A 57671-nucleotide genomic window follows, 5' to 3' on the forward strand; every position below is an offset into this window, starting at 1 on the left:
CCTGTGCTCTGGTCAATCCCTTGAGCGCGAGAGGCAGGAGGTGGTGGGACAGGTCCGTTCCCGAGCCGATGCGGAAGACGCGCACACTGGTCGAGTTGATCGCCTCGGCGAAGAAATGATGCATGGCGTCGCCTTCAAAACCGAAGGTCTCGCCTGCAAAGTGAAAAGCACTGATCTGCCTGCGTCCATCGGCGAGTAGCCTGTAGACGCGGACAGCGCCGAACTCGACTTCGTAAATGGCTTTCACTTTTTCGCCTTGGGCATAGATTTCCGCGCCGGGCGAAAAGAAGCTCACCGGTTGTATCGCCGATCCTTCGAATAAGGCTGTTGGTGCTTGCCGGGGAAACACTGACGGCAATTCGATATTGGCAGAAGTCTGTGCGTACATGGCTGTGATCCCAGTGAACTTGTCACAACAGCAATCGCGCGAATCCCGGGCCGCCGAAATTCGGTTCTATCCGTAGGGGAAACTACGTAGCGGGAGCACCACAGCGCTGCTGGGCGGCAAAAACGAGGGCGAACCGAGGCGATTGACGACGATCAAGGCACGCGCCACCCACTGCTGCAATCATGAGCCAGGTCTGACAAAAGGAGCCTGTTCATGTCTGCCGGTCTCATCACCATCTATGCCGCGCTGCTGGGCCTTGCCTATCTCGCCGGCACGGGACTCTATTTCGAAATGACAGATATGCATAAGCGCCAGAGTCTTACATTCGGTCGCAAGATTTTGCCTCGATGCGTGAAAATCCAGCGCCGCAGCTAGATCCATGAAGGCGATGGTGTTGGACAGGCCACGTACGGCCCTGGTTCTTGTCAATCGCCCTGACCCGACCCCTGGACCAGGCGAAATCAGGGTGAGGGTTGAAGCATGCGCTGTCTGCCGGACCGACCTGCATGTCGTCGACGGCGAGTTACCATGTCCCAAGAGTCCACTCGTACCCGGCCACGAAATCGTCGGCGTCGTCGACCTCATCGGTGAGGGAGTGGCGCCGAGCCGGCTCGGTCAGCGTGTCGGCATTCCCTGGCTTGGACACACATGTGGGCGTTGCAGCTACTGCACGCGTGCGGCTGAAAACCTCTGCGACCAACCTCTGTTTACCGGCTACACGCGCGATGGCGGTTTTGCCAGTCACGTCATCGCAGATGATGCCTTCGCATTCGATCTCGACGCGGCTGCAAATCCGGTGGCACTGGCACCGCTGCTGTGCGCTGGCCTCATTGGTTGGCGCTGCCTGAAGAAGGCAGGCGATGGTCGACACCTTGGGCTCTACGGCTTCGGGGCGGCTGCGCACATCATCACCCAGGTAGCGCTTTGGCAGCGGCGCAGGATTTTCGCCTTTACGCGCAGGGGCGACGACCGGGCGCAGGAATTTGCGCGTTCGTTGGGCGCGGAGTGGGTTGGCGCATCCGACGAACTGCCGCCAGTCAAGCTCGATGCCGCGATCATATTCGCCCCTGTTGGCGAACTGGTACCTGCTGCGTTGCGGGCAGTGTGCAAAGGCGGGCGCGTGGTTTGCGGTGGCATCCATATGAGCGATATCCCTTCGATGCCCTACGAGCTGCTTTGGCAAGAAAGGGAGGTGCTTTCGGTGGCGAACCTGACGCGTAGCGATGCACAGGAGTTTTTCCCGATTGCGCAACAGGCAGGAGTGCACACCTACACCACGACCTATCGGCTTGAAGACGCGAACCAGGCGCTCGACGACCTGCGCACGGGCAGGCTCAACGGGGCTGCGGTTCTGCAGCCTTGATCGCGCGCTTTTGCCTGATGGAGCTTGCATCTGCTCCGCCAAGAGCGCGCAAGGCATTGAGGATCACGGCGACATCAATGCCCTCCTGCAGCAGTGCGCCAGCCACCGGCGTAATCATGCCCAAGGCAGCCAAGATCATTGCCGCGCCGGATAGAACCAGCCCGACGGCGATGCTCTGAAGTGCGATCATCCGCGTATGCTTGGCGATCACCAATGCTTCTGCCACCAGTTGCAGCCTGTCGGTCAAAACGACGACATCGGCCGCTTCGGATGAAACGGTTCCACCTCTAGCCGCCAAAGCTATGCCGACATCGGCAGCGGCGAGTGCAGGGGCATCGTTGATACCGTCACCGACCATCATTGTCGGCGCCACGCGCTTTTCTGCTTCAACCGTTCTGACTTTGTCTGCAGGTGTGGCTTTGGAGATTGTGGCATCGAGACCGAGAGAAGCCGCGACTTTATTGGCGGCTTTGTCGTCATCCCCGGTAAGGAGCATAATCCGGTTCACGCCATGGGCCCGCAACGCATCCAGCGTGTCGTGAACATCAGCCCTGAGCGTGTCGGCGAAAGTGAATATCCCGGCAAGCTCACCATTCAGGGCCAAGAAGACCCTGAGTACCGCCGCATCGCGATGCTTCTCTTCGCCATCCTGGGCCCAATACGGTAGCGCTTTGTCGGCGAGGACAAGCGACCTTGAGCCTGCGGCCAAAGTCACGCCGTCGACTTGTCCTTCAAGACCTTCCCCACGATGTTCGCGAACCTGATGCGGTTGGCAAAGCACAAGGCCTTTCTTGCGTGCGAGCTGGACTATGGTGTTCGCAAGGACATGGTGCGAGGCTTGCTCCAGGGACGCCAACAGCCGCAGAAGCTCGTCAGCACGCTGATGGGGGGCAATGTCGATCTCAACCAGTTCGGCACCGCCGATGGTCAACGTACCCGTCTTGTCAAAGACGGTGGTCCGTATCCTGGCAAGGGCCTCCAGGGCGGAACTGCCTTTCATCAGGATGCCTGCTCGCGCGGCACGCGATACGCCACCGATAAAGGCGACCGGCGCCGCCAGGATCAGCGGGCAAGGCGTCGCCACCACCAAGACTGCGAGGCCGCGGATGGGATCGTTGGAGACATACCAGGCGGCCGCAGCGACCAGCAGGGTGAGTGGAAGCAAAAGCAGGGCGAGCCGGTCCGCTATACGAATGAACGGCGCTTTGACGGTTTGCGCTGCCGCGACCATGCGCATGATTGCTGCATAGGTGCTTCTTTCGGCGGTCGCCGAGGCGCGCATGAAAAAACTGTCTCCGGCATTGACGGTACCACTGCGCAACGGCTCGAGGGCGCTCCGTCGCACGGGCAAAGGCTCCCCCGTTACGGCGGATTCATCGAGAAGGGCTGCGGCATCAGTCAAGGTGCCATCAACCGGAAGCAATTCCCCGGCATGCACCAAGAGTTCGTCACCCACAGCGACCTGATCGACCGAGACGGTCTCCGTACCGGTTGCTGACTTCCGATGCGCCACGCGGGGGGCTCGATCGGCCAAAGCGCGCAGGCTTCGCTCTGCACGTCCTCGAGCAAAGTCTTCCAGTACCGTTCCACCTGCATACATGATGGCGACGACGATCGCCGCCAGAGGCTGGCCAAGACTGAGCCCCGCTGCCATCGAGATGAGCGCGATGGCATCGACGCCCACCCGGCCGATCCAGAAATCACGCAGGATCGATATTGCCAGCATGACAACGATTGGCATGGTGGCCACCGTCCAGATCGTTTCCGGCGGAAGCGGACCCGTGCCGACGAACCAGATCGTCACGCCGCTTGCCAATCCCAGAACGGCGAAAGCCAGGAGTGCACGCCGCAATATCGATTCTTTCATGCCGGACGACCTCACAGTTCGACTATGACTTCCTGCAGCAATTGCTGGACGTCCTCGGAAATGGCGGTGAGCCTCGGATTGGCGATGATCCCCATCGCCGTGACCGGATCCGCCGCAGCCACCTCGCCCGTGCCAGGTGCCGTTTCTGTCACAATCACATTGCACGGCAACAGCGCTCCGACCTTGTCTTCTGCCAGGAGCGCGCGCCAGGCAAAATGCGCGTTGCACGTTCCCAACATGATGTATGGCCTGAATTCTTCGCCGAGCTTGGCTTTCATCGTCTGTTGGACATCGATCCTGGTCAGGACGGCATAGCCCTTCGATCGTCTCAGGGAACTGCAAGGCGAGGCGTTTGCTGAAAGTGTCGGCCATCGGTTGCTCCTTCAGCAACGTCAGCTAGCGCGCACCGGTCGGGGCGCGCATTGATCCAGCGCAAGGAATGATTGGCCGCATTTGCGGAAACTGGCGACGGGAGCAAGCGATGACTGTCCGGAACCTCGAATATGCCATCTCGCCACGATCAGTCGTTGTCGTGGGAGCATCCGAACGCGTAGCGTCAGTCGGCAAGGTCGTATTCGACAACATCACAAGCGGCGGGTTTGCGGGTGAGATATGGCCGCTCAACCCGAAATACACACAACTGCGTGGCCATCGCTGCTACGCGAAGGTTGCCGACCTGCCAGGCATCCCCGACCTGGCCGTGATCGCAACTCCGCCGATCACCGTTCCCGCTCTCGTGCGGGAGCTGGGTGAGAAGGGAACACGTGCAGCCGTTGTCATCACAGCGGGTCTCACCAGCAGCGGCGGTCTGCTCGAGGCAATGCTCGATGCAGCCAAACCCTCGCTAATGCGCATCATCGGCCCGAACACGGTAGGACTGATGATCCCGCCGATAAAACTCAATGCCAGTTTTGCCCATATGCCTGCCCGGCCAGGCAACATCGCCTTGCTCTCACAATCGGGAGCCATCGCCACATCGCTGATCGATTGGGCTGCGGAGAACGGCGTCGGCTTTTCCAGGATCCTCTCACTGGGGGACATGGCTGACGTCGATGTCGGGGACTGCCTCGACATGCTGGCCGGAGACGTCCACACGCGCGCGATCGTGATGTATCTCGAAACGATCACCAACCCACGCAAGTTCATGTCGGCGGCGCGCGCGGCCGGCCGCCTCAAACCGGTCATCGGCATCAAGCCGGGACGGCACGAACAGGCCGCCAAAGCGGCAACGACCCATACGGGGGCGCTTGCGGCTGCAGACAAGGTCGTCGAGGCCGCGTTTGGGCGGGCAGGGGTACTGCGCGTGAATGACCTGGGCGAACTGCTTGATGCCGCCGAGATGCTTGCCCATCACAAGCCACTGGAACAGGCTCGGGTCGGCATCATCACAAATGGCGGAGGAGCCGGCGTTCTTGCGATTGACCGGCTCATGGATCGCGGCGGTGAACTGGCTGAGCTTGCCGCGCCAACGATCGAGCGGCTCAACGTGGTGCTGCCCGCCACCTGGTCCCGTGCAAACCCGATCGACATCATCGGTGACGCGAAGCCCGAACGCTACAGGGCAGCATTGGAAGCGCTGGCCGAAGACCCGCAGACCGATGTGATCCTGGTGATGAACTGTCCGACGGGGCTTGGCTCCTCGACCGAAGCCGCCAAGGTCGTCGCTGAACTTGGCGATGGTGGTCGGATTTCCGGAAAGCCGCTGCTTGCCTGCTGGCTTGGTGAGCATAGCGCTCGCGCAGGTCGCGCCATCCTGAACGAGGCCGGCATCGCAAATTTCGGAACACCCGAGGACGCGGCGACCGCGGCGTCGTATCTGTGCGAATGGTCGCGCGTCCAGCGCGCGCTTCTGCGCGTCCCGTCCGCCGGGCGAGCGGCGCCTATGGATTGCAAGGAGGCGGTCTATCCGATCCTGCGGCAGGCCGCGGCTGAAGGGCGTCGCATGCTGACGGAACCGGAAGCCAAGGCCGTCATCGCCTTCTATGGCATGGATATTCCACAAACCATCATTGCCGGGTCGAGTGCGAAGGTCGCGGAGGCTGCCAATCAGCTTCTCGAGATTTCACCCACGATTGCCGTCAAGCTGCTGTCGAAAACGGTCTCTCACAAATCGGACGTCGGTGGTGTGGCTCTCAATGTCAGGAGCGCCGATGAGGCCGCACGCGTGGCGAAAGCGATCGAGAACCGTCTTCATGCGGAAGTGCCCACGGCGCTCCTTGATGGCTTCACCGTCCAGGAAATGATTGAGCGCAAGGATGCGCAAGAACTCATCCTGGGCATGCATCTGGATCCGGTGTTCGGCCCGGTCATGCTGTTTGGTGCCGGCGGTGTTGCAGTTGAGGTGTTGAATGACACCGCGATTGGATTGCCGCCGCTCGACAACGTGCTTGCAGGGGACCTCGTCGACAGGACCCGCATAAGCCGTCTTCTGGCGGGCTATCGCGATCGAAAACCGGCAGACCGGGAGGCAATCATCGCCGCGCTGACCAGCCTCTCCCAGCTGATCGTGGATTTCCCATGCCTTGTTTCCATCGATATCAATCCACTGCTCGTCGATGTGGCAGGCGCGGTCGCCCTCGACGCGCGCATCGAAATCGATCCAGACCGCGTGGAGGAACAGGGACCAAACCCGGGGCTCTTGATAAGACCCCTTCCAACCGGATGGAGCCGCGATTTCCGGTCGGATGGAATGGCGTTTCACATCCGGCCGATTGCTCCGGCAGATGCCGCGCTCTACCCCCAGTTCTTGGCAAAAATCTCGCCAGACGATCTGCGGCTGCGGTTTCTCGCGCCGCGAAAGAACTTTCCTGATCAGATGCTGAAGCGGTTGACGCAACTCGACTACGACCGTGACATGGCCTTCGCCGTGCTCGAAAAAGACACGGGCATGCTGGCTGCAATCGGGCGTCTATGCTGCGACCCTGATCATACAAGCGGTGAATACGCCCTTCTCGTGCGCACAGACCTTCAAGGTCACGGAGTGGGATGGCACCTGCTCAGTCAGATCGTCGACTACGCCAGGGCCGAGCGTCTCGCCAGGATTGAGGGCATCGTCCTCAACGAGAATCAAAAAATGCTCGCCATGTGCCGGGAGTTCGGCTTCTCAGTGGCACATCTTCCCAACGAGCCCGGACTGTCGGCGGTCAGTCTTGAGATCAACCCGCCCGAACCACGATCTTGGGGCTTGGGTGTTTTCCCGACCAGTTCTGTGTCGAGTGGGAGATGATGCTTGGCGCGGTGCATAAGGCGTTTTGCCATATTTGCGGGAGAATTCGAGCCAAATTCCGTCGAAATCCAGTCGCTTATTCGATTTTCTTGGTGGTCATTGCGTCCTATATTTAGGAGTTGTGAAATGTCTGAAAATAGACTCGGCTACTCATCTTATCAGATTGCGCTGCATTGGTGCATTGCTGCGCTGGTGTTGTTTCAGCTGTTCTTCGGGGAGAGCATGACCACGGTGGTCGATGCCACCGAGGAGGGGCATGTCGTAACGGGGGCCGATCAGGCCCTCGGCTCGGCCCATTACTGGGTCGGCTTGATCATTCTCGTCCTGGTCCTCATGCGGCTTGGCTTGCGGTTTGCTTCAGGCGCGCCCGTGCCAGCAGATGCGGGTCCAAGGTGGATGCAGGCCGCGGCTCGGGCCTCCCATGCGCTCTTTTACGTCCTGCTGCTGGCGACCCCGATCGCTGGTCTTCTTGCCTTCTATCTCGGCGATCCGTGGGGTGACATTCACTCCCTCGGCAAGCCGGCTTTCATCATCCTGATTGTGGCCCATGTGACGGCAGCTCTCTACCATCACTTCTGGTTGCGCGACGGCACCCTCAAGAAAATGATGGTACCGGCGCGATAGTGGATCGCAAAACCGACCGGCGATTTCCGATGCGCCCTCAGCGTCAATCTCCAACAGCGTTGATGATCTCCAGACCGATCTCGTCGACCGGACGATCGGTTTGGATCATGCGCCAGCTGATCAGCCCGGCCTCGCGTTGCAACTGCTTCGAAAGAATGTCGACGTCGGCATCCGAGGGATTGTTCTTGCGCGCCCGAATTCGAGACCAGAGCACCGACGGATCAGCCGTCAGCCAAAACCCCGCGAAGGGCACGGATCTGTCGCGGGCGACCCGTTCGATGCTGTCGCGGTTGCCTGGTTTGTCGAAGACGGCGTCCGCCAAGGCGCAACCGCCTTCGGCAAGAATGAGGTCGCTGCGCCAGGCAATCTGGCGATAGACGCGTTCAGAAACTTCGGGACAGTATGCCTTGTCTGGAAGCTTCGTCTCGGCCGGCACACCATGCAGGGCTTTGCGGATGCGGTCGCTCTCGACAATTCGGGCGCCGGGCGGCGCCCCGATGGCATGGGCAATTGCTTCAGCCACCGTAGTTTTGCCAGACCCGCTCAGGCCACCGATCGCTACCAGACGCGGCGGATGCTCGCTCAGCAACGTGTGCGCGAGCTCGAAATATGACCTTGCCTCCGACGTCAGTCTGGCAGCGTCCGCAGCGCCCTCCTCCACCTGGGTTGCCACCACGTGCGCACGAACCGCAGCGCGCACCGCCATGAAGAATGGCAGAAGAACGAAGCCATCCTCTTCGTCGGCATCGTCCAGATAGCGGTTCATCACAAGGTTGGCGAAGTGCGGAAGGCCACGATGCCACAAATCCATCAACAGGAAGGCAAGGTCGTAGAGGATATCGATCGTGGCGATCTGGTCGTTGAATTCGATGCAATCGAAAAGGTGTGGGCCACCGTTCAAAAGGCAGATGTTGCGCAAATGCAGGTCTCCATGGCATCGGCGTATACGGCCGGCCGCAGCGCGGTCGTCGAGCAAACGGGAGTGGCGTGACAGCGCGGTCCTCAAAGCCTGGGTCAGGGCTTCCACTTCCGTCGCCGCGAAGACATGGCTCGTTGCAAAGCCGGCCGCGTTGATGTCCAGCACCCCGCCGATGTTTAAAGATCCGCTGGCCGAATGACTGGGCGGAACGCCGCGGTGATAGCGCACGATCATCCGCGCGACCTGCGTCATCAAATCAGGGGTGAGTTGGCCGCTGATGGCCATGCGGTCGAGAAGGCAGGACTGATCGAAGCGAGCCATTTCGATCACAGCATCGGTCAGCTCTCCGGCCCCGTCCAGCACGAGCCGATCGTCGTCGCGGGTGATACGCCTGACGCCGAGATAGAGGCCAGGGGCCGTCTCTGAATTCAACTCCACCTCTTTCAGACACGCTGCAAGGCGCAGGGCAGGCGTGGAGAAATCGACATAGGGCAGTTTGACGGCGCGCTTCAGCTTGAAAGCGCGGCGCCCTATCAGAAAAATCCGGGAGATGTGGGTTTCGAGCGTCTCGACCGGTCCCGGCTCGCAGTAGGTAGCCGGGTCGGTCAGCATCGCGACCACGGGTTCCTGATCTTGCAGGATCATGAGGCGTACTCCTTTGCGGGCTGGTCATCCACCATCGGCTGCTCACAGATCGGGTCGGCCGACGACATAGGCTAGCGCCTTCGCGCAAGCGTCCGCGTTGATCGGCGTCAAGCCGCAGGATGATCGATTTGACGCAACGCAAAGACGAATTCGCTGGATCAGCTACGGCTAGGGCATTCGTGGATCCGGTTGGGAGAGGAATGCCGCCATGCCGTTCAAATCAGTGCTTACGATCACCGGCGCCCGTCAAGGCGAAGGCGACCTGAAGCTCGTCGCTGGTCTCTGTGAAGAGATCAATGCCCACATGTCGGTTCTTGTCCTGGTGCTTGCTGCGCCGCCCTCCGGAGGAGGATATGCGGCAATTGTGTCTCCGGCCTGGTTGGAGGAGCGCGAGGCCGAGATGCGCCAGTTGGAGAAGCGAACCGCTATCGTGTCAAAAATGCTGTCGCAAAGTGCGGTGTCGGCCGATCTGAGCAGCAACTATCCCGACGAAGCATGGGCGGACGAGGTTATCGGAAGGCGCGCGCGCTATGCTGACTTGACGGTACTCGGACCTGAGGTGCTGGCGACAGTCACCTTCAAGAAGCGGATCGTCGAAGCCGTGTTGTTCTGGTCGGGCAAGCCGCTTCTTTTGGTTCCGCAGGGGGCGCATGCGACCTTGAAACCGAAACGTGTGCTTGTCGCCTGGGATGCCAGTCTGGAGTCATCGCGGGCGGTGCGCGAGTCCCTTGATTTGCTCGTCGGGGCGGCGGAGGTGCGTATCGTGATGATCGATCCAATCAAGGACGAACTGCACCACGGCGACGAACCCGGAGCCGATATTGCGGCCTATCTGGCCCGCCACGGCGTGAAGGTTGTGGTCGATCGTCTTCCGAGTTCAAACCAGTCGGTGGCCGACCTGCTTTTTCAGCATGCGATCGATACCGCAGCTGAGCTGATGGTGATGGGCGCCTATGGTCATTCTCGTCTGCGCGAACGCATCTTTGGCGGCGCGACCCGTTCGGCAATCGACAATCCGCCGCTGCCCATATTCTTGGCGAGATAGACCTCTGAGCCGGCATCGTCGAAAGGCCTGCCGGTTCAAAAGGTGCCCGCTTCTTGCTCGAGATCAACGTATTGGCGCTTGGATGCGCCATTCTGGCTTCGATCGATGGGCTTATGCCTGACCAGTTCTGGAGAGACTCATGATCCTCAAAAACGATACCCTTGTCGCGGTCACGGATGGCGAGCGGCTGAGGCTTTTTAAAAGCAAAGGCCACGAGCCGCATCTTGAGCTGATCGAGATGGACGGACCGGCCATGGACAGGATCCATGCCGGCTCGGGCGGTCGCCATCGCAGTTCGACCGCGAAGCCGGATGACGCGCGGTTGCGTGAGGATGATTTTGCCGGATCTGTAGCGGCTTATCTGAATGATCAGGCAGCGGAACCGACATACGAGCATTTGTTGGTGATCGCTGACCGGCGTACTCTGGGAGAATTGCGCAAGCACTACCAGCCCGTACTCATTGCGAAGCTGGCTGGCGAGGTCGGCAAGGACTTCGTCAAGCAGTCGGTGGAATCGATCAAGAACGCGATTGCCGCATCCTAAGCTTGCTGCCACGACAATTCATTTCGCGCTCGCCTGGCGGTGCGGAGGCCAGCGCGGCCCGTGTGGGGACGAACTTCTGAGTTTCGGATCACCACCAACCATCAGGTGAGCTGAACTTGATATGTGTCAAGGCGAGAAGCCGTCGTCGATGTTGAGCTTCAGCCAAGGAGATCAAGCTGATGCAAGTGCTGAGCTGTGTGCTTCTGCCCACCTTTCCGGATTCGCCTGGGCGCAAGGTTGCTGTTAATGCCGTGGCGATAGCGGCTCAATTGGATGCCGCGCTCGATGCGGCGGTGATCGATGTCGACATTCCGGACGTTTCGAACGCACTGTCCAGTTTGCTGCTCGATCTTCCCGTCAAGATTCGCGAGGCGGAGGCTGCCAGCAGAAGCCGTGGCAAACATCTTCTGGCTGCGGTGGCAACCGAGGCCGAACAACGCAAGGTCACTTTGACGACACAGGAACTCAAGGCGGCGCCGGGATTGATGGGAGAGATCGCGGCCAGAGAGGGGCGCTATTTCGATCTCTGCATGGTCGGATGGGCACGCAATAGCGAAGCCTTGCAGTCGGCTGCCAAGGAGGTCATTTTCAGTTCGGGCCGTCCCACCTTGCTGCTTCCGGATTGGGAAAATGTTGGCGACCTCGAACACGTGGTCGTAGCCTGGGATGGCAGCCGCGTGGCCGCAAGAACGGTGGCCGATGCCAGCCCCTTCCTGGAACGGGCAAGGGCAATATCGGTCGTCACCGTCGTGGATGAGAAGGCTCTGCCGCGCCAGGATATCGCTGAGCGTCTTGCGCTTGGTCTCAAGGCACGAGGGCTTCACGCGTCGGCCGAGGCGCTGCGAGCCAGACACAATCCGATTGGAACTGCACTTCAGGAGCACGCTGAGAAGATAGGCGGCAAGCTTCTTGTCATGGGCGGATATGGTCATTCCCGTCTCAGGGATATGGTGCTCGGTGGGGCAACAGAAGGAATTCTGTCGGATTTGCGCATGCCGGTCTTGATGTCTCACTAGGGCTTATCGTGCAAAGTGCGCAGCGATTTTGCGACAACGCCCATCTGGAAGCGAACCAAAGGGACGCGCGCGCTACAGGTGATATGCAACCGCTTCGTCCCAGGCCAACGCGGATGCCTGAAATTACTCTAAGGTATCATGCCGGCGGTTGGCTGGTGCAGCGACCGTTGATCAGAATTTGCGCCGCTTGAGCGATGCCGGAGCCTGGTCCAGGCGACTGGTCGAAGGACCTGGCGAACTGCCAGAAGCGGGACGATGAGTTCCGCTGAAGGGCCGGCGAAGCGGGCCCAAAAATTGCGTTCTTCTTGAGCGAATCTCTGCGTAGAATCTCAGGCAGGCGGCTGAGCTTTTATCGACGTCCCCCGGCGTCCCTCCACCATATAGAGCGCGTCTTCCAGGCGTCCGATTACAGCCGGCTTGCCGGTCGCTTCGGTGAACTCAATGGCCGCACTGACCTTCGGACCCATGGAGCCGGAAGCGAAATTGTGGCCCGCCAATTCTGCCGCAGTCACTTCGCCGAGAGCGCGCTGATCCGACGTGCCATAACCGACATAGACGGCATCGACATCTGTCAGCATCAATAGCATGTCCGCCTTCAGCTGACGCGCTAGAAGCGAGCTTGCCAGATCCTTGTCTATAACCGCTTCGATGCCGGCTATACTGCCGTCGCCGCAGGCAATCACCGGGATTCCGCCGCCGCCGGTGCAGATGACAACGACCTCGCGCTCGACCAGATAGGAAATCACGGACACTTCCAGAATTTCGAGAGGGCGCGGTGAGGGCACCACACGGCGCCATTTGTCACCATCAGGAGCGATCGCCCAACCGCGCTCGTCAGCAAGCCGCGTTGCGGTCGCTTCGTCGTAAAGCGGCCCTATCGGCTTGCTCGGATGCGCGAACGCGCTATCGCGGGGATCCACCTTGATCAATGTCAGCAATGTCGCGAAGGATTTTGTGCTGACGAGATTGGCGAGTTCCTGCTCGATCATGTAGCCGATCATCCCGGCGCTCTCGGCGCCGAGGATGTCGAGTGGAAAGGATTCTGTTTCAGGCGTGGCAGCCGATTGCAGTGCGAGCAGGCCCACTTGCGGGCCGTTACCGTGAGTGACAACCAGCGAATGACCTTCGCCGATCAGAGCTGCCAAAGCGGACGCGGCGCGCCTGACGTTTCTGCGCTGGTTCTCGGCGGTGAGTGGCTCGCCACGCTTTAGAAGCGCGTTCCCCCCGAGGGCTGCAACGATCAGCATTTCAACCGCCAATCGTTGCTACCAGCAACGCCTTGATCGTATGCATTCGGTTCTCCGCTTGGTCGAACACGATCGAAGCCGCCGACTCGAACACCTCATCGGTGACCTCCATGCAGTCGATCCCGAATTCGCGCTCCACATAGGCGCCAACTTCGGTGTCCGTGTCATGGAAAGCGGGCAGGCAATGCATGAACTTGACATGCGGATTGCCGCTCGCGGCCATAAGTCCAGGCGTCACGCGGTAAGGCGTCAAAAGCCGGATGCGATCCTTCCAGCCGGCCTTGTCTTCGCCCATGGACAACCAGACATCGGTATAGATGAAGTCGGCACCTTCGACACAAGCGGCCGGATCTTCATCGAGCCGAAAGCGTCCCCCACTGCCGTCGGCCAGTTCCCGCAAATGTACACACAGCGCCTCATCCGGCCAAAGTTCCTTCGGGGATGCGATGCGCACATCCATGCCGACCTTGGCGGCGCCCACAGCCAGCGACTGGGCGACGTTGTCGCGTCCCTCACCGATAAATGCCACGGTGATGTCCGAGAGATGTTTGTGCGTGAATTCGCGCATGGTCATGAAGTCGGCGAGGATTTGCGTCGGGTGCGCCTCGTCGGTCAGGCCGTTGTAGACAGGGACGCCGGCATGTGTGGCAAGCAGTTCGGCCTGATGCTGGCCAAAGCCCCGGTACTCGATGGCATCATAGATGCGCCCCAGCACACGTGCCGTGTCCTTCATGGATTCCTTGTGTCCGATATGACTGCCGGTCGGACCGAAATAGGTCACATGAGCGCCCTGGTCGTAAGCCGCAACTTCGAATCCCGTTCGTGTTCGAGTGGAGTCTTTCTCGAAGATCAGGGCGATGTTCTTGCGCACGAGGCGTGGAATCTCGTGCCCCGCTTGCTTGGCGGCCTTGAGATCCGCCGCCAGTTTCAAAAGGAAACGGATTTCCGCCGCCGTGAGATCGTCCAGGGAAAGCACCGAGCGGCCATGCAGGTTGATCGACATCGTTTTTCCTTTCAGAGGGGATCGCGCGCGATAGGACAGGTCATGCAGTGGCCGCCGCCGCGGCCACGGCTGAGCTCGGCACCTTCGACGGTGATCACCTCGATGCCTGCACGACGCAAAAGCGTGTTTGTGTAGACGTTGCGGTCGTAGGCGATGACAACCCCCGGTTCGACCGCGACCACGTTGTTGCCGTCGTCCCATTGCTCGCGCTCGGCTTCATAACGATCACCGCCGGTGGCGATGATGCGCAATGCCTTTAGCCCGAGTGCTTCTGCAACGACGCTCGTGAATGAAGCCTTCTCTTCTATGACATCAACTGCCGCGTCGTCCGCGCCGGGACGGATCGAAAACGTGCGGAGCCGATCGACCACTGGCGGGTACATGGTTGCAAGATCCCGATCGCAGAGCGTGAAAACCGTATCGAGATGCATGAAGCTGCGATCGCGTGGCATCAAGGCTGCGATCACGCGGGTCGCTTCTCCGGCGGAAAACAGGCTCCGCGCCAGCTCTCCTACTGCCTGTGGTGTCGTGCGCTCCCCCATGCCGACAAGGACAACCCCTTGGCCAATCGGCATGACGTCGCCTCCTTCGAGGCTGACGCCAGGCCCAGGTGTGGGAGACACGAAGGCATAACCGTCGGGCGCGAAACGCGGATGATAGCGGTAGACGGCTTCGACGTTGGCCGCTTCCGGTCGCCGTGCAGGCCAGAACATCGCATTGACGGAAACCGAACGGTAGACCCAGCAAGAACTGTCGCGGGTGAAAAGCTGGTTCGGCAAAGGCGGCAGCACAAAGTCTTGCGGCGCCAGCGTCCTGCCTGTCAGCCCTTTCGGTTCAAATGGAAGCTCCGCACGTGCGATCCCGCCGACCAGATAACTTGCCAGCAGGTCCGATGGCATTTCATTGAGCCATCCCCGCATCTCGTCGACCATGTCCAGGCCAACGACGGTGGCGTGCAAGCGGCGGTCGAGAAGCCATTGCCGTGCTTCGGGTATGTTCATGGTCTGCGCAAGCAGCTCGCCGAAGGAATGGACGAGCACGCCGCGCTCACGCAGGGCGTCGACAAAGACATCATGCTCCTGACGCGCCCGCTTTACCCACAAAACGTCGTCGAAGAGCAGCGCTTTGCAGTTCTCCGGCGTCAGTCTGCGCAGGCTCAGATCTGGCCTATGGACCATCACTTCGCGCAGATGGCCAGTTTCTGAATGGACTCCCAGATTTGTCATGGTGCCGGCACTCACAGCGCGCTGACAGCGCCGGTCCACATTTCGTAGACGGCGAAGATGGCGGTTGCGATCAGCGCGATCGCGAGGATCGCTTCCACGGGATGGAAGACACGTTTGTTGTCTTCGCGGCGGGCCCAGACGAAAAAGGCGACACCCGGCGCGTAGAGTATTGCGCACATGAACAGGTTCGCTGGCCCCGCTGCATAGACGAGCCACGCGCCATACAGAGTGGCCAGCAGGCCGGCGACCAAAGGCCCTGCGCGCTGCTCACCATGTCTATAGCTTTCGCCCGTCAATGCCAGTTTGGCTGCAAAAGCTCCTGAGAAGATGTAGGGCACAAGGATGGCGGTAGAGGCAATGTAGAACAGCGCCTGATAGGTGCTGTTGGCAAACAGCGTGATCACCAGGAAGGCCTGAACCAGCAGATTGGTGAGAAGCAGCGACGTCGATGGGACGCCACGTGCACTCTCTTTGCTGAAGAACCGGGGCATGGTCCCATCCTTGCCAGCGACATGGGGGACTTCTGCCGCCAGCAGGGTCCAACTCAGGAAGGCGCCGACAACTGACACGACCAAGGCGAGATTGATGAGTACGGCGCCCCAAGGCCCGACGACGGCTTCAAGAACGCCGGCCATGGAAGGGTTCTTCAAGGCGGCCAATTGAGGTTGGCTCATGATGCCCAGCGAGAGCAGCGAGACCAGGGCATAGAGCGCCAGGCAGGTGAAGAAGCCAAGCACCGTTGCGGTCGCGATGTCCTTGCGGCGCTCGGCTCGGGCGGAAAACACGCTCGCTCCTTCAATGCCGATAAAGACCCAAAGCGTGACCAGCATGGTGCTCTTAACCTGGGCGGTGATCGTTCCGAGGGCCGGGTTGCCCGAACCGGAGAAATCCAGGGTCCATACGTCGAGGTTGAAAGCCACTGCCACCACGCCGACGAAAAGAACGACAGGAGCAATCTTGGCGACCGTCACGATGAGATTGATGATGGCCGCCTGGCGAATACCGGCCAGGACAAGAAGGTGGATGACCCACAAAAGGATCGATGCGCCCAGCACCGCCTGCCATGTGTTGCCGTCGCCAAAGGCCGGGAAGAAATACGATAGCGCACTGAACACGATCACGGCATAGGATACGTTGCCGACCCAGGCGCTGATCCAATAGCCCCAGGCGCTGGTGAAACCGATAAAGGGGCCGAACCCCGCCTTGGCATAGGCATAGGGACCTGCATCGAGCTCTGGCCGGCGTGTTGCCAGCGACTGGTAGACGAACACCAGCGCAAGCATGCCGACCGCGGTGATTGCCCAGCCGATCAGGATCGCCAGCGGGCCCGAGCCTGCCGCCATGTTCTGCGGCAGGCTGAAGACGCCCGAACCCACCATCGAGCCGACGACAAGTGCTGTCAGGGATCCGAGTTTCAGTTTCGTAGATGATGCCGGTGCGGCCTCGTGAATGGGAATATTGATTTCGGTTGTGGACATTGCGCCCTCCGCTGTTGGGACCGTGGCGGCAGTCAACAGCAATCGCGGACAGCAAGCCTTGACGCTCGTCAATTTTGACGGGCGGGATGGTAGGGGAATGTCTGACTCAAGCTGGCCGGTTCAGTCTGTTTCGGGAAAAGAAGCCGTCTGGCGACTGCCAGCAAGCAGAGCGGCCGCTCACGAGGCGAGCGGGACACAATCTGCAGCCTAGGCCAATTGCGCTATCAACAGCGTCAGGCCGTCCTGTCGCGAGAACCGCGACGCTTTCACAGATGGGGCCACAGTTGTCGCAGCGCCTTCTTCATGGAATGGCGGACCTGGACAATCTCGCCGTGCGAGACGTGGCGATCGAGGAGCGTAAACACAGCACTTATTGCACGGTCGTAGTCAAGATTTGGATCGTAGCCGAACCCATGCCTGACCCGGATGACGAAATCGCGTTTGTTGCGATCGCGGACCGGTTCATCCGCGGTCCACCCCTCGAAGAACAAGCCCCGGATCAGGGTGGGCAACTGCGAAGAAAGATCAGCCACTTCCTCAATGGAAAGCCAATCGCGTATCGCGTGCAGGACCGTCCTCAAAAGCCGCAAGGCGTCATGCTCGTCCCAGCCCATGTCTTCGGCTAGCTCATTGACCCAGTGCTGGGCTTGCTCGGCCGCCCGGGTGAAGTCGTTGTACGTGTGGGATCCGGTGCTAACCATGATCATTGTCCCATCGCCTGGTCGCAGCTCATTGTATGCGCCGGAAGGGTTGCCGCATTGCGTCAGATCAAGTTTGCCGTTCATCGCAGAAATTGCCGCAGACATGCTGGAGGTTGATGGGAGGTTCGTTCCTTTGGCGAGTTTGATCCGCGTCAAGGAACCTGCCGGCCGGGCAGCGTTAACTGAAATCCTTGCTGGATCGAACCGGCATCCGCCAATGCGTGCGTGCGCGCGCAGGCTGAGCGGCGGATCGAGCTGGAAAGAGCGTCCGGCAGGGTGGTCGCCATGCTTCGGCTTCGACACCCGGGGAGGGTGGAAGGGCGAAGATGGCGGACGCTGCGAAAAGTTCGTCCCATCCAGGAGATCAACCATGGCCGAAGCGCCACCAATCTTCCCATTGCAAATGCATCTGCCGGATCGGCACATCTGCCACGGCTGGATTATGCAGGCGCGCAATTTGATGATGAAGCCGCTGCGTGAGCTTTGGCCCGTGGACTAGACCGATGTTCCAGAATCGACAGGAGGCGGGGCGGAAACTTGCGGAGGAGCTTGTCAAATTCAAGCTCGTCGATCCGGTCGTATTGGCGCTTCCGCGAGGTGGTGTTCCGGTTGCCGCCGAGATCGCCGATGCGCTGAAGGCGCCCCTTGACCTCGTCCTCGTATGTAAAGTCGGCGCTCCCGGCAATCCGGAGCTGGCCGTTGCCGCGATCGTCGACGGCACCCCGCCGGACGTGGTTCTTAACCGCGAAATTGTTGAGGCGTATGGCCTCGATGACGCTGCACTGCGGGGTCTTGTCAGTCACGAGCGGCCGGAATTGGAGCGGCGTCGGGTCGCCTACCTGCGAGACCGCAAGCCATTTTCCGTCGCTGGCAAGACGATCATCCTGGCCGATGATGGCGCGGCAACTGGGACCACCATGAAAGTCGCAATCCGCGCCATGAAGCGTCGGTCGCCGCGCGAGATCATTGTCGCTCTCCCTGTTGCCTCGGCGGATGCGGTGGCGCAGCTGTTAGACGAGGCCAATCGGATCCTTTGCCTCCATACGCCCACCCGCTTCCTTGCCCTAGGTTATCACTATCGCGATTTTCCCCAGCTGACGGACGAAGAGGTCGTGCAAACCCTCCAGCGCCACGGACCAAAGGTCTCATGACCGGCCGCGTACCGCCGCAGCCTTGCGGGTGATCCGCTTTATTTTGGACCGGCGCAGGGCTATCCTCGTCGGCGGGCAAACGGCTGTAAGCGCGAATTATCCTTGAAGGTCGTCATACAGCCATGGCCGCAACGGCAGAGGGGTTTATGCCAGCCAGAGATATAGGTGGCGTTCAGGGGCGCTTTCTCCAGGCTGTTTTTTCCAGCCGTTTCGAAGGAACCGCAGGCTACGTCCTTGCAGCGGGCGCGGTGAGTATTGTGTTTGCCTGCCGACTGGCGCTGGCAAGCACATTGGGCAATGTCGCGGTCTTCGTCATATTCACGCCTGCCATCCTCATTTCCGCAGTTGCCGGGGGCATAGGTCCGGGACTCTTTGCGGGCACCTTGTCACTCCTTGGCGCCTATGCCCTTTCCGATGCCAATAGCTCCTCCTTTTGGTTGCAGATGCCGATTTTCGCGGCAGTTGGACTGGCGATCGCCTGGATGGGGGAGATGCTTCATCATGCTCGTCGCGCGCTCGACAGGACGGAAGAGGCGTTGAAGGCACGTGAAGCCCATCTGCGCTCGATTTTGGACACAGTCCCGGATGCAACCGTCGTGATTGACGAGCACGCCCGGATCTCGTCTTTCAGCGCTGCTGCGGTGAGGCAGTTCGGCTACCTGGAAGCCGAAATTCTCGGCCAAAATGTCAACATCCTGATGCCGGAACCCTACCATCGCGAACATGATGGTTACATCGAGCGCTACATTTCCACGGGTGAGAAGCGGATTATCGGCATAGACCGGGTGGTGGTCGGTCGCAGAAAGGACGGTTCGACCTTCCCGATGACGCTTTCCGTGGGCGAGATGCGATCAGCAGCCGGACGGTTCTTTACCGGATTCATACGTGACTTGACCGAACGCGAGGAATCTGAGGCGCGACTGCAGGAAGTGCAAAGCGAACTCGCCCGGCTCGCCCGCCTTAATGAACTTGGAGAAATGGCATCGACACTCGCGCACGAACTCAACCAGCCGCTGGCGGCAATCGCGAACTACGCACAAGGGTGTGTTCGCGCCCTCGAAACCCTCGACGACCCGAAGGTCAGCCGAATAAGAGAGGCTCTGCAGGAGACTGCAAAGCAGTCCCTGAGGGCAGGCGGAATTATCCGACACCTTCGGGAATTTGTGACTCGGGGGGAGACGGAAAAGTCGCCCCAGGACATGCGTAAGCTGATTGAGGAAGCAGGCGCGCTGGCCTTGGTAGGATCGCGTGAAATGGGTGTGCGGTCGGTTTTCGAATTCACGGCAGGCGATGAAAGCGTCCTGGTGGACAAGGTGCAAATCCAGCAGGTCCTGATCAATTTGATGCGCAACGCGATCGAAGCCATGCGCGATAGTGACGAACGTGAACTCACCGTGCGGACCGCTCGCAAGGGTGATCACCACATTGAAATCGAAGTTTCCGATAGCGGGCCAGGCATTTCGCCGGAGGTCGCGTCACGGCTGTTCGAGCCATTCGTCTCCAGCAAGGCCAATGGTATGGGAATAGGCCTCTCAATATCCAAACGCATCGTCGAGGCCCACGGCGGTGAGATAACTGCCGACAGCAATGAGAAAGGGGGAGCGACCTTCCGGATTTCGTTGCCGGTGGCGGGGAAAGAATTGCCAAATGCAGATTGACGACTACGTGGTTCATATCGTCGATGATGAGGAACCCGTTCGCAATTCATTGGGCTTCCTGCTTGGCACGATAGGCTTTTCCGTCGAGATGCACGCATCGGCGACTGGCTATCTGGCCGGCGCTCCGTACAAGGGGAAAACCTGCCTGGTAACCGACCTGAGAATGCCGGATATGAGCGGCGTGGACCTGCTTGAAAAACTGAATGAACGCGGCTGTATGGTTCCGGCGGTAGTCATAACCGGACATGGCGATGTTCCGATGGCGGTTGCGGCGATGAAGGCTGGAGCGGTCGATTTTATCGAAAAACCCTTTGAGGACGATTTGCTCATCGAGGCGATCAAACACGCAGCGAGTCAGTTCGACGAAATCCCAGTGCAAGGCGATGGGGTCGAAGCTCTTCGCGAGCGCCTGAGTGCGCTGTCGGAGCGAGAGCGTCAGGTTTTGTCCGGAGTGGTGGCGGGGCAGCCGAACAAGACGATCGCCAATGAACTCGCTATCAGTCCACGCACTGTCGAAGTCCATCGGGCAAACATCATGGCTAAGATGCAGGCCAGGAACCTGCCGGGCTTGGTGCGAATGATCATGGCCCTCGACACTGCCTTCTGAGTTTGAGGGAATTCCAGGCGTTTCCGGCCATGTGCTGCCGCGGTGAGCGATATTGGAATCCTGATGCAGCGTGAGGGGATCGGGGCGGGCTCCGCCGCGGATGACGATTCCTAGATTGGCATGATCACAGAAAGAAATCTTGCGTTGGGCACAGTATCCCGAGGCGCCGCTTCCGTCGAGGTGAGGGGGACAGATGCCAGGACGCAGACTTTGAAGTGGCGCTCCGCTTGATGGCGGAACATTTGGTTCGGCGCCCGCTCGTCATTGATGTCCACTGGCGAGTGGTGGCCGAGATGAGCGTTGCAAGACCAGAGCACGCCTGCACGCCGTAGGGGGCATTTCTCGATTAGCGCGCTGCAAGTTCAAGCCTGTGACTGCAGCAGTGCTCTGGAGTCATTATCATGCCTTCAGGTTGATAAGCCTAGAGTGCGCTAGCGTGGAGTGTGCTTTCGCTTGCTTGACGATTTCCAATACATCATCCGGCCGCGCAATTCTCCCTGGAGCTCGGTGCAACGAGCGAATGGTGCGCCCTCACTCCTCACACCTGCCGTGATCGCTTCGCACCATCGGAGCTACTGCGGTGTGCCTCCAATAAAGGAATAAGCGGTCTGGCCGTAATTCTAATGTAATTCCGATTGAACACGATGGCTCTATGAATAGATTTGCCCGCCTCCTCTCATGAAACTTCTGCTAGTCGAAGACGACCTGGAGATGGCCGACGCACTGCGGGCCGCTTTGTCCCGGCATGGAATCGTCGTGGATGCGGTGACCAGTCTTGCTGCTGCTCGAGAGGCCGTTGCCTTAACGGATTACGAGGTCGTTCTCATTGACCGACAGTTGCCGGACGGTGATGGAAGCGCCCTGCTTGTGGAGATGCGCAACGCCGGCAAATCTGCCCGATCCATTATTATCTCTGCACTTGGCTCGACCCGTGACAAGATATCAGGGCTTAACGAAGGGGCGGATGACTACCTCCCCAAACCTTTCGAGATCGAAGAACTGATCGCAAGGATGGGGGCCGTTCTAAGACGCGCTCCTGTGGTTGGGTCGCCGTTGCTCGTCGCGGGCAATCTTACCTATGATCGCGCCACGCTGGATATTCATATCGAAGGAAACCGTCTTGTGCTCACTAGGCGCGAACTTCTGATCCTCGATACCCTTCTCAGGAATCGCGGACGAACGGTCTTGCGGTCATCGCTGGAGGAGAATGTCTATTCCTTCAACGAGGAAATCCAGTCAAACACCCTGGAAGCCAACATGTCACGCCTTCGCCGGAAGCTCGTAGAGGCAGGGGCGAACATCGTCATCAAGAACATCCGCGGGATCGGCTACTTCCTTCATGAGCCGCAGTGAAATGAACAGTACACCCCTCCGCTGGCGATTTACGCTCGGGTTCATTGTCCTTCAACTCTTCGCCACCGCAGCTTCCCTTACTCTTGTCTTCTACCTTGCGTCTGGGATCGCCCCCGACGGGGCCATTCCATCCATATGGTTATCGGAACAGATCGCAGATTCGATCGAGGTAGGACCGAACGGGAAGCCGATCCTGGTTCCAACGGAAGGCCTGTCCGCTACACTACAAGAATGGCCAAGCGGTTGGTTTGTCGTCGAATTGCCAGGTGGTGAAATCATCCAGCAAGGGGAGGTTCCAGGGGCTATCGCCGCCAATTTTCCATTTCTGCGAACGTTCAGAAGTGCCGAGCTCCATGGGGATGTCGGCAATCCCAAAAGTGTCGCGCGGCTCGAACGGATGGCCACCGCCGTTGGCGAGGTCTCTATATTCGCGGGCGGTGTTTCCATGTCTCTCCACGGCGTGATCGTATGGCTGGGAAATGCCGCCGTCGCTATTCCGGCCGCGATCCTTGCCGCGATTACGCTCATCGGAGTTCCCTGGGTCACCAGATGGTCGCTTCGCTCGTTCAATGATCTTACCGGACGTCTCAACACCATCGACTTTGAAGCACGAGGCGCAGTCGTAGACGTTCACGGTCTGCCCGGGGAGGTACTGAGGGTTGTAGATGGGATCAATAAGGCGCTGCGCAGATTGGACAACGGCTTCGAGACGACGGAACGGTTCTTCGTTAACGCGGCCCACGAGCTGAGGACACCGATTGCCATCCTGCAGGTTCGCATCGGAACCTTGCCGCCAAGCGAAGAGAAATCCCATCTTCAAAATGGCATCAAAAGGCTGTCGGCGATCACCAATCAACTTCTGGATATCGAGAAGTATCGGCAAAAGCCGCCGCGCAAGACACGGGTGGACCTCAATGCGGTGGTATCGAAAGTGGTAGCTGATCTCGCGCCTTTCGCCATTGCGGAAGGTTATGAAATTTCCTTCGACAGCGACGCGAAACATATCTTTTTGATTGGTGATCCCGACGCATTGGAAAGAGCCTTTGCCAATCTGGTGCGCAATGCCGTTCAGTATGGCGGCAAGTCAGGCGAGATCTGCATAGGCATCGAGACCGATGGAAGCGTTCGCGTCACTGACCAGGGCGTTGGTATCGCCAGCGACAAGCATGCACGCATCTTCGAACCTTTCTACCGGATCAACCCACACGGATCTGGCGCTGGCCTCGGTCTCAGTATGGTCCACGATATTGTCACCAGCCACGGGGGCTTCATTGAACTGAAATCTTCGCTGGGGGGCGGCAGCACATTTGCCGTGCGATGGCGCGAGGGAAGCGCGACATCCGTGCCGAACGGAGCCTAAAGCAATCGTGGCGGGTTTCCTACCGCTGACTGGGGGAGAGGTAAGCCTCAGCCGAGGGCGTATGTGACAAGCCAGAGCCCGTTGAAGACAACGTGGACAACAAAACCAGGCCAGATCGACAACGTCATCCTGAACAAGAAGGCCGTGAGGATTCCGATCAGGAATGCGTTGAAAAAGATGACGCTCGGGCCGGGACGGCGGCGAAGATCAGTGCGCTGCCAACGACACCAATACCGGCGGAATGACGGTTCAATGCGTTGGCGATGACCCCGCGAAACACCAGTTCTTCGCCAAGGGGGGTGAGAAGGGCGCCTGTGAACAGCAGGATAAACAGAGGCACTATCCCCTCTTTGGCTCCAGCCTGGAAATCGGCCTGGGTGTTCACTTCGGTGACGAGCAGGGAGTACGCGCCCTCAATTAAGTGGCTGGTTCCGTAGGCGGCCAATCCTAATGCGGCACCAGCCGGCACCCATGTCCACGGAATCTTCCGGAAGCCGAAAACTCGAAGGTCGCGGATGCGTATGGAGACGGCGGTGGCAAAAGCGATAACGCCAACAATGCCATTCCCGGCCATGCCAAAATTGCCGCGAAGAGCCGCCTGTTCATCAGGTATTCGCAGCATGAAGGCGGACATGATTGCCAGTAACACGAAATAGGAAACGAGTGCGATTGCCGCCTCCTTCCAGCCAGGGCGCTTAAGAGGCGTTGAGCTGATAGAAAGATCCATCCTGTTCTTCCCTGATGAGCTGATCGTCTGATTGCCACCGCAAGCGACATTGCTTCCCCGCCTAGAAGGCTTGCCTTACGGAGGAGTTACAGGCTCCGAACCGCGTTACCGATCTTAGGCGAGGCGCATGCAAACGCCCTGGTCAGCCGTAACGCCCCCGTAATTGTGCACGGCCATAGGCGTTCTAAGGGGTAGCTTTTCGATAGATGACCCCCCGCTTGTTAACTCAACGAAACGAGGAATGAGACATGAAAAAGGTCGTTGCAGGGGTGCTGGTTTGCCTGTCGCTGACGGCGTGCAGTCAGACTGAAAAAGGAGCCGGAATTGGTGCGGCCAGCGGTGCGATAATCGGAGGGCTGGCAAGCGGCTCTTGGGAAGGGGCGGCTGTAGGCGCCGCCGCCGGAGGCGTGGGCGGCGCGGTAGTCGGCAAGATGAGTGAGCGCAACGACAGGAGACGCCGCGATCAATGGAGCCACAGGGATCCTCGGTATGATCGTTGCTATTATCGTGATCGTTACGGTCGCTGCCACTAAGCCGATTGAAGCATCGGCTTATTGAGACCAGACGGGTTCGACGCGTGTGGTCTCTTCCTGATGCTGTTGCTCGCAGTGCCAACTCGGCCATTTCCCACTGCATAGAAAAACCAACGTCGGCGCCGACCGTCCATAAGCCGTTGCGAAGAATACTGTTCGTGACGAAGGGGGTAGTCGTCATGCGACCCGAGGCAGAGCGGTTGCTAGGCTTTCGCATTGTACAGACGCTCGATAAATCCAAATTTCCTTGAAACAACGATTGCCCGCTCGGCGATGTCTTTGACATCAGAGATTTGTGCGAACCTCGCTCGGCTGGCGCGCAAGCAGCGAGTGATGCGCCCTCCCGCAACCAAGTTCAAAAGAAAAACCCCGCCTTTCCGGCGGGGTTTTTTCGTTTGAAGGTAAGTGCAAAGTTTCCAACGATCATCAGACATCTCCAAGGCCTGTCCAGCCTGTCTTGCGTCTCTCGTCCCAGAGCAATCGTCGAGAACCCGTCCCGCTGAAACAGCAATACGTTCCCCACCGGAACAAAGGCTGCATACGCGCCTTCACATCCTGCAACGAGAATGAAGTCCCATGGGTTCAGGCACACTGCGTCTCTTCCGCTTTCGCAGGCAAAGATGCTTCGACTTCAGCTCAGAATGACGAGCCCGCCAGGAAGTTGGCGAATGTTGGCCCCGAACAACTGCTGGACCTGGTTCGGAAAGTTCTCCAGCCGATCGAGATGGAAGGTGCCATTGACCAATCTCTTGGCGAGTTCGTCGCCAGAAACGACGATCCGGCCTGGACGGTAGCGGTTGACGTCCGCGACGACGTCAGCCAACGGGCGGTCGCGAACGACAAGCAACCCACTTCTCCAGGCGGTCGTCTCGCTGGAATCGACGTTGACGCGTGCGCCAAGGCCACGCGTCATCGAAAACGCAACTTGTTGGCCACCCTCAAGCCTGACCGGATTCTGTCCGTTGTCGACTTCAACTTGACCATCTATGCAGGTCACCATGACTTCGCCGTCAAGACAGCGCGTGTTGAATGTCGCTTTCGTTGCAACCATCTGGACGTCCAGTGCCTGCACGGTCATCGGATGCCCCGCAGCGCGCTCCGCGGTTACCGAGACCTCGCCCGCGATGAGTTCGAAACGGGGATTGTCCGAACCAGATGGAAGAGCCGACAGGCTTGTCATGGTGTTCAACGTCACCGTGACCCCATCTGCAATGTCGATGTCACGCCGTTCGCCCTTCGCCGTGCGATAGTCGGCATTGAGTTCTTGAAATGAAGGCCATAATTGCATCGGCGGATCATAAGCCAGATAGGCGGCTACCGATGCAGCAGCGGCGCCCCAGAGGAAACCACGCCGGCTCACCAGCCGCCTTCCGGTGGGCACAGCACCGAAGGATCTCCGCCGTCCGTGCTGCGACCGGGACACCTGTTCCGCCGTTTGCTTGAGATCGCGCCACAACGTTGCCGCCTGCCTGAAGGCGCTATCGTGCTCGGAGCTCTGCTCCCGCCACGCCTGCAGATCCGCCAGGTCGGCGTTTGTTGCTTCACCCGAGCGCAACCGAACAACCCAGGCCAGCGCTTCACGCCTCAACGAATCGGGCTCATCGGTCGGCTCGGTCAAGTGCCCATTACCCAAATTGATCCACCGTCGCGGACGGGATCGTTGGCTCGAAACGCAGATATAACACGCGTGTCCCTATCAGCGAGTCAGGCAGGAATGCCCTGCGAGATCTGGTCTCATGTCGCCTTTTCGAGAGGCGTGAATCTCGCTTGCCGGCCGTCTTCGCGGTGCCATTTCAATCCTCCGGTCTGGCGCCTCGCAGTTTTCCGCTCGTTCATGTGGCGGTCGATCCTGCTACCTTCTCATATTACATAGACACTTGGGCGCGACGTGATCCGCCTCATATCATCAAAAATTCTGCCCTGGCCATCCCGATCCGAAAGGGAAAGGAGTAAATGCCGGCCATCCATGGCCAGCGCGAATGAAGCGTTGCGATCCGGCTTCGCTCGTGCTCCCGCAGCCGACAAGGTTGCTCTTACGACCGGCGCGGAGGAACCTCCGCCTTGCGCAATGCCCGGTAACCGAGGACTCGGGAACAGTGCTCAAGCGCTGTCTGAACATCACGCTCCACGGTCCGTATGGAGATGCCAAGGTTCTCAGCGATTTGCGCATAGGGCAGGTCCCTAAACAGAGCCGCCTCAAAGACTTGGCGCGTGCGCGCCGGCAATCCCTCGAGTGCCCGCAGCAGTGCATCCATTTCGGAGCGCGCTTCAGCGATCTGTGCCGGACCAGGATTATCGGCAGCGACATCGAGGACCGCGTCGATGTCTGCTGCCGAAGCGCGCAATCGCTCGGCCCTAAGGCGATTCTTGCCGACGTTGATAGCCGCGCGAAAGAGATAGTCTTTGGGATTTTTCAAGACCGTCTCATTGGACATCCCATCAAGACGCGCGAATGTTTCATGCAGTGTCTCGCTGGCAAAATCGGAAGAGCCGAATCGACGCGTCAATCGCTTGACGAGGCCGTCGTAGTCGGCAGTGAGCACCGCTTGTAATATGCTGCGATTAGACGCGCCCAACACTCTACCCCCAACCCGCACCCTGCTCACGAGGAGCATCGTTTCAACTCAAACCAGTTGAAATCGTTTTTTGGCTCCGTAACCGGCCGGCATGACAACGGCGTGACTGCGGTGCGCTTCTCTAGAGCGTTTCCGTTTTTCACGGAAGCGCGGAAATGTTCTAACTTTTTGTTTTCGTTGTATTTTTGTAGCGTCGAGCGATTCCGCTTGGCTGCAAAATGCTGCAAGATCTCATCACCTGCTGGACACATTTTGTCGCCGAGACGGCTCATGCCGGATCAAACGAAATCGGAATCTCCACCGTGATACGAGCAGGCATGTCCGCAGGAATATGAGGCAGCGGCTGTGCTCGACGGATCGTTTCGGCAGCAGCTTCGTCGAGCGCGAGATGCCCCGAACTGCGCGCCACCCAAACATCTATGACGGAGCCATCGCGACGCATTGAGAACATCACCTGGGCAACGCCATGGTGGCTGGAGAGGGTTGAAGGGGAGCGATATCGCGCGATATGCGCGTACAGCTTGCGCTGGAATTCCCAGGCTTTTCCGCTTGCAACAGGCCTCGGCTTCGCGATTGCGGTAACGCTGCCGCGAGTGGGCGCGGTCGTTGGTACACTATCCGCCGATGCAGCTTCGCTTTCTGTCCTCTCCTCGGGAATGGGCCGGTGGGGGCTGTCGAGCAGGTTGTCGTTCACGCCCTTGTTCGTCGTCGGCTGGCTGGGCGCGATCAGGCGCGGAGCTTCCACGGTGGCATCGCGAACGAGTTGAACCTCGACAGCATTGACCATCGATTGCGCTCGTGGACCGATGGGTTGATGACGCAACCAGAAGACTCCCGCACCTAGAAAAAACGGCACGACGATCACGACACCCCACAACCAGCGGGTATCGAAGGCTGGTGGCGCGAGGTGTCGTCCGTGCGCCGAGGGCGCCCTCCCGATGGCTGGTGTGGTGAATGGGTCTTCGTCCAAGATCTCTGCTTTCACGTTGACCTGACGACGATCATGACACGCACCGGCTGAGGCGTATCGGCGGGTGCGGTGCTTCGAATGGTAAGCCCCTCAAGCGCACGCATGATTGCATCGTCGCGAGCGCCGTCCCCCGTGGAGCGAAAGACATCAGCTCGTGTGACGTTGCGGGACGGATCCACCCACAGATCAACGCCTACGCGATAGCTGCCCTTTCGGGTTTCCGTTTTTTGCTTCAGCGCGATCTGAACTTCCTGTTGGATCGCGGCGATATAGTCGGACAGCGCCTTGCTGGCCGGCGCCGGCTGTCGTTTGGCCGATGCCACATGGAGTACGTCCAGTGCCATATCTGCTGCGCCACGAAGACTTTCAGGAGGCGCGTCGGGATCGAAGGAGGCTGGGTCTGCCAACGTGACTGCGTCGGAGCGCGCGTAGCGCACGATGATGTTCGTGTTGCCGAGAAGCTCTCTGAGCGCCGCCTCGCGGGTGAGGTCGCCGCGAACGGGGGCGGAATACTGGCCGGTCTCGACCCCACTCTCATACAGAACAGCAACACCGCTGGCCGCGCTGTAGGCCTGGAGGGCTGTGACCAGCGATTGCTTGGGAATATCAAACGTGACCGTCGGAGAAAGAGGATGGTCCTGGGCGTCGGCCGTGACCACAAGGGCAAACCCCGTGATGAGACCGAGCAATATGCGCTTTGCTCCCCATACACGATAGCCAGTGTGCCGACCGGAGCGGCAACGCTTAGCTCTTCGTTGTCGGTGCTGCGTCATTTTGTGAAGAAGACCTCGCTGTCCGAGATGCCGCAGGCGCGGACCATGCAGGCTGGTTTGCGCCGACCAAGTTCCGCGCGAAATCCAGGACAGATTGTCTTTCGCTCGCGAATGTCACACTTATGTGACAAGCCGGACCGCGGGTTTGTCACAGAAACGATGCATGAGGGCTGCGGACTGCTGCAGCGATGCGATCGAGCGGAAATCCTGTCGTGTTCATCCCTGCTTTCGAAACAGCATATGCGAACTTTCAACCTTGGTCGTTTCGGCCTGTGTGGGAGCGGTGCTGGCCCTGTGGCATGACCTGCCGTTTGGCTGCATCTCAGGAACGCAACTTGTCGGGACCATGGGCTTCGGCGCCGGGTTCAGCTCTCCTCAAAAGCCGGCTCAATAATAATCACTGGACTGCCTTGATGGGCGGCGGATTTTCAAGCGCAAGGGCGCTCATCATTTTGTTCTCCGATCGCATTTTCGAGAATCGCTTCAATTTTCACTGTCGGCAGCGGCTAGGTTCCTGAAGCTCTTCGTGAACCGCCACGCCTGCCGCGAGCTTGGCTGGATTGGTGACCTCGCATGTCGAACGGCGCCGTGTTCACGACGCCATTTGGCCGCCTTCGAAATTTTTTCGATTTTTTTTGGCGGGTCGGTGCGCACCCGCGTGTCTTCTGAACATAGCGACCTGTTGGCGGATGTTAGCCGGCACCGGGTGTTTGTTGTCGGGGCGAAGAGAGGCATCTGTGGCTAGGGTGGATTATGAGGCGCGTGAGCGGGAACTCCCGTCACGGCATGGATCGCGGCTTGCCGCTGCAATGGTTGTCGGGGTGATCGCTGTCGCAGTCTCACCCGTAGCCAGCGCGCAAGAAGCGAAGTCTGATGGGGCTGCACCCGCCGAGCAGAAGGTTTCCGATGCGCCTGCGGCCGGCCCTGCCGTGCCAGGCAATTTCGACATCGACGAATTTCGTGTCGATGGCGCCGACACGCTCCCGCAGATCACCATCGAAGAAGCAGTCTACCCGTTCCTCGGCCCAGGCCGCACCGCTGAAGATGTCGAGAAGGCGCGCGCTTCACTGGAAAAAAGTTATCACGATCGTGGTTACCAAACCGTAAATGTCTCCATCCCGCAGCAGAACGTCGCCAACCGCGTCGTCGTGCTCAAGGTCACCGAAGGCAAGGTGGGGCGACTGCGCGTTGCCAATTCCCGCTACTTCGATACCGACAAGATCAAGAAGAAGGTGCCCTCGCTGAAAGAGGGTGTGGTGCCGAACTTCGACGAGGTGACGAAGGATCTCGTCGCCCTCAACCAATGGCCAGGTCGCAGGGTGACGCCGGCGTTGCGCGCCGGCGTCACGCCGGGCACGGTCGACGTCGATCTGACCGTCGAGGACAAGCTGCCGTTTCATGGCAGCGTCGAACTCAGCAACCGGCAGTCGGCGAACACGACTGCAACGCGCCTCAACACAACACTGAAATACGACAATCTCTGGCAACTCGGGCATTCGATAAGCCTGAGCTATCAGGTCGCCCCCCAGCGTCCGGATGACGCGCAGGTGATTTCGGGGTCATATCTCGCTCGGCTGACCGACTGGACCAGTCTTCTCGTCTATGGCGTCAAATCGCAGAGCGATCTCGCCACCGTGGGCGGGATGAACATAGTCGGTCCCGGTCAGGTGTTCGGCGCTCGCGCCGTCATGACCCTGCCGGCCCAGGACAACTACTTCCATTCGCTGTCCTTCGGCATGGACTACAAGCATTTCGGACAGACCGTCCAGCTCGGCAAGGATTCGTTCGACTCGCCGATCACCTACTACCCGCTCACTGCCAGCTACGGCGGAACCTGGCAGCAGGAGAAGGCGCTAACCCAGTTCAACCTGGGTCTTACATTCAATCTTCGTGGGCCAGGGAGCGGCTTTGAGGAATTCGACGCCAAGCGCGGTTACGCGAATTCCAGCTTTATCCATCTCAATGCCGATATTGCTCAGACGCGCGAACTCAAGCACGGCTTCGAGCTCTTCGGCAGCGCCAAGGCGCAGATAGCTGACGGCCCTCTCGTTTCGAGCGAGCAGTTCAGCCTCGGCGGCCTCGATACCGTTCGCGGCTACTACGAATCCGAAGCGATCGGCGACAATGGGCTGGTCGGCACGCTCGAACTGCGCAGCCCCAACATTGGCGATTGGCTTCAGACCAAGATCAATGCGGCTCACAAGGGAACGCCGCCGGACGTGGCGATCTTCAAGGATTGGCGCTTCTTCGGCTTCATAGACGGTGGCGTCGCCACCATCCACAAGCCGCTTCCCGACCAGGAATCGACCTTCGGCCTGTGGAGCTACGGCATAGGCACGCGCTTCAAGCTGTTCAACGAACACATGAGCGGAATGGTCGCCGTCGCCGTGCCCTTGGCCGACCAGAGCTACACCAAGAAAAACGACCCGCGCGTGCACTTCAGTCTCAGCGGGGAATTCTGATCATGAAAGGCAAGACAGCGATGGCTCCCTCCGCGCGACCCAGTACCAGGGATATTGTCCGGGCGTCCGTCTCGCGGGTGAGCCGGTTCGCGTTGATGCTCGCGGTGGCAACCGTGGCATTCACCAGCTCGGCCAATGCCTGGTGGAACGACGAATGGTCGATGCGCCGGCAGATCGGCATCGACACCAGTTCGGCAGGTGCCAACATCACCGATTCAATCGGCACCACGCCAATCCTGGTAAGACTTCACGTCGGAAATTTCCGGTTCGCCTCGGCCAAGGCCGACGGCAGTGATCTGCGCTTTGTCGCCGAGGACGACAAGACGCCGCTCAAGCACCACATCGAGAAGTTCGATTCGCTCCTCGGCGAAGCGCTGATCTGGGTCAACGTTCCGAATGTGCAGCCGGGCGCGAAGGCCAGTATCTGGCTCTACTATGGCAGCGAGAAAGCGATCGCGGTCGACGATTCCAAGGCGACCTACGATCCGGAAACATCGCTGGTCTATCATTTCGCAGAGCGCGGTGTGCCGGCCCAGGATTCATCGAGCTGGGCAAATGGGGCGCAGAGCGTCGGCCAGCCCTCTGATGGCGCGCTGATCGGAACAGGGTTGCGTCTGGATGGGCAGACGCCACTCACTCTTCCGGCGACTCCATCGCTTGCCGTTGCGGACAACAGCGCAATGACCGTTGCGATGTGGGTCAAGCCAGGCGCTCTTCAGCGCGATGCGGCGATCTACAGCCGCCGCGACGGTCGCAATGGGCTTGTCCTCGGCATCGATGACGGATCGCCGTTCATCGAGCTCACCGTCAACGGCATCACCCAACGCACCGCCGCCTCGGCACCGGTTGCGCCTGGCGGCTGGCATCATGTCGCGATGGTGGCAACGCCCGGTCTCATGACGCTTTATCTCGACGGCAGGCCTTACGCGACGCTCAACGCTTCCTTGCCGGTACTGAACAGCACTGCACTGTTGGGTGGCGACACTGTCACCGCTGCGCCACCGCAGCCGGTGCCACCTCTCGAGCCCGCAACTCAGCCAGATGGAGCGAGCGGCGCCGCAGCCGCAGGTTCCGGTGAAACCGTGGCGGCGCCTGCCGTTGCTCCTGCGCCAGTCACTCCCGCGAAGGCAGGATTTGCCGGCGATCTCGATGAATTTTCGATCGCGAAGACTGCCCGGTCGGCCGGATTTGTCATGCTGGCCGCAACCAGCCAGGGCTCCGATCCATCCAAGCTCATCATCTTCGGCGTCGACGAGGAAACGGCGAGCTGGCTTTCGGGCTATTTCGGTGTGCTGATCAAGGCGGTCACCTTCGATGGTTGGGTCGTTATCGGTATCCTGGCGATCATGGCCATCGCCAGTTGGATCGTGATGGTCGAAAAGCACGGTTACCTGAAGCGCCAGAAGCGAGCCAACGCGAAGTTCCTCCCGGCCTTCCGCGATCTTCAGAACGATCTGACCGTCTTCCTCCAGCGCGACGTCGGCACTTCCGGCAAGGGAGAGAAAAGCCAGCGTTTCATCGGCAAGCATTCTTCACTCTATCGCATCTACCAGGTTGGCGCCGACGAAATCCGCCGCCGCTTCCCGGATGATGCGACGGGCGGGAGCCATGTCCTGAGCGCAGAATCCATTGCAGCGATCCGGGCTGCGCTGGATGCGGTTCTTGTCCGCGAACTCCAGGCCCTCAATCGGCTGATGGTGATCCTGACCATCTCGATTTCGGGCGGGCCTTTCCTCGGACTTCTCGGAACCGTCATCGGCGTCATGATCACCTTTGCGGCCATCGCAATGTCAGGCGACGTCAATATCAACGCGATCGCGCCCGGCGTCGCGGGTGCCCTGATGGCGACCGTTGCCGGCCTCGTCGTCGCGATCCCGGCACTGTTTGGCTACAACTGGCTGACGCTGCGCAGCAAAGATCTCACCAGCGACATGCAGGTCTTCGTCGACGAATTCACCACGAAGATGGCTGAGGTCTACAGCAGCAATCGCCCCGATCCCGTCGTCCATCGACTGGCCGCGGAGTAACGGGCATGCAGCTTCAATCCGACAACAAGGCCTACGACGACATCAACGTCACGCCGATGCTCGATCTGGCGTATGTGCTCCTCATCATCTTCATCGTCATGACGACCGCGACGGTACAGGGCATGAAGGTCAACCTGCCGAAGGCATCCGCATCGCCAAGCCTGGCGCAGCAGACCACCAAGGCGATCACCGTCGGCAACGACGGCAAGATCTTCCTCGACACGATCCCGGTGACGATCAGCGAGCTCGAGCAGCGCCTGATCCAGCAGAAGGCACTGACGCCGGAATTTCCCATCGTCCTGCGGGGCGATGCCCAGACGCAATATCAGAACGTCATGGACGTCCTCGATCTGCTTGGGCGTCTGAACATCACCCAGGTCGGCCTTGCGACCAAAGCTCAGGCGAAATGAGTGAGCGGCCGCGATGACACCGACAAATCAGCAGTCGATGGTGGGACGGAGCATGGCGATCCGTTCGAAGGAAGGATGGGCGCCGATGGCCCTAGCTCCGACATCCGAACAAGACGCTACGCGCGGAAGCTTCTCCTTGAGACTTCGCGGATGGCTGCGGCAGCTCGGATCGATCGCGCTCTCTTTGGTCGTGTCGAAGCCCTTTGATGTTGGCCCACGACGTGAGGCCGCGTTGTTGGCCGGACATGGCGAAGCCGCCTGCGCGGCGGCTCGGCCCAACGCCGGCACCGAGACAATCGTGCCGTTCCCCAGCCAGTTTCATGCGCCGTTGGCCGACCTTGCCCGGGACCTCAAGTGTCGCTTCGCCACTCTAGGTCTTTCTGATCCCGCCCCTTTTCTGTTGCGGATCGAGAAAGGGGGGCGTCCGCGGCTCTGGATCGATTCCATGACCTATATCGAGTTCCTCGGAACCGGATATCGGGCTGTCGCGGAAGACGTGTTCGACGTCAGGATCACGATCGAGGCCGGCGACATAGCGTCGATTGCCGGTTTCGTACGTCACTACATTGTCGCGCGCCTTGACGACCTCCATGCAAGGGAAGTCGCATCATGACGGCTCCGATGCGCATATCCAGTCGCGAGGCACAGCCGATCGCAGAAGCGGACGCGCCTTTACCCGCGCCGGTTCAAGAAGAACGCGAGGCCTCACCCGGACGCTTTCTTCGTGAACATGCGACCGCCGCGATTGCCGGTCTTGGAGCTGTCGGCCTTTTGGCCGGCGTCATCTTCTTTCTCGCGTCCGGCGATGATTTGCCTCCGCCAAAGCGCGTGCAGGAATTCACAATCGTCAACGTAACACCGCCGCCGCCACCGCCGCCACCGCCACCTCCACCCGAGCAAGAGGTGCAGCCGGAGCCGGAGATGATCGAACAGACCCCGATCGTCGAGCCTGAAATCAAGGAAGAAGCCAAGGTCGAAGAGCCGAAAGATGCTCCGCCGGAGGAGGCCAGCGATGCGCCGCCTGCGGAAGGGCCGCTCGGACCCGGATCAGACCTCCCAGTTGGTCCAGGGCCTTCTTCCTACGCTCCAGGTCCCGGTGGCGGCGGTGGAGGTGGTGGGGGTAGCCGATGGGGTGCTTACTCCGTGATGGTCACACGGGAGATCGAAGCTGCAATCCGTGCCAATCCAAAGACCAGGAATGCCGTGATGCAGGTTCGCGTCCGGCTCTGGGCCGACGGCACCGGACGCATCACCCGGGTCCAGCTTGTGTCGTCGAGCGGAGACGCCGAAATCGACGCCCTTCTTCGCGGAAGTGCGTTGGCCGGCCTGCAGCTTTCCTCGGCACCGCCTTCCGACATGCCCATGCCGATCGTCACCCGCATCACTGCCCGGCGATCAGGTTGAAAACCGCCATGACCAACAAGTCTGAAAAATCGAACAACGCTGATTGTAACGTGTGAGGCTGGGGACTGATGTCTATCTCTACATTTATCGTGAACGGCTTGCGGACCCCGCTGGCCTCCGTGTCGCTGCTGGCACTCGCCGTCGGCATGCCGATGATCGCCGGACCAGCCTTTGCGCAGGACAGCGAACGCCCGACTGTGTCGAAAAAGAAGCCGGCCACGGCCGGATCGACCGTCGCCCTTGTGAACATTCTCGTCGAGCAGGGCGTCATCACCCAGGAGCAGGGGCAGAACCTGATCAAGCAGGCGGATGACGAAGCCTATGTCGCCCGTCAGGCGGCGCGGGATGCGAATGCGAAAGCGACGGAGGCGGCCGCGACGGCCGCTGCTGCAGCTGCTGCAGCCTCTCCTCCCGGCAGCAAGCGGGTCACCTATGTGCCGGATATCGTCAAGCGCGAGCTGCGGGAAGAGATCCGCCAGGAAGTGATGGCGAAGGCCAAGGACGAGGGTTGGGCATCGCCGGGCAAGTATCCCGAATGGGCCTCGCGTATCCGCATCTACGGCGATATCCGGGGCAGATGGGAAGGGATGTGGTACCCAAGCGGCTACAGCTCCGGCGAAATGATCGACTTCAATGCGATCAATACCGGCAGCCCCTACGATGTTTCGGCCGCCAACCTGAAAGGATATCCGACCTACAATGGCTCGGAGAGCCGCAACCGCTACCGCATGCGGGCCAGGCTGGGTCTGGAAGCTGATCTCGCCGAGGGCTTCATCGGTGGCTTGCGGATCGCGACAGGTTCCGATTCCTCTCCGGTCTCGACGAACCAGACACTTGGCAGGAGTGGGGGCAACTTCTCGAAATATGCGCTCTGGCTCGATCGCGCCTTCATTAAGTTCGAACCGTTCAAGAACCCTCATATCGGACCCAATCCCGATTTCGCCCCGGATTCGGTGTCGCTGACCTTCGGTCGCTTTGACAATCCGTTCTGGTCACCGACCGATCTGGTGTGGGACAGCGATCTCGGGTTCGACGGTCTTGCGATCAACGCCAAGCGCGAAGTGTCGCCCGGTTTCACGCCCTTCTTCGCGGCCGGCGCCATGCCGATCTTCAACACCGATCTCGATTTCTCGACGACGGAGAAGGAAAAGTTCAAGAGCACCGACAAATATCTCTTTGGCGGTCAGATCGGCTTCAACTGGCAGGCGACGCCGCAGGTCGGACTGACCCTGGGTGCGGGTATCTACGACTACACCAATGTGCAGGGAAAAAAGTCCAGTCCATGCGATGTCTCCATTTCGCAGAACTGCGACACCGACAATCTGCGTCCGTCTTTCGCGCAGAAGGGAAACACATACGGGTATTTGCGCGACATTGTTCCGCCGCCCGGCTGGAACGGCTCTGATCCCTATGCCAACCCTCAGTATTTCGGACTTGCGAGCGATTTCAGGCCGGTCGTCATTTCCGGTCGGGTCGACCTCAATCATTTCGATCCGATCCATGTTGCGATCGACGGCGAGTTCGTCTGGAACAGCGCGTTCAACCGCGCCGAAATCGAGCAGAACTACGTCAACAATTACTCCGGTACTCCGGGCAAGTCCGGAAAGTTCGAAGGCGGCAATATCGGTTGGACGACCAAGGTCACCGTCGGGCACCAGAAGCTGGACGAGTACGGCAAATGGAGCGTCAATCTCGGTTACAAGTATCTTGAATCCGACGCCACGCTGGACGCTTTCGCCGACAGCGATTTCGGCCTCGGCGGTACCAACCTGAAAGGCTATTTCCTGGGCGGCTCGCTCGCCTTTTCGGATAGCGTTTCAGGGACCGCGAAATGGATGAGTGCAACCTCGATTGCCGGTGTTCCTTATGCCGTCGACCTGCTTCAGTTCGACGTCAACGCGAAGTTCTGACGATGTCCAGGCTCTTCGCTTCACTTCGAAACAGACTTGCCGCGGCGGGGATCGCGGCAGTCACAGCTGCCGTCGGGTTCTCGATGACGGCGTCCGACGTCGGTGCGCAAGATCAATCGGAAACCGACCGGCTGCGCGAAGCCTTGCGCAGCTCGACCGCCCAGGTCCGTGCGCTGGAAGATCAGCGCACGGCGATACAGGCACAGTTGAGCCAGGTCACAGGCGAACGCGATGGCCTCAAGGAAGAGGTCACCGAGGCCAAGGCTCAGGCCAAGAAGGCTGAAAAGGACTATCGGGTCGCGGTTCGTGAGTTCAACGATCGGCTCGAAGAGCGCAATGAAGCGCTCGGGAAGTGGAAGGATGCGTACGCGGAGGCGGCTGATGTCGCCCGAACCAAAGATGCCGAGCGCGCCAAGTTCGAGGCAGAAGCCGCAGGCTGGAAGGCACGCAACAATGCCTGCGTCGGCAAGAACCAGGAACTGGTGAAGGTCGGGCGTGACCTCCTCGGCCGCTACGAGGACGTTACGCTCGGCGACAAACTTGTGGCCCGCGAACCGCTGATCGGGATCGGACGCGTTCGCGTGCAAAACCTGCTTCAGGACTATGGCGACAAGGTCCTCAACCAGAAGATTGATCAGTGAGGCATTCATGAAGACCGAGGCCGTGACCCGTGGGCCAGTTGCCGACATGCAGAGACAACAAAAGCGGCGCTATCCGTGGCGCCTTGCGACACTTGCCGCAGGAGGTCTCCTGATCGGCTCGGTCGGACTGGCTCTTGCTCAGAACAATGCGACGACCTCGCGCCCGAAGTCCGTGGCACCGGCTGCGGCCAAAGCAGCGTCTGGTGATGACATCGTCGCCCGTGTCGGTGAACGCGACATCACCATCGAAGAGGTCCGCGCCTCTCTCGCCGGGCTGGGGCCGGAACGGCAGGCAGCGCTTACACGCGATCCGGCGGCGCTAAGCCAGACGATACGCCTGTTGCTGGCCAGCCAGCTTGTCCTAAAGGAAGCGAACGACAAGAAGTGGGCCGATCAGCCCGCAGTCGCCGCGCAACTTGCAAGTCTGCGCGATAGCGCGGTCGCTGAAAGCTACCTCCAGGCGGTGTCTGTCCCGCCGGAATCCTATCCCGCCGATGCGGACGTTCAGCAGGCCTATGAGGCCAACAAAACGGCATTCGTCGTGCCTCGCCAGTTTCGCCTGGCGCAGATATTCGTCGCGCTCGAGCCGGATGCCGACAAAGCGAAGACGGATCTGGCGAAGAAGAAGCTCGCAGACGTGCAGTCACGGCTGAAGCCGGCGCAGGCGGATTTCGCGGCGATCGCAAAGGAACTCTCCGACCAGCGCGACACGGCCGAGAGTGGTGGTGAGATCGGTTGGGTCGCGGAAACGCAAGTCCGTCCGGAAATCAAGGATCACGTGATGGGCCTTTCCAAGAACGGCCTGAGCGAGCCGATCAAACTCGACGACGGTTGGCACATCATCAAACTGATGGACACGAAAGCCTCGACGACACGCCTGCTCGACGAGGTAAAGCCACTTCTTGTCCAGCGTCTCCGCGAGCAAAGGCAAGAGGTACTGAAGAGGGAGTATCTGGCACGTCTTCTTGAGCAGAACCCGCCTGCGATCAACGAACTTGCGCTCAGCAAGGTCTTTTCGCCAGCACCGGCGAACTAGCATCATGCGCGACGCACCCAAGCCTGTTTCCATGATTGAAGAGGTCCTCGCGGGCCTGCGTCGCAGTGGCTACGGTGTTCAGCGCATGCCCATCAATTCGCAGCACGGCGTCAGACCCAGCGGATGCAGCTTGGTGTTGCAGTTCGGCGACGAACCCGAAGAGGCGAAAGCGGCCCGTGTCCTGGGATTGACTTGCCAGATCGGCGTTCGCGGCGACATTCCAGGAGAAATCCGCAGCTGGGTGGTTAGCCGAAGACTGCGGCCGCGGTCCGGCGATCTGCGGATCAATCTGGAGATCACCATCATTATGGAAGGCGACATCACCGCCGCCTTCCTGCGTCACGAGGCGCGCGCCAGCCTCCACACACTCCTGATGTTGCTTGCCGATGCCGCGACGACAATATCCGAACTGCGGCCTCCGCCAGCATCCAGCCGGGTGCCAGCCCCTGTCGTCGTCATTCGTCTGGCCGCGGTCGGCGAAGTCGCAGCCGGACGCAGCGGCCTGCTCCGGCGTGAGGATGGCGTCCATCTCGCCACCAAGGAGGCGCGTCATGCACGGCTCGCTGTCTGCGACCGTCTGACTGAGGAAATTCTTCCCGACCTAGCCACTGCCTGTCTGCGTGCATTGGCGCGGTCTCGCGCGTCGAAGAACGAGGGGTACGACATGGTCAAGGCGGTGGAAGCGGGTTCATTGCTTCTTCCCGCCGATGCGTCCGCCAAAGCCAGGCGCAAACTCTTGCGCACCCCCCTATCCACATCAAGCCACAATGATCGAAACACCCGAGGTCGTCATGTCCACTAGTGAAACCACCCATCACGCCGAACCCAAGCTCGCCGCGAGCGAAGACTTGCCCAACCGGGTTCTGTCCGCTGCCACCAAGACCCTATTCGGCGCTGCTTCCGCTTCGCAGGAAGACACCGACCTTGTCACCGGACTGACCCTCGATGCGCTGGGCGATCATCTCCAGGCATGCGGCCTCCGTGTCGAGACCGTGCGTGACGGTGAGGCTCGCTTCCTGCGGTCGGCAACGAACGGACTTACCTTCGACATCCGTCCAGGCAATGCCTTCGCGGCCGCTTCCGATCGATTTGCAGATGTCACCTTCGTAGCGCTGTTTGCGGTAAGCGGCACGCTGCCGCTCGATCTCCTCAATCGTTGGAACCAGTCGCACCGGTTCGGGCGCCTCTTTCTCGACAGCTTCGCGCCAGATCGCAATTACCTGGTTTTCTGCATGGATGTATCGGTGGCCGGCGGGGTGATGTCGAACCATCTCCATCACCAGATCGTGCTGTGGGATGGTCTGATCCAGCAGCTCATCCCCTGGCTTCGTGAGGAGGTCAGCAAGATCGTCCCTACCGTCGATACCGCATCGAACATGGCGGATATCGGCAGGGTCGAGGCGCCTGACACGTCCGAGGTCGTGGTCAACTGATACGGAAACGGTGCGGCCCCGCACGCTTGGGTAGCGCGGATACATTGAGCGCCGACCCTTCGGCGGTGGTGTGAAACGCTGTGCAACAGGAGGGATGACGAAGATGAAAGCCACTGCTGACAACCGGGCAGCGACCAGGCTGTCCCGCATCGGGTGGTGGGGCAGGGCAATTGCCGGCTCCCTGGGCCTCGTCGGCGGGGCAACTGCCGCTGAGGTGCCCGGCACTGGGTCGCCAACATACCGATCATCCGAAGCCGCGCCGATGGAGTGGCGGGTATTTGCCGCGAAGCTCCAGACGCTCCTGCATGACTGCCTCGCGTCCGATGACGAGAAGACGCTGCAGTTCCGGCGTCACCTCGAAGAGAGTGCCAAGGCGGAAGCCCAGCCTAATTTTTTTACGGCCAGGGTCTGGGCTGCGCCGGACGGCGTCATAGAACGCCTCGAACTGGAGGGTGGTGACGAGGCTCTTGCCGCTGAATTGCAGGGGCTTTTTGCCGGTCAGAAGGTTGGTGCATCGGCTCCGGCCGACATGCTCCAGCCGCTTCGCATCAAGTTCTCGCTGGAGCACGCTCGCTGAGGGCGGCGGTTGGAAAATACCGGTGCGGGCAGTCCTCACTGGACAGAATGGCCGTTCGCACCGTCGCCCGAAACAGGGCCGCGTCTTTGGCATCGAATACGGGTTGCATAACAGTCGGATTTCTTTCGTCCATGAAGAAACATGTCATAGACCGTGTTGCCCTCGACCTGGGTCTCGACGAAGCCGGGCTTTCGAAACGCCTTGATCTCTCGGTGAGAGCGCTGCGCGCTTGCAAGCGTCAGGGATGGACGCCACTCTACGTGAAGCTCTCGCTCGCCGCACTTCTTGCCGGCATCGATCCAGACAAGGCTTTGGCTGGTCAATCAAGGTTTGAACCGGCTGGGGAAGAGGGCTGCTGATGCGCAGCTTTCGCAGCATGCAGGGACGCAGGGCGATAGCCGCCGCCCTTATGACGTTGTTGTTTGACAGCACAGCTACCTTGGCTGATCCAGCTGACACCAAGCTCTCCGATCTCCCGAACAGCGATCGCGCGATTGCCGCGCCAGCTACAAGGCGCGCCGAAATCGCCGCGATCATAGATCGGGAAGCCAAGCGGGCCGGAATTCCCGCAGCGATTGCTGAAGCGGTTGTCCATACCGAAAGCGGCTATGTCGAGAGTGTGATCGGGGGAGATGGCGAGATCGGCCTCATGCAGGTTCTGCCGTCGACCGCACGGATGATGGGCTTCTCCGGGTCCCTGACGGAACTCGCGGTTCCCGAGACCAACATCCGCTATGGTGTCTCCTATCTCGCGCAAGCCTGGCGGCTCGCCGGCAGTGACATCTGCACCGCCGTCATGAAATATCGCGCCGGCCACGGAGAAAGCCGCTTCTCGCACTTGTCGGTCGACTATTGCGTGAAAGTTCGCACCAGGTTGAGCGCGCGCGGCTATGCCGTGACAGGCACGGTTCCCGTCGCAACTTTTGGGCGCCTAGCAGGCAAGGGCAAGGGGGGCGGCGGCGGTTGCGGTGGAAAATGTATCGGTGGCACGAGCGGGAGCGCCGATCTGGAAGCCTTCAACAGCAAGATCAACCAGATCATTGTCAAGATCACGGTGAAAGAGATACCGCGGCCGTGAGCGATGCCGGGTTGGGTGAGTTGACGAACGGCGACCCTATCACGCGAGTGAGAGCCATCGGCTCCAGCGTGGCGCCCCCGGTGGACCTCGTGAGGTCGACCGTCAGGTGCTCCAGGCACTTCCTTCATGCTCGCGAGGAGCTGGTCGCAAAAAACGAAACCTGTCATGAAACGATCAAATGCCGGCCCAAAAAATGCGATACGATGTACCTTCGGCAGACTTCCAATGATCGCGAACAACGGCCGACGGGAGATATCATGCGTAGCTTGATGCTTGCTTCCCTCGCGATGATTGTGTCGGTCGCACCGACTCTTGCGGATCCCCAGAACACGGAGCTGCCGCGGATCGTGATCGGTGGCGACGCGCCGGCCGAGACGTCGGTGGACCGATGTGTCGAGGTGGAGATCGGCGGGAACCGCGCCTACAACTGCATCAACGATAAGCTCCGGCGGCAGGTCGATCGTATCAACCCAAGCGCCAATGTGCCGCCCATCGACGCGCGCTCCGCCGACATCAAGGTCGGCGTGGTCAGTATCCCGGGCGTTCAGCAGCAATACGGCAAGAACTTCGGGAACTCCGTCGTTCCCTACAGGCCGCCGCCGCCGGTTTTCACCTCACCATTCGGGGCTCAATGATCCGGGGCATTTTGTAGCCAAGTGGAATCGCCAGGCGCTGCAAAAATGTAGCGAAAATAAAAGCTTAGGGGCGCCGCGTTTCCGTGAAAAACGGAAACACTTTAGCCGGCGCATCCCTGTTACCTGTCTCGCCCCCGAACCGCTTCTGCATATCTGATCGAGCGCCAGGGAGTGCGGATCGTTGGCGTCGCGTGCTGGCAGCTGGAAGCGCGAGCGGCGATCGCTCGCACACCATTGTCACCTGGCCCTGAGCGAAAAGCGCAGGTTGACTGGCTGAAGCATCTCCGGGGGTGGGGCTTCGCCGATGTTGCCGCGCGTCAGAATGGTCTGCAGGTCCCTGGTCGCTCCTTCGTCCTTGAACGCCGTGAATGCCACCCGCTCCACACTGCCGTCCGGATTGATCCAGGCCCGCACCGTCAGCGTGGAAGGCGGTCCGTCCGACATGCCGGCGTGGATCTTGAGATAGGTCCGAAACCGCGCGGCAATGCTGTCATCGCTTGCGACCCATTCCTCGAAACGAAACTTTACCAGCGAAGCGAATTGCATCCAGGAAGGTGGCGCCGCATTCGGCTTGCGGTAGTCGAGCTTCTGCGCCTGAGTGCCTGAAATCCCGATCGCGCCAAGTCCGCATGCAAGGAGGGCCAAGAGCAAGGCAGTGCGGCGAGACAACGTCAAGTGGCGGGATGGCATGTCGGAATGGCTTTCAGTTGGCCAATGGCGATGGACGCTCAGCCTGCAGCACTATCTTTGCAGACAGGTGACACGTGCCGATATCGATGCGGCACGGTGGGCGCGTGAGCCGTTCGCTGCGATCTGTGGTCTGTCATCCTGGCGCACATGCACGCCCTGCCTGGCGAGGAACGATCTGGCCTCCGTCGCACCGACGGCCAGGACCCGGTTGATCATGGTGCGGCGGCTGACCACGCCCTGCACGAGTCCGTTGCGATCGAGCACCGGTGCGCCACTGGCGCCGGACCGGACAGGCGAGTCGAGTACGAGGTGCCCCATTTCGCTGCCGCCGAATGAACTGATCACCCGGGCATTGGCGAGCACGCCGCCGCCTGACAGGAGGCCGGCCAATGCGTCATAGCCGGCCGCGAACATCATGTCGTCGATGTCAGCCGTGCTGGCGCGTGGGAACACAGCCGCCAGCCCCTGTGTCCTGCGGGTCTTGATGAGGGCGATATCGTAGCGGTCGGACACTGCGACCACGCGTGCATCGACCTGCTTACTTTCCTTGGTGATGATCAGACGCGCGCAATTTTCCACTGCGTGGCGTGCCGTCAGCATGTGGCCCGTCTCGTCAACGTAGAAGGCCGTACCGGTCAATTGCCGGTTGATGGCGGGTGCCTGCTCCTGAGGCTTTGACGTCTGCGCCTCGACCGGCCCGATGACGAGCGCAAGAAAAGCGGCGAGCAGGACAGCTTTCAGGCGGTCACTGTGCGATCTCGAAATCATCGAACCAGGAAAATTGGAAGGGGGACTGTTTATTCCGTTCGCTTTATGGCCTCGCCGCCAAATGCGCAAGCACGTCGTCCTTCAGCCTTCAAGGAAATTCAGCCCGACCTGGAAAGTCCGATATTGCGAACGAGAACGCGGCTGTGTGGCCGTCGGCGGCGTGGAGTTTAGCATTCTCTCAAGCGGCTCTCTGTCGTGAAATGGTAATCTTGGGCGGCTAGCCTCTACGACGTTGTCTGTGTCACCGACACGGGATTTTGGTAGGGCGCTCCGGCATCATCGAAGCTAGAACGGCCACCTGAACGGCGCGGGCGGGTGGTGAGATGTGTGCTAGCGGCGAGTTTGCAGTGAGCCGAACTGAAACTGTCGCGATTGGACATCTCTTCGAAGCATGTTCGGCGAGGCCGGCGATCTTGGTGCAAGCGTTGCCGTTCGCCCTCGCAGGCTTTCGCTATGGGAAGCCTTCCGCAAGCCTTCGCCCAGACTGCGTTGGCGAACCATCTGTACCAATGGACCCGATCGATCCTTGCGCCATACGTTCGTGATGGGCTTCGGGTTGACGATGCTGAGTTGCGCGGCACTTGCGCAGACGCAGGCGAGTGTCGATTTCGTGATCGCCGCCCAGCCGCTCGCGACCGCGCTCGATGCCTACAGCGCAACATCGGGCGTTGAGCTTTTCTACGATGGCGAATTGGTCATCGACCGGCGCTCAAAAGCTGTCGAAGGGCTTCTGGCGCCCGATGCGGCGTTGCGTGAACTGCTGGTCGGCAGTGGTCTCGTCGCGCGAGCGACCGGTCCCAACAGCTTTACCATCGCACCTCGGCCCCCGTCGCGGGTGGCAGATTCCGGCCATCAGGCGTACTTCGGCGCGATCCAGGCGCGCGTGGCGCAGGTCCTGTGCGCGCGCCCGCAAACCCGCCCGGGCAAAACCGACTTGCTGCTTCGGTTATGGATCGGGCCCTCCGGACTGGTCCAGCGGGCACAGTTGCTCGACGCTCCCGGCGATCGCCGGCTTGAAAACCTGTTCGCGGCAGCGCTGCGCGGGGTGTCGATTGGCGTTTCGCCGCCAACGGGTTTGCCGCAGCCCATTACAATGGCGATCCTTGCCCGTGCTGACGGTGGGGCGTCGGGATGCGCCGATCCCGCCACGATGGCGGTGCGCTGAGATGTGCAAGGCGCGCTCATCGTGAGCAGTTCGAACCGTGAAACGCTCCGGCGATCTTTTATGCTTGGTTACGAGGAACTGCGTGCGCGGCTCAGCCGACGCTTCGGGTCTGTCGACCTCGCCAGCGATGCACTGCACGAGACCTGGCTGCGGATCGACAATGCAGCCCCGGTCGGGGATGTGCGCAGTCCGAAGCATTATCTGTTGCAGATGGCTTCGAACGTCGCCTTGAAGCGCGTGGGTGCCGAGAACCGTTTTGTTACGCTCACGGATGCCAAGATGGCGGTCGGTCTGGTCGATAATGCGCCGGACCCTGAACGTGCCGCCATCGCACGCTCCGAGGTCGAGGCACTTGCCCGCGCATTGGCGGAACTGACGCCGCGTCGCCGCGACATCCTGCTCGCCTCGCGCTTGAACTCGATTCCCCTCTGGGAAATTGCCGAGAGCCTGGGGGTTTCGCAGCGTCTTGTCGAGATTGAATTGAAGCATGCGCTTGCCCATTGTGCGCAACGGCTGCAGCGAAACGTAACAAGGAGATTCGGTCCCAAGCCTTCAGAAGGATCTAAGGCAGAAGAGGACCCGATCTGATGTCCGGTGGCAGGCAGCCATGCCGGGCTTGGTGTGGATAAACGATGGCGACGCACGTTCCCGAGAACCCGGCGATTTTCCTGACGCCAGTGGATCGCGAAGCGCATGACTGGATGACGCGCTTCACGGGTGGCAATGCCACCGCCGCCGATCTCCAGGCTTTCAGGGACTGGTCGGCGCGCGACCCTGTTCACAAAGAAGCGTTCGCGCGCGCCTGCCAGCTTTGGGAAACTATCGGTCCCGCGAGTGATCTGCTGAAGAGCCGGCAGGACGCGCATGTTTCAAGATCAAACAGGCTTGTCGGCCGCCGTGCATTTCTTGGCGGCGCGCTAGCCGCGTCAGCCGCCGCGGCAGCCTACCTCGCCGCGCAGCCGCCGTTTGGCCTCTGGCCATCACTGTCGGAACTTGCCGCCGATTATCGGACGGCTCCGGGCGAACAGCGCAGTCTCGTGCTTGCCGGAGGCCCGTCGGTCGAACTGAACACGCGCAGCAGCATTGCCCTGAGACCATCTTCTGACGGTGCCGAACGCCTGGAGTTGCTTGGCGGTGAGGCGGCGATCTCGACGCGCGCCGGGATGAACGTTGAAGTAATCGCCGGCGAGGGCCGTGTCGTCACGGCCGATGCGGTCTTCAACATGCGCTATGAACGCGGCATCGTCTCCACGACCTGTGTCAGTGGCGCACTCGATGTCGCCTGTGGCGATCGTTCTGTCCGGCTTCGTCCCGGCGAGCAGGTTGTCTATTCCCCGAACGGTTTGAGGGCTGTGGCAAAAGTGGATCCGGTTGCGGTGACAGCCTGGAAGGACGGTATGCTGGTGTTCCAATCGACGCCCCTCGATGAGGCTGTCGCCGAGATCAATCGCTACCGATCCGGTGTCATCATCATCACCAGTGCGGCATTGGGGCGCCGGTTGTTCAACGCCCGGTTCCACATCGCAAATGTCGACGGCGTCGTTGCGCAGATCCAGCAGATCTTCGGGGCATCAGTAACGTCCTTGCCTGGGGGCATCGTCCTGCTTGGCTGAGCAGGCGCGGCGAGCTTTTTGTCGGGCTTTGGGGTGAAAGCCGGATGAGTTGAAGTTTTTTTTCGGTCTCGGCCTTCGACAAGGATCTAGGCAGGGACCGCGACGCCAGGATGGCGATGCCGGTCTCTGCGTTTCCTCCGTTCCCGTGAGAGCCCCATGTCCGTCGACCCAGCCGCCCAGCCCGTCTCCATGCAGCGCAACATCCGCTATACCGCCCTGCTGGCCGGCGTCAGCCTGGCCGCGTTGTGGCTGTCGGGTCCGCAGGCGCTGGCCCGCGAGCTTGGCGGCTTGGCGCCTGCGCCGTCTGCGGCAGCGCTTGCTGCTGCGCAGTCCGGATCGCAGGAAGCAGCGCGCGCGGCGCGCGAGAACTCCAACGCGCTGAAACGGGCGACGCTCTCCATCCAGAGCATGCAGGCGAGCCAGTTGGCAGCCCGCGAAGCAGCGCGGGCAGCGCTGCAGGCTATGCCGAACGTCGTGCCGAATGGTCTGCGGCCCGGTGGCCTGCAGATTGGCACTGCCGTTCTCGGTCCGAACGGAGCCGTCAACAAGCAACTGTGGCAGGGTGCCGATCTGCCTACGGAATTCACTGATGGCGATCGCGTCACCGTCGACATCAAGCAGAACCAGCAGAAGGCTATCCTGACCTGGGACACGTTTCACGTCGGCGGCAAGACCGATGTGAACTTCAAGCAGGACGCCAGCAATTGGGTGGCGCTGAACCGCGTGCTCGGCACGGACGAAAAACCGAGCCAGATCCTCGGCAGCATCAATGCTAGGGGGCAGGTCTACATCATCAACCAGAACGGCATCGTTTTCGGCGGCGCATCGCAGGTCAATGTCGGTGCGCTGATCGCCTCGACCGCGAAGATGTCGAACGAGCAACTCCTGAAGGGCATCTATTCGGCGCAGACGGGAGCGATCTGGACCCCAAGCTTCACCGACGCAGCGGCGCTGTTGGGCCTGCGTGAAGGTGCTGGCAAGGTCGAGGTCAAGGCTGGCGCGGTGATCTCCACGCGTGCACCAGCGACCGTCACCGATGGCGGTGGCTTCGTGCTCATGATGGGCGGTGAGGTTCACAATGCGGGCAGCATCTCCACGCCGCTTGGGCAGACGCAGTTGGCCGCCGGCGACGACTTCATCCTGCGCCGCGGTGTCGGTACGGACGTCAATACATTCTCGACCACGCGCGGCAACGAGATCGCGCCGATCGTCCGCGCGGGAAGCCGCGCGGGTAGTGTCGCCAACAATGGTCTGATCTTCTCCCGGCAGGGCGACATCACGCTGGCAGGCCGCACCATCGCGCAAAACGGCATCCTGGTCTCGACCACCTCGGTCAACAGCCGCGGCACCATCCATCTTCTGAACTCCGCGACGGATACGTCGGGAAGTGTCACCCTCGGCGCCGAGAGCGTCTCGACGATCATTCCCGAACTCGACAGCACCGAGACCGCGCTCAACAGCCAGCGCGATGCGCTGATCGCCGCGTCCGCCACGCAAAACACCGCGCGGTCGAGCGCAACCTTCGGGGCGTTCGACAATCTGTCGAAGCTCACGGACCGCATGGATCAATCGCGCATCGAGATCGTCACCGGCGACAACGCCATCTTCAAGGGCGGTTCGCTGGCGATTGCACAGGGCGGCCAGGTCGCGGTCTCGGCCGGCAATCGCGTCTTCACCGAGAGCGGCTCGGTGATCGACGTGTCCGGCGTGCGCGACGTGACGCTGGCGATGTCGGCCAACAACCTCAAGGTCAATATCCAGGGTAACGAGCTGCGGGACTCACCGCTCAACCGCGACCAGAACTATCTGAAGAACGCCAATGTCTGGATCGATCTCCGCGATCTGATCTTCGTGCCGAAGGGCACCGGCGGCTATGGCAGCGACCGCTACTACACGCCTGGCGGGCTGCTCGAGGTCGGTGGCTATCTCGCCAACACCGCGCACAAGATTGGCGAATGGAGCGCGGTTGGCGGCACCATCACGCTGTCAGCGCCGGAAGTCGTCGCGCAGCAAGGTTCCATCTTCGACATCTCCGGCGGCTCGATCAAATATGCCGGCGGCAACATCGTCACCACAAATCTGCTCGGCGCCGACGGTCGTCCCTACAACATCAACAACGCGCGCGCCGACATGAGGTTCTACGGCCTTGGCCAGGGCTGGATCCGCGAACACAAGCGCTGGGGCATCACCGAGGTGTGGACCAGCCCGTTCGGCCGCGGCCGCGAGAACGTACGCTGGGAGGATGGCTACACCGTCGGGCGGGATGCCGGCAAACTCGTCCTCTCGACCCCGACCTCGATCTTCGAAGGCAGGATCCTTGCCGACGTCGTCGTCGGCGATCGTCAAATCAACGCACGGCCTGTCGGCGTCACCGACGGATACAAGGCCGGGCAGAACCAGGTCGCGCTCAACGGACAGCTGCATGTCGGCGCCTATGGCCTTGTAAACGGCAGTGGCCTGTTCAATTCGGATATCAGGTTCGGCGATGTGGCAGCAATCACCGCGCGCCTCTCCGCCGGCGATGCGCTGCCTTCGGCGCGTGCTGGCACCGTCTGGTTCGACGCCGGTCATCTGAACAAACAAGGTCTCGGCGGGCTCGACGTCGGCACAAAAGATACGATCAGCATCGAACGTCCGTTGACGCTGGCCGATGGGGCGCAGATCAACTTCAACGCCGCCGCCGTCGATATCAAGGCCGACATCACCGCGCGCGGCGGTTCGCTCACCGTGGACAATTATTTCAAGGGCGGTGGTGATCGCGGCAACGCGATGGTTCTGGTCAAGAATGGCGTGTCGTCGATCAACCTGCATGACGGTGCCATGCTTGATCTGCGCGGGTTGTGGGTCAACGCGCTGCTGAACAGGGATGATAGCAACAAGCTCGCCTATCTCAACGGCGGCGCGATCACCCTTCGATCGACCCATGACGTGACGCTGAAGACTGGCAGCGTGATCGACGTCTCGTCGGGCGGCGCCATCCTCGCAACCGGCAAGACCAAAGGTGGCCGCGGCGGCGACGTCACCCTGATCGCGGACCAGGAGAATTCGCAAATCCAGCCGGACGGTCTCTTGACCCTCAACGGCAACATCCGCGGCTACGGCATGAGCGGCGGCGGCACGCTCCGGATCGAATCCGGCACGGCGATCGGGATTGGCGGCAAGGTACTCGCGACGGACGGTATGCTGGGCGCGGGCGAGAAAACATCCGCCGATGTCGTGCTGGCCGAAGACTATCTCGTCAAGACGGGGGATATCCTGCCCGTCAGTTACACTTACTCGGTCAGTCTCGTTAAGCCGGGCGAAAGACTTGGCGGGACGCCTGTACTTGAAGGGCTAACGCTTGCGGCCGACTGGACACCGCCACGTCCAAGCTCGGGATATTATAACCTCAACATCGGCGGCGCGTGGGTATATGTTTTCTCAGATCAGCCGATTTCAGTCATTCCTGCCGGAACGGTGATCAGTGGCTTTGGGGTTCGGGATTCCTTTCCCAAGAGTTATGTCGTGGAAGGCAACGTGTTTCCCAACGGCATAAGCCTTCGAACCCCGAAATCCGAGATGTTGAATCCGGGTGATGTCTCGTTGGTGGATTTCGCGGTGCCCAAAGGCACCGTGATTCCAGCCGGTATCAGCCTGACCCGGGCCGTCACGGTCGCACCCAACGCGACGATCCAGTCGTCGCTGTTCCAAACAGGCTTCTCCAGTTACGACGTGAACGGGCGCCACGGGCTTGTCGTCGCAGAAGGTATCGGGCTTGACGTCGCGATGCCGGTCTATCGCTTGACGGATACGGCTTTCAACATCGCGACCGGTGACAAGACCTCCCGCGCCCTGAACATCTCGACGCCGCCGGAATGGACCGAAGACGCCCGCAACAGCAGTCTGACCCAGCGTGGCGGTGCGAGCGTCGTCCTGCGCTCCACGATCGGTGAAGCCGGGTTGATGACGACAATGGGCCCGATCGACATTCGCGCAGGCGCGTCGGTCCGGGTCGATGCCGGTCAATCGATCAACCTGCAGGGAACCGACATCACGATCAATGGCACGCTGACCGCCCCGGGTGGCGCCATCACCTTGACGGGGAGCAGTGCCGCGACGAACAAAGCCGGCTTGATCTGGATCGGCGATCACGCCGTGCTCGATGTCGCGGCGCGTGCCGTGACGGCGACGAACACGCGTGGCCAGACCTATGGCGTTGTCGGCAAGGGCGGCTCGATCCTGATCGGCGGCGCGATGGACTGGGAGGAAAAGGGCGAATCCAATGCGCCGCACGCCTTCGTCGTCATCCGCCCCGGCGCGGTACTCGATGCGTCGGGCACAAGCGCGGGGCTCGATATTCCCGTGCCTGGCCTTGGGAGCCACAGTGCGCCCCTCAACGTCGCCGGTGACGGCGGCACGATCGTTGTCAAGTCCAGCGTCGGGCTTTATCTCGACGGCACACTGCGGGCGGCAGCGGGTGGCATGAACGCCGCCGGTGGAATGCTGGGGCTGGCACTGGAAACACCGGCATATCCGACGGTAACAACATCCGGGGATGTGTTGCGGCATCGCGAGTTCGTCATCGCCAATGTCCAGGGCGCCAGCGCAATCGCAGGCGCGGCATCGATGGCGGAGGCCAAGGCCGGTCTTGTGGTCGGTACCGCGCGGCTCGGCGCCGATCGCATTCAGCACGGTGGCTTCGATAGTCTCTCGCTGCTGGCCGACGGGCCACTGTCCTTCGATGGGAACGTGACGCTGGCGATGAGGCAGAGCCTGCGGCTCTATGCCGGCACATTTGCTGCCGGCGAAAATACAGGTGCGCAAACACAGGTGTCGCTGTCAGCGCCTTATGTGAGGCTGGCTGGCACCACTCGTCTCGGCGGAGATGGCTTTACATTTCCCGCTGTGACTTGGAGGGATGCTCCGTCGCAACAGACCGGTGATGCGATGTTCTCGGTCGCCGCCGATCTGATCGAAATTCGCGATCGCGTCGGATTTGGCACGCACAAGGAAGTCGATACCAGGACGTCGCTCTACACCGTCGATCGCCGTGGCTTCGGACTGGTCGACCTCACCAGCCGTGGTGATATCCGGCTGCTCGCGGGCATGCCGTCGCGCGGCTTGTCAGGTGCGATTACCACCGAACTCGCTACGCTCCGGGATATCAGGCTGACCGCCGCGCAAATCTATCCGGCAACTGGCGTGGGGGCACAGATCGTTGCCGGCTTCACGGAAATCGACAACTTCCTGAGCGGCAGTGTGCTCACCATCCGGCGTTACGGTGACGTCCCCGACATGCCGTATTCGGCTTTTGGCTTTCTCTATCTCGGCGCGGAAACCGTCAATCAGGGCGGCGTGGTGCGCGCGCCGTTCGGCGCGGTGCAACTTGGCACGATTGCCCGTGGCGGTCAGGCGCAAGCCGATGCGGTTAACCTCTTGCCAGGCAGCATCACCTCGGTGAGCGGCGCCGGGCTGGTGATGCCTTACGGCGGGACCATCGATGGTCTCGTCTATCGCTATAACGGAAACACGATCGTGCTCGACGGCGTCGGCGGTATGGCCGGTTACGATCTCAAGCGCGGCATTCGGCTTTCCACCACTCACCTGAACGTCGGGGCTGGTGCGGTTCTCGACCTGTCGGGTGGTGGTGAACTCACCGGTGCGAGCTTCGTGTCGGGCCGGGGTGGCTCGGTCGATGTCCTGACCACGCCACTGATCAATTCCAATCCGGGCTACAAATACAGCAGCGGAGGCAACGCGATTTACGCGATCGTGCCGAGCCGCGCGGGGGGGTATGCGCCTGCGGTGCAGGAGGTGGGATTTGGCGCGCCGCTCATCGGTCAGCAGATCACCATTACCGGCGGCGTGCCGGGCCTGCCGGCCGGCACCTACATGCTGATGCCGTCCAGCTACGCGTTGCTGCCCGGCGCGTTCCGCATCGAGATCGGCGCGGGCAAATCGGCCAATCTCTTGGGCGCTGGGGCTCTTGCGAGTGCAACGGCCATCGGTAACGGCTCCTGGAGTGCCGCCGGTACTCTCGGCGTCGCCAACACGTCCATTCGTGCGTCGTTGCCCAACCAGGTGATCATCACCCCGGCCGCGACGGTTCGCACGCAGTCCGCCTACAACGAGATGGGCTACAACGCCTTTGTGCTGGCGGATGCGATGCGCGTCGGTGTACCGCGTGCGATGCTGACGGTCGATGCGAAGACGCTGGACATCTTGATGGCCAGGCCGGTGGCTATCGACGATCGCTCGCAACTCCGCTTCGACGGCGATTTGCGTATCGGTGCTGCACCCGGCAGCAATGGTTTCGGCGGCACCGTCAATGTTCGCGGTCTCGGCGAAATCCTCGCTGCAGGCCAGGGGGCCGATCCCAGCCTTCAATACGCATCCGTTTATGCCGATGACCTCAGCAAGCTCGACGCACCGCGGCTGATGCTGAATGGCTTGATCTACACGCAGTACGGCCAACTGGGCCGCTTCGCCACCATCGTGGGTGGTGGTAATCTCATTGTCCGCAGTGGCGCCAGAATTGCGGGCGCTGAAGTGATTCTGGGCAGCGGCACTATCGAGGAAGGCGCATCGATCAGCACGGTCGGTCGTGGCCGAGGTAGCTACGATTCCAGCGACGGCCTCGTCTTCATCGCTGAAGGTGGCGTGCTGGCGCTGTCCAACGGCTGGATCAATCTGCTGCAATCATCCACGGCCGGCTCGGGAACCGGGCAAAACATCACGGTCGGTGGCTGCGTCACCGTAAACTGCGGCCGCACCACGACACTGGTTTCCGAGGGGACCATCGCCGTATCGACACCCGGCGCGTTCAGCATCGCGAGCAACGTCTCCTACGGCACGCGCAATCTCGTGCTTGGCCTATCGGCGATCAATCTCGGCGAGGAGGCGAGTCTCGCGGCGGCCGCGGCATCGGGACATTTGCCTACCGGTCTGGCGCTCAACCAGGGCCTGCTCGCGCAACTGCTTGCGGGCAACACCGCGACCGGGGCGCCGGCGCTGGAAACGCTGGTGCTCAATGCACGGGACGCAGTGAACATTTTCGGCAGCGTCAATCTCGACGCGTCGAAGGTCGGACGTCTGGTGCTCGGAACGCCTGCGATCTACGGCTATGGTGCATCCGGCGATGTAGCGACGATCCGCGCCGGCGAGTTCATCTGGACCGGCTCGGCGACAGCGCCGGGCGCGGCGATGGTCGACATTCTTGGCGACGGCAAGCTCGACATCGCGGCACAGCGCGTCGTGTTCGGCTATGCTCCGAATTCCCGGCCAAGTAGCACCGTCGTCGATAACCGCCTCGCGCTCGGCTTCACCAACGTCAACATCGCCGCCAGCGAGCGCATCACGTCGAACGGCAAAGGAACCCTTGGCGTCTATCACAAGCAGGGCGCCTATGTTCCTACGACTGGTTATCAACACACCGGTGGCAATCTGACGTTCACAACGCCGCTGTTTACGGGCGAAGCAGGTTCGGTCAACACCATTACGGCGGGTGGTGATGTCCTCGTTGCCGGGGCAGGCAGTGCCGCCATGCCGAAAATTGATGCGCTGGGCGCTCAGCTCAAGCTGACGGGGACCAACGTCAAGGTCGATACTCGTGTTGTGCTGCCCTCGGGCAAGCTCGTTTTGACAGCAGCAGGCGATCTTGTACTTGGCAATGCCTCGCGTATCGATCTGTCCGGGCGCGCGGTGCAGATGTTCGACGTCACCAAGTACAGCTGGGGCGGCGATCTGGTTCTGACCAGCAGCGCCGGGAATATCAACCAGGCAAGCGGATCGGTGATTGACCTGTCGGCGCGGTACAACCGCGGCGGCACGATGACGGTAGCGGCGCTTGGCACCGGTGCCGGTCATGTCGATCTCGGCGGCACCATTCTCGGTTCGGCAAGCGGCCTGTACGACGCAGGCGGCACGATGGTGCCTTACGATGCGGCTGAACTCACCGTGCGGGCGCAAACGCTCGTCGATTTCGCGGGATTGAACACGCGGCTCAACACCGGCATCGTGTCAGGTGCGCGCAGATTCCAGATCAAGCAGGGCGACCTGGTTGTCGGCGACGAAGTCAAGGCCCGCAATGTCGAGATCACGCTCGACGGTGGCGATCTGACCGTCAACGGCACCATCGATGCGAGCGGCTTCCAGGTTGGCAACATCCGCCTTGCGGCGATGGGCGATCTGACGATCAACGGCACACTCGATGCGCATGGCACCGGCATGCGCTTCGACAGCTACGGCAAGATCATCGATAGCCCCAATCGCGCGGTCATCGATGTGACGTCACGCAAGGGCACGCTGACGACCGGCAGCAATGCCGTGTTCGACCTGCGCGCGGGCACAAGTGTCGCGATGGGCGCCGACCGTGGACAGAACGACGGTGCCGCCCACGGCACGCTCGATCTCAACGCACGGCGTCTCGGTGGCAGCGGTGGGCAAGGCGGCATCGACAGTGCCGGCAACGGCGCCAATGATGTGGCGGTCAATGTGCTGGGTACGCCTGTCATCCACGGCGCGAAGACGATCGCGGTCAATGCCTTTCGTATTTATGACGATGCGCCGCTGACGAATGCGCCGGATGTTACCGGCCACAAGTCGCAGGAAATTACGCAGGCCTATCTTGACGGGATCAGGGATCCCAACAACAGCACGATTATTATCAGTGGCGGTATCGATCCGCATAACAAGGCCTTCGTCAACGCAGCGCTGGCCAACAACACGTTGAGCGCCAGGCTCGCAGGACTCGGCAACTATCGCCTGCGGCCTGGCGTCGAGATAATCAGCAAGACGAGTGCCGACAATCCGAATGGCGATCTCACCATCGCGGGCGATCTCGATCTCTCGGGCTATCGCTACGGGCCGCAAGCAAATTCCGCGCTGCGCGGTTTCGGTGAACCCGGCGTGCTGACGGTCCGTGCCGCCGGCAACCTCAATATCCGCGGCTCCATCAATGACGGTTTCGCGCCGCCCGCGGCCACGCCCGATGACAATGGTTGGGTGCTCACCAACGGCGTGGTGCTCTATGGCGGCGATCTCGTCCTTCCGATCGCTGTCACGCTCGAAGCGGATACGGTTTTCAAGAAGGGCGCCACGCTCAATTACGACCTGCCGGCCAGGTTCGGCAGGCCGCCGACCGAATCCGATCCGCAGTTCACGGTGATCCCTCTCCCGGCCGGCACGGTGCTGCCGGTACGGGCAACCCTGGATGGTCCACTCAGTCTGCCGGCCGGCAGCGTGGTTGGTGCTACCATCTATAACGCGGATGGCAGCGTGGCCTATTCCGCCGGCACGATCCTGCCAACTGCGGTAACGCTGACCGCAGGCATGCAACTCGGCGCGGGTACGGTGCTGCGCAGTGACACCAGGATCGCGGCGTTGACCTGGCCGAAGGGCGTTCCGCTGCCGGTGGATATGACATCGACTTCATCGCTGGCGCTCGCGGCCGGGGCGCTGATCCCGTCGATGACCGATGTGAAGCTCGCAGGCGGCCAATCGATCGATCTGCGCAGTCCAACGGGCGGCAAGCAGGGACAGAACTGGCCGTGGCGCCGATGCTGGGTGCTGGCGCGACGTCGTGGTCGATGGGGCTTGTCGCCGGTGCCGATCTCGGATCGGCGGCCCGGCGTGCGCTCAATCCCGCGTCCACCGGGGCAATCAAGCTCGCTGATACGCATTACACGACGACCCCTGGACCCGCCGAAAAACTCTGGGCTCCTGGGAATTGGTGGGAAGGGGAACCGAACACTCCGGTTCCACAAGAATGGTTATGGGCATGCATGGATGCTGGCCAATGCATCGATGGGGCGCCGGGACCCAGCGTGCCGCTCGCGCCGTCCTTCAGTGTGATACGTACGGGCACCGGCGATCTTGATCTCATTGCCGCTGGCGACATCCGGATGGAGTCGCTCTATGGCGTCTACACCGCGGGCACGGCGACGTCGGTCGATCCAACCTATAACCGCGCACGCAGCCTTCTGACTGACGGTACGATCCTCGGCGCAAACGCAGTTGGTTATGACGCCGCGCTTTCAACCTATCGGGCGTGGTATCCCGGCCAGGGTGGTAACGTGCTGATTGCGGCAGGCGGCAATCTGGTTGGCGACGTCACGCATGGCATGGGGCCGTCGAACGTCATCACCGGCAACTGGCTGTGGCGGCAGGGCACAGGCACGACGGCGGTCGACGCAACGATCCCGACCTCCTGGTGGATTAATTTCGGCACCTATACGGCCAATACCGCCACTGGCCGCCCCGATCTGCTCGGCTTCACCGGCATCGGCGCGCTGGGCGGCGGCAATGTCGCGATCCGCGTCGGCGGCGAAGCTGGCACGATTGGTCTTCGCGGCGAAGAAGCTATCTTTGGTGGGCATCGAAGTCAGGGCTTGATCGTCGCTGTCGGCAGCACCGGCCGTGTCGGCACCGATGGATCGCTGACGCTGACCGGCGGTGGCGACATCGACATGCGCATCGCCGGTATGCTCAATCCGAATCTGGCGCTCACGAACTACAAGGAAATTCAAGCGCTCCCCGGTGCGCTGGTGAACCTGCGCGGCACTTTGCACCTGGCTGCGGAATCGATCGGCGGTATCAAGCTGATTTATCGATCGGGTAACGGCCTTAACGATGCCTTCGATCCGCGCGGTATCGACCCCTTCAGGGCGACGTCCTCGGATGCACGCTCCGGTATTACATTGGTGCCTGGAGATTCTGCGGTTTATCTCGAAACCTTGGGCGACCTCGTCCTTGGCGGTGCCGGCGATCCGGGGCGCTCGCAGTCGCCGAACCGATCTGCCGTCTCTGCCGGTGGGGAGAACGATACGGGACAGAGCTGGTTCTC

General features: G+C 60.8%; 50 protein-coding genes (2 of these 50 only partly in view). 33 read left to right on the plus strand and 17 right to left on the minus strand.

Going from position 1 to position 57671, the window contains the following annotated elements:
* Positions 1 to 388, minus strand: the 5' portion of a protein-coding gene (locus C1M53_RS16060) for a helix-turn-helix domain-containing protein (protein WP_129413147.1). The gene continues 260 nt to the left of window position 1, outside the view; 388 of the gene's 648 nt are visible here — the first part of the coding sequence; it begins with the start codon at positions 386 to 388; its stop codon lies beyond the left edge, outside the window.
* Positions 389 to 601: 213 nt separating this feature from the next.
* Between C1M53_RS16060 and C1M53_RS31745 the strand changes: the two genes are divergently transcribed.
* Both C1M53_RS31745 and C1M53_RS16065 read left to right on the plus strand, forming a co-directional pair.
* Complete coding sequence (locus tag C1M53_RS31745) at positions 602 to 763, plus strand: hypothetical protein (RefSeq protein WP_165358157.1); 162 nt, start codon at positions 602 to 604, stop codon at positions 761 to 763.
* A 4-nt stretch (positions 764 to 767) separates the two neighbouring features.
* Positions 768 to 1751 carry a zinc-dependent alcohol dehydrogenase family protein gene (locus tag C1M53_RS16065; protein ID WP_129413148.1) on the plus strand — a complete coding sequence of 328 codons (984 nt, stop codon included), beginning with the start codon at positions 768 to 770 and terminating at the stop codon, positions 1749 to 1751.
* On the opposite strand, the gene C1M53_RS16070 is transcribed toward C1M53_RS16065, so the two are convergent.
* Positions 1723 to 3618 carry a heavy metal translocating P-type ATPase gene (locus C1M53_RS16070; protein WP_129413149.1) on the minus strand — a complete coding sequence of 632 codons (1896 nt, stop codon included), beginning with the start codon at positions 3616 to 3618 and terminating at the stop codon, positions 1723 to 1725. The two genes, C1M53_RS16065 and C1M53_RS16070, sit on opposite strands and share 29 nt — an antisense overlap.
* Before the next feature lie 11 nt (positions 3619 to 3629).
* A complete protein-coding gene (locus C1M53_RS16075) occupies positions 3630 to 3896 on the minus strand; it encodes a DUF302 domain-containing protein (RefSeq protein WP_129413150.1) in 267 nt (88 codons plus the stop codon).
* Between the two features lie 203 nt (positions 3897 to 4099).
* Between C1M53_RS16075 and C1M53_RS16080 the strand changes: the two genes are divergently transcribed.
* On the plus strand, positions 4100 to 6844 hold the full coding sequence (locus C1M53_RS16080; RefSeq protein ID WP_129413151.1) for a bifunctional acetate--CoA ligase family protein/GNAT family N-acetyltransferase: 2745 nt from the start codon (positions 4100 to 4102) through the stop codon (positions 6842 to 6844).
* A gap of 126 nt (positions 6845 to 6970) precedes the next feature.
* Positions 6971 to 7468, plus strand: a complete 498-nt coding sequence (locus C1M53_RS16085) for a cytochrome b (protein WP_129413152.1) — start codon at positions 6971 to 6973, stop codon at positions 7466 to 7468.
* A gap of 43 nt (positions 7469 to 7511) precedes the next feature.
* Here the strand turns inward: C1M53_RS16085 and C1M53_RS16090 are convergent, their stop codons facing one another.
* A complete protein-coding gene (locus C1M53_RS16090; RefSeq protein WP_129413153.1) occupies positions 7512 to 9032 on the minus strand; it encodes a bifunctional aminoglycoside phosphotransferase/ATP-binding protein in 1521 nt (506 codons plus the stop codon).
* A gap of 208 nt (positions 9033 to 9240) precedes the next feature.
* Here C1M53_RS16090 and C1M53_RS16095 point away from each other — a divergent pair, with 208 nt between their 5' ends.
* From C1M53_RS16095 to C1M53_RS16105, 3 genes are all read left to right on the plus strand, one after another.
* Complete coding sequence (locus C1M53_RS16095; RefSeq protein WP_129413154.1) at positions 9241 to 10077, plus strand: universal stress protein; 837 nt, start codon at positions 9241 to 9243, stop codon at positions 10075 to 10077.
* A 139-nt stretch (positions 10078 to 10216) separates the two neighbouring features.
* Complete coding sequence (locus tag C1M53_RS16100) at positions 10217 to 10621, plus strand: host attachment protein (RefSeq protein ID WP_129413155.1); 405 nt, start codon at positions 10217 to 10219, stop codon at positions 10619 to 10621.
* A 179-nt stretch (positions 10622 to 10800) separates the two neighbouring features.
* Complete coding sequence (locus C1M53_RS16105; protein ID WP_129413156.1) at positions 10801 to 11637, plus strand: universal stress protein; 837 nt, start codon at positions 10801 to 10803, stop codon at positions 11635 to 11637.
* A gap of 329 nt (positions 11638 to 11966) precedes the next feature.
* On the opposite strand, the gene arcC is transcribed toward C1M53_RS16105, so the two are convergent.
* The 5 genes from arcC to C1M53_RS32160 form a co-directional block, all read right to left on the minus strand.
* Positions 11967 to 12884 carry a carbamate kinase gene (gene arcC, locus C1M53_RS16110; protein WP_129413157.1) on the minus strand — a complete coding sequence of 306 codons (918 nt, stop codon included), beginning with the start codon at positions 12882 to 12884 and terminating at the stop codon, positions 11967 to 11969.
* A 1-nt stretch (position 12885) separates the two neighbouring features.
* Positions 12886 to 13887, minus strand: a complete 1002-nt coding sequence (argF, locus tag C1M53_RS16115) for an ornithine carbamoyltransferase (protein WP_129413158.1) — start codon at positions 13885 to 13887, stop codon at positions 12886 to 12888.
* An 11-nt stretch (positions 13888 to 13898) separates the two neighbouring features.
* Positions 13899 to 15113: an arginine deiminase gene (locus C1M53_RS16120; protein ID WP_129413159.1), complete on the minus strand. Its 1215-nt coding sequence runs from the start codon at positions 15111 to 15113 to the stop codon at positions 13899 to 13901.
* Positions 15114 to 15124: 11 nt separating this feature from the next.
* Positions 15125 to 16591 (minus strand): arginine-ornithine antiporter, encoded by a 1467-nt coding sequence (arcD, locus tag C1M53_RS16125; RefSeq protein ID WP_129413160.1) that lies wholly within the window; start codon positions 16589 to 16591, stop codon positions 15125 to 15127.
* A gap of 266 nt (positions 16592 to 16857) precedes the next feature.
* Positions 16858 to 17664, minus strand: coding sequence for a DUF2267 domain-containing protein (locus tag C1M53_RS32160; RefSeq protein ID WP_245488163.1), 807 nt, complete (start codon positions 17662 to 17664; stop codon positions 16858 to 16860).
* On the opposite strand from C1M53_RS32160, the gene C1M53_RS32370 reads away from it, so the two are divergent.
* From C1M53_RS32370 to C1M53_RS16155, 6 genes are all read left to right on the plus strand, one after another.
* Positions 17663 to 17791, plus strand: coding sequence for a hypothetical protein (locus C1M53_RS32370; RefSeq protein WP_281040899.1), 129 nt, complete (start codon positions 17663 to 17665; stop codon positions 17789 to 17791). The two genes, C1M53_RS32160 and C1M53_RS32370, sit on opposite strands and share 2 nt — an antisense overlap.
* A gap of 4 nt (positions 17792 to 17795) precedes the next feature.
* Positions 17796 to 18443 carry a phosphoribosyltransferase gene (locus tag C1M53_RS16135; protein ID WP_129413161.1) on the plus strand — a complete coding sequence of 216 codons (648 nt, stop codon included), beginning with the start codon at positions 17796 to 17798 and terminating at the stop codon, positions 18441 to 18443.
* Positions 18444 to 18589: 146 nt separating this feature from the next.
* Positions 18590 to 20101, plus strand: coding sequence for a PAS domain S-box protein (locus C1M53_RS16140; protein ID WP_129416202.1), 1512 nt, complete (start codon positions 18590 to 18592; stop codon positions 20099 to 20101).
* Positions 20097 to 20708: a response regulator FixJ gene (gene fixJ / locus C1M53_RS16145; protein WP_165358333.1), complete on the plus strand. Its 612-nt coding sequence runs from the start codon at positions 20097 to 20099 to the stop codon at positions 20706 to 20708. Before C1M53_RS16140 ends, fixJ begins: the two co-directional genes overlap by 5 nt.
* Positions 20709 to 21386: 678 nt before the next feature.
* Positions 21387 to 22061 carry a response regulator transcription factor gene (locus C1M53_RS16150; protein ID WP_129413163.1) on the plus strand — a complete coding sequence of 225 codons (675 nt, stop codon included), beginning with the start codon at positions 21387 to 21389 and terminating at the stop codon, positions 22059 to 22061.
* Complete coding sequence (locus C1M53_RS16155) at positions 22048 to 23421, plus strand: HAMP domain-containing sensor histidine kinase (protein WP_245488164.1); 1374 nt, start codon at positions 22048 to 22050, stop codon at positions 23419 to 23421. The genes C1M53_RS16150 and C1M53_RS16155 overlap by 14 nt, the downstream gene beginning before the upstream one ends.
* A gap of 157 nt (positions 23422 to 23578) precedes the next feature.
* On the opposite strand, the gene C1M53_RS16160 is transcribed toward C1M53_RS16155, so the two are convergent.
* Positions 23579 to 24148 carry a CPBP family intramembrane glutamic endopeptidase gene (locus tag C1M53_RS16160; protein WP_207213009.1) on the minus strand — a complete coding sequence of 190 codons (570 nt, stop codon included), beginning with the start codon at positions 24146 to 24148 and terminating at the stop codon, positions 23579 to 23581.
* Between the two features lie 248 nt (positions 24149 to 24396).
* On the opposite strand from C1M53_RS16160, the gene C1M53_RS16165 reads away from it, so the two are divergent.
* Positions 24397 to 24681, plus strand: a complete 285-nt coding sequence (locus tag C1M53_RS16165) for a YMGG-like glycine zipper-containing protein (protein ID WP_129413164.1) — start codon at positions 24397 to 24399, stop codon at positions 24679 to 24681.
* Between the two features lie 631 nt (positions 24682 to 25312).
* On the opposite strand, the gene C1M53_RS16170 is transcribed toward C1M53_RS16165, so the two are convergent.
* The 5 genes from C1M53_RS16170 to C1M53_RS16190 all read right to left on the minus strand — a co-directional run bounded on the left by C1M53_RS16170 (position 25313) and on the right by C1M53_RS16190 (position 28916).
* Complete coding sequence (locus C1M53_RS16170) at positions 25313 to 26299, minus strand: FecR domain-containing protein (RefSeq protein WP_129413165.1); 987 nt, start codon at positions 26297 to 26299, stop codon at positions 25313 to 25315.
* Between the two features lie 415 nt (positions 26300 to 26714).
* Positions 26715 to 27224, minus strand: coding sequence for an RNA polymerase sigma factor (locus C1M53_RS16175; protein ID WP_165358158.1), 510 nt, complete (start codon positions 27222 to 27224; stop codon positions 26715 to 26717).
* A gap of 59 nt (positions 27225 to 27283) precedes the next feature.
* Positions 27284 to 27529, minus strand: coding sequence for a hypothetical protein (locus tag C1M53_RS16180; protein ID WP_129413167.1), 246 nt, complete (start codon positions 27527 to 27529; stop codon positions 27284 to 27286).
* The gene (locus tag C1M53_RS16185) at positions 27526 to 28227 is read right to left on the minus strand and encodes an energy transducer TonB (protein WP_129413168.1); all 702 of its coding nucleotides are present in this window, start codon (positions 28225 to 28227) and stop codon (positions 27526 to 27528) included. The genes C1M53_RS16180 and C1M53_RS16185 overlap by 4 nt, the downstream gene beginning before the upstream one ends.
* Positions 28228 to 28238: 11 nt before the next feature.
* Positions 28239 to 28916 (minus strand): TonB C-terminal domain-containing protein, encoded by a 678-nt coding sequence (locus C1M53_RS16190; protein ID WP_165358159.1) that lies wholly within the window; start codon positions 28914 to 28916, stop codon positions 28239 to 28241.
* Between the two features lie 893 nt (positions 28917 to 29809).
* Between C1M53_RS16190 and C1M53_RS16195 the strand changes: the two genes are divergently transcribed.
* The 14 genes from C1M53_RS16195 (at position 29810) to C1M53_RS32170 (ending at position 42613) form a co-directional block, all read left to right on the plus strand.
* Entirely contained in the window at positions 29810 to 31462 is a 1653-nt protein-coding gene (locus C1M53_RS16195; RefSeq protein WP_129416204.1) for a ShlB/FhaC/HecB family hemolysin secretion/activation protein, read from the plus strand.
* A 2-nt stretch (positions 31463 to 31464) separates the two neighbouring features.
* Positions 31465 to 33489, plus strand: coding sequence for a MotA/TolQ/ExbB proton channel family protein (locus tag C1M53_RS16200; RefSeq protein WP_245488166.1), 2025 nt, complete (start codon positions 31465 to 31467; stop codon positions 33487 to 33489).
* A gap of 5 nt (positions 33490 to 33494) precedes the next feature.
* The gene (locus C1M53_RS16205; protein ID WP_129413170.1) at positions 33495 to 33899 is read left to right on the plus strand and encodes a biopolymer transporter ExbD; all 405 of its coding nucleotides are present in this window, start codon (positions 33495 to 33497) and stop codon (positions 33897 to 33899) included.
* A 52-nt stretch (positions 33900 to 33951) separates the two neighbouring features.
* On the plus strand, positions 33952 to 34512 hold the full coding sequence (locus tag C1M53_RS16210; RefSeq protein ID WP_129413171.1) for a hypothetical protein: 561 nt from the start codon (positions 33952 to 33954) through the stop codon (positions 34510 to 34512).
* A 308-nt stretch (positions 34513 to 34820) separates the two neighbouring features.
* A complete protein-coding gene (locus C1M53_RS32165) occupies positions 34821 to 35303 on the plus strand; it encodes an energy transducer TonB (RefSeq protein ID WP_245488168.1) in 483 nt (160 codons plus the stop codon).
* A gap of 68 nt (positions 35304 to 35371) precedes the next feature.
* Positions 35372 to 37213, plus strand: coding sequence for a putative porin (locus C1M53_RS16220; protein WP_129413172.1), 1842 nt, complete (start codon positions 35372 to 35374; stop codon positions 37211 to 37213).
* An 83-nt stretch (positions 37214 to 37296) separates the two neighbouring features.
* The gene (locus C1M53_RS16225) at positions 37297 to 37854 is read left to right on the plus strand and encodes a hypothetical protein (protein WP_129413173.1); all 558 of its coding nucleotides are present in this window, start codon (positions 37297 to 37299) and stop codon (positions 37852 to 37854) included.
* A gap of 7 nt (positions 37855 to 37861) precedes the next feature.
* The gene (locus tag C1M53_RS16230; protein ID WP_245488170.1) at positions 37862 to 38890 is read left to right on the plus strand and encodes a peptidylprolyl isomerase; all 1029 of its coding nucleotides are present in this window, start codon (positions 37862 to 37864) and stop codon (positions 38888 to 38890) included.
* A gap of 4 nt (positions 38891 to 38894) precedes the next feature.
* Entirely contained in the window at positions 38895 to 39692 is a 798-nt protein-coding gene (locus C1M53_RS16235; RefSeq protein ID WP_129413174.1) for a hypothetical protein, read from the plus strand.
* A complete protein-coding gene (locus C1M53_RS16240; RefSeq protein ID WP_165358160.1) occupies positions 39682 to 40323 on the plus strand; it encodes a YbjN domain-containing protein in 642 nt (213 codons plus the stop codon). The genes C1M53_RS16235 and C1M53_RS16240 overlap by 11 nt, the downstream gene beginning before the upstream one ends.
* A gap of 103 nt (positions 40324 to 40426) precedes the next feature.
* Positions 40427 to 40900 carry a hypothetical protein gene (locus tag C1M53_RS16245; protein ID WP_129413176.1) on the plus strand — a complete coding sequence of 158 codons (474 nt, stop codon included), beginning with the start codon at positions 40427 to 40429 and terminating at the stop codon, positions 40898 to 40900.
* 131 nt (positions 40901 to 41031) lie between these two features.
* A complete protein-coding gene (locus C1M53_RS16250; RefSeq protein WP_129413177.1) occupies positions 41032 to 41259 on the plus strand; it encodes a hypothetical protein in 228 nt (75 codons plus the stop codon).
* An 80-nt stretch (positions 41260 to 41339) separates the two neighbouring features.
* Positions 41340 to 41978 (plus strand): transglycosylase SLT domain-containing protein, encoded by a 639-nt coding sequence (locus C1M53_RS16255; protein ID WP_348629989.1) that lies wholly within the window; start codon positions 41340 to 41342, stop codon positions 41976 to 41978.
* A gap of 257 nt (positions 41979 to 42235) precedes the next feature.
* Positions 42236 to 42613, plus strand: coding sequence for a hypothetical protein (locus C1M53_RS32170; RefSeq protein WP_245488171.1), 378 nt, complete (start codon positions 42236 to 42238; stop codon positions 42611 to 42613).
* A gap of 237 nt (positions 42614 to 42850) precedes the next feature.
* Here the strand turns inward: C1M53_RS32170 and C1M53_RS16265 are convergent, their stop codons facing one another.
* Positions 42851 to 43258 carry a hypothetical protein gene (locus tag C1M53_RS16265; RefSeq protein ID WP_245488172.1) on the minus strand — a complete coding sequence of 136 codons (408 nt, stop codon included), beginning with the start codon at positions 43256 to 43258 and terminating at the stop codon, positions 42851 to 42853.
* A 96-nt stretch (positions 43259 to 43354) separates the two neighbouring features.
* Positions 43355 to 44071: a serine protease gene (locus tag C1M53_RS16270; RefSeq protein WP_129413179.1), complete on the minus strand. Its 717-nt coding sequence runs from the start codon at positions 44069 to 44071 to the stop codon at positions 43355 to 43357.
* Between the two features lie 526 nt (positions 44072 to 44597).
* Between C1M53_RS16270 and C1M53_RS16275 the strand changes: the two genes are divergently transcribed.
* From C1M53_RS16275 to C1M53_RS31750, 5 genes are all read left to right on the plus strand, one after another.
* On the plus strand, positions 44598 to 45236 hold the full coding sequence (locus C1M53_RS16275; protein ID WP_129413180.1) for an STN domain-containing protein: 639 nt from the start codon (positions 44598 to 44600) through the stop codon (positions 45234 to 45236).
* 21 nt (positions 45237 to 45257) lie between these two features.
* Positions 45258 to 45824, plus strand: coding sequence for a sigma-70 family RNA polymerase sigma factor (locus tag C1M53_RS16280; protein WP_245488173.1), 567 nt, complete (start codon positions 45258 to 45260; stop codon positions 45822 to 45824).
* A gap of 44 nt (positions 45825 to 45868) precedes the next feature.
* Positions 45869 to 46849 carry a DUF4880 domain-containing protein gene (locus C1M53_RS16285; protein WP_129413181.1) on the plus strand — a complete coding sequence of 327 codons (981 nt, stop codon included), beginning with the start codon at positions 45869 to 45871 and terminating at the stop codon, positions 46847 to 46849.
* A gap of 156 nt (positions 46850 to 47005) precedes the next feature.
* Positions 47006 to 56680, plus strand: a complete 9675-nt coding sequence (locus C1M53_RS16290) for a filamentous hemagglutinin N-terminal domain-containing protein (protein WP_245488175.1) — start codon at positions 47006 to 47008, stop codon at positions 56678 to 56680.
* A 50-nt stretch (positions 56681 to 56730) separates the two neighbouring features.
* Positions 56731 to 57671, plus strand: the 5' portion of a protein-coding gene (locus C1M53_RS31750) for a filamentous haemagglutinin family protein (protein WP_165357999.1). The gene runs 2158 nt beyond the window's last position; the window shows 941 of its 3099 coding nt (coding positions 1-941); its start codon is at positions 56731 to 56733; its stop codon lies beyond the right edge, outside the window.

The sequence above is a fragment of the Mesorhizobium sp. Pch-S genome (genome assembly GCF_004136315.1).
Taxonomy (GTDB): domain Bacteria; phylum Pseudomonadota; class Alphaproteobacteria; order Rhizobiales; family Rhizobiaceae; genus Mesorhizobium.

Coding starts and splice junctions, on each gene's coding strand:
- C1M53_RS31745 (WP_165358157.1), top strand. CDS start 602: ATGTCTGCCGGTCTCATCACCATCTATGCCGCGCTGCTGGGCCTTGCC.
- C1M53_RS16065 (WP_129413148.1), top strand. CDS start 768: ATGAAGGCGATGGTGTTGGACAGGCCACGTACGGCCCTGGTTCTTGTC.
- C1M53_RS16070 (WP_129413149.1), bottom strand. CDS start 3,618: ATGAAAGAATCGATATTGCGGCGTGCACTCCTGGCTTTCGCCGTTCTG.
- C1M53_RS16075 (WP_129413150.1), bottom strand. CDS start 3,896: ATGAAAGCCAAGCTCGGCGAAGAATTCAGGCCATACATCATGTTGGGA.
- C1M53_RS16080 (WP_129413151.1), top strand. CDS start 4,100: ATGACTGTCCGGAACCTCGAATATGCCATCTCGCCACGATCAGTCGTT.
- C1M53_RS16085 (WP_129413152.1), top strand. CDS start 6,971: ATGTCTGAAAATAGACTCGGCTACTCATCTTATCAGATTGCGCTGCAT.
- C1M53_RS16090 (WP_129413153.1), bottom strand. CDS start 9,032: ATGATCCTGCAAGATCAGGAACCCGTGGTCGCGATGCTGACCGACCCG.
- C1M53_RS16095 (WP_129413154.1), top strand. CDS start 9,241: ATGCCGTTCAAATCAGTGCTTACGATCACCGGCGCCCGTCAAGGCGAA.
- C1M53_RS16100 (WP_129413155.1), top strand. CDS start 10,217: ATGATCCTCAAAAACGATACCCTTGTCGCGGTCACGGATGGCGAGCGG.
- C1M53_RS16105 (WP_129413156.1), top strand. CDS start 10,801: ATGCAAGTGCTGAGCTGTGTGCTTCTGCCCACCTTTCCGGATTCGCCT.
- arcC (WP_129413157.1), bottom strand. CDS start 12,884: ATGCTGATCGTTGCAGCCCTCGGGGGGAACGCGCTTCTAAAGCGTGGC.
- argF (WP_129413158.1), bottom strand. CDS start 13,887: ATGTCGATCAACCTGCATGGCCGCTCGGTGCTTTCCCTGGACGATCTC.
- C1M53_RS16120 (WP_129413159.1), bottom strand. CDS start 15,113: ATGACAAATCTGGGAGTCCATTCAGAAACTGGCCATCTGCGCGAAGTG.
- arcD (WP_129413160.1), bottom strand. CDS start 16,591: ATGTCCACAACCGAAATCAATATTCCCATTCACGAGGCCGCACCGGCA.
- C1M53_RS32370 (WP_281040899.1), top strand. CDS start 17,663: ATGGCCGAAGCGCCACCAATCTTCCCATTGCAAATGCATCTGCCGGAT.
- C1M53_RS32160 (WP_245488163.1), bottom strand. CDS start 17,664: ATGGTTGATCTCCTGGATGGGACGAACTTTTCGCAGCGTCCGCCATCT.
- C1M53_RS16135 (WP_129413161.1), top strand. CDS start 17,796: ATGTTCCAGAATCGACAGGAGGCGGGGCGGAAACTTGCGGAGGAGCTT.
- C1M53_RS16140 (WP_129416202.1), top strand. CDS start 18,590: ATGCCAGCCAGAGATATAGGTGGCGTTCAGGGGCGCTTTCTCCAGGCT.
- C1M53_RS16150 (WP_129413163.1), top strand. CDS start 21,387: ATGAAACTTCTGCTAGTCGAAGACGACCTGGAGATGGCCGACGCACTG.
- C1M53_RS16155 (WP_245488164.1), top strand. CDS start 22,048: ATGAGCCGCAGTGAAATGAACAGTACACCCCTCCGCTGGCGATTTACG.
- C1M53_RS16160 (WP_207213009.1), bottom strand. CDS start 24,148: ATGGATCTTTCTATCAGCTCAACGCCTCTTAAGCGCCCTGGCTGGAAG.
- C1M53_RS16165 (WP_129413164.1), top strand. CDS start 24,397: ATGAAAAAGGTCGTTGCAGGGGTGCTGGTTTGCCTGTCGCTGACGGCG.
- C1M53_RS16180 (WP_129413167.1), bottom strand. CDS start 27,529: ATGAGCCGTCTCGGCGACAAAATGTGTCCAGCAGGTGATGAGATCTTG.
- C1M53_RS16195 (WP_129416204.1), top strand. CDS start 29,810: ATGGTTGTCGGGGTGATCGCTGTCGCAGTCTCACCCGTAGCCAGCGCG.
- C1M53_RS16200 (WP_245488166.1), top strand. CDS start 31,465: ATGAAAGGCAAGACAGCGATGGCTCCCTCCGCGCGACCCAGTACCAGG.
- C1M53_RS16205 (WP_129413170.1), top strand. CDS start 33,495: ATGCAGCTTCAATCCGACAACAAGGCCTACGACGACATCAACGTCACG.
- C1M53_RS16210 (WP_129413171.1), top strand. CDS start 33,952: ATGGCGATCCGTTCGAAGGAAGGATGGGCGCCGATGGCCCTAGCTCCG.
- C1M53_RS32165 (WP_245488168.1), top strand. CDS start 34,821: ATGATCGAACAGACCCCGATCGTCGAGCCTGAAATCAAGGAAGAAGCC.
- C1M53_RS16220 (WP_129413172.1), top strand. CDS start 35,372: ATGTCTATCTCTACATTTATCGTGAACGGCTTGCGGACCCCGCTGGCC.
- C1M53_RS16225 (WP_129413173.1), top strand. CDS start 37,297: ATGACGGCGTCCGACGTCGGTGCGCAAGATCAATCGGAAACCGACCGG.
- C1M53_RS16230 (WP_245488170.1), top strand. CDS start 37,862: ATGAAGACCGAGGCCGTGACCCGTGGGCCAGTTGCCGACATGCAGAGA.
- C1M53_RS16235 (WP_129413174.1), top strand. CDS start 38,895: ATGCGCGACGCACCCAAGCCTGTTTCCATGATTGAAGAGGTCCTCGCG.
- C1M53_RS16240 (WP_165358160.1), top strand. CDS start 39,682: ATGTCCACTAGTGAAACCACCCATCACGCCGAACCCAAGCTCGCCGCG.
- C1M53_RS16245 (WP_129413176.1), top strand. CDS start 40,427: ATGAAAGCCACTGCTGACAACCGGGCAGCGACCAGGCTGTCCCGCATC.
- C1M53_RS16250 (WP_129413177.1), top strand. CDS start 41,032: ATGAAGAAACATGTCATAGACCGTGTTGCCCTCGACCTGGGTCTCGAC.
- C1M53_RS32170 (WP_245488171.1), top strand. CDS start 42,236: ATGCGTAGCTTGATGCTTGCTTCCCTCGCGATGATTGTGTCGGTCGCA.
- C1M53_RS16270 (WP_129413179.1), bottom strand. CDS start 44,071: ATGATTTCGAGATCGCACAGTGACCGCCTGAAAGCTGTCCTGCTCGCC.
- C1M53_RS16285 (WP_129413181.1), top strand. CDS start 45,869: ATGGCGACGCACGTTCCCGAGAACCCGGCGATTTTCCTGACGCCAGTG.
- C1M53_RS16290 (WP_245488175.1), top strand. CDS start 47,006: ATGTCCGTCGACCCAGCCGCCCAGCCCGTCTCCATGCAGCGCAACATC.